Source organism: Streptomyces sp. NPDC052773 (assembly GCF_044547145.1).
Lineage (GTDB): Bacteria > Actinomycetota > Actinomycetes > Streptomycetales > Streptomycetaceae > Streptomyces.
This window is the reverse complement of the sequence record NZ_JBITZX010000010.1, coordinates 169,607-226,480: the sequence shown is the minus strand read 5'-3', so window position 1 is coordinate 226,480 and position 56,874 is coordinate 169,607. Positions and strand designations below refer to the sequence as shown.

Annotated in this window: 49 protein-coding genes and 1 pseudogene (2 of these 50 only partly in view); 26 read left to right on the top strand and 24 right to left on the bottom strand. The window is 73.0% G+C overall.

What is annotated here, in order from left to right:
* On the top strand, positions 1–780 hold the 3' portion of the coding sequence (locus ACIG0D_RS23145; protein ID WP_399803907.1) for a GNAT family N-acetyltransferase. It extends 18 nt beyond the left edge of the window; only the last 780 of its 798 coding nucleotides appear in the window; its start codon lies off the left edge, out of view; its stop codon occupies positions 778–780.
* A 34-nt stretch (positions 781–814) separates the two neighbouring features.
* On the opposite strand, the gene ACIG0D_RS23140 is transcribed toward ACIG0D_RS23145, so the two are convergent.
* On the bottom strand, positions 815–2,884 hold the full coding sequence (locus tag ACIG0D_RS23140) for a SpoIIE family protein phosphatase (protein ID WP_399803904.1): 2,070 nt from the start codon (positions 2,882–2,884) through the stop codon (positions 815–817).
* A 309-nt stretch (positions 2,885–3,193) separates the two neighbouring features.
* On the opposite strand from ACIG0D_RS23140, the gene ACIG0D_RS23135 reads away from it, so the two are divergent.
* Positions 3,194–5,689 carry a SpoIIE family protein phosphatase gene (locus ACIG0D_RS23135; RefSeq protein WP_399803902.1) on the top strand — a complete coding sequence of 832 codons (2,496 nt, stop codon included), beginning with the start codon at positions 3,194–3,196 and terminating at the stop codon, positions 5,687–5,689.
* Between the two features lie 9 nt (positions 5,690–5,698).
* Here the strand turns inward: ACIG0D_RS23135 and ACIG0D_RS23130 are convergent, their stop codons facing one another.
* The 4 genes from ACIG0D_RS23130 to ACIG0D_RS23115 all read right to left on the bottom strand — a co-directional run bounded on the left by ACIG0D_RS23130 (position 5,699) and on the right by ACIG0D_RS23115 (position 9,730).
* A complete protein-coding gene (locus ACIG0D_RS23130) occupies positions 5,699–6,691 on the bottom strand; it encodes an RNA polymerase sigma-70 factor (RefSeq protein WP_399803899.1) in 993 nt (330 codons plus the stop codon).
* A 73-nt stretch (positions 6,692–6,764) separates the two neighbouring features.
* Positions 6,765–6,950: a hypothetical protein gene (locus ACIG0D_RS23125; protein ID WP_399803896.1), complete on the bottom strand. Its 186-nt coding sequence runs from the start codon at positions 6,948–6,950 to the stop codon at positions 6,765–6,767.
* Between the two features lie 261 nt (positions 6,951–7,211).
* Positions 7,212–9,488 carry a catalase gene (locus tag ACIG0D_RS23120; RefSeq protein WP_399803894.1) on the bottom strand — a complete coding sequence of 759 codons (2,277 nt, stop codon included), beginning with the start codon at positions 9,486–9,488 and terminating at the stop codon, positions 7,212–7,214.
* Between the two features lie 116 nt (positions 9,489–9,604).
* Positions 9,605–9,730 (bottom strand): hypothetical protein, encoded by a 126-nt coding sequence (locus tag ACIG0D_RS23115; RefSeq protein WP_399803891.1) that lies wholly within the window; start codon positions 9,728–9,730, stop codon positions 9,605–9,607.
* 268 nt (positions 9,731–9,998) lie between these two features.
* Here ACIG0D_RS23115 and ACIG0D_RS23110 point away from each other — a divergent pair, with 268 nt between their 5' ends.
* Together ACIG0D_RS23110 and ACIG0D_RS23105 are read left to right on the top strand one after the other, a co-directional pair.
* A complete protein-coding gene (locus ACIG0D_RS23110; protein ID WP_399803889.1) occupies positions 9,999–10,409 on the top strand; it encodes a VOC family protein in 411 nt (136 codons plus the stop codon).
* A 31-nt stretch (positions 10,410–10,440) separates the two neighbouring features.
* Entirely contained in the window at positions 10,441–10,869 is a 429-nt protein-coding gene (locus ACIG0D_RS23105) for a helix-turn-helix domain-containing protein (protein ID WP_399803886.1), read from the top strand.
* A gap of 9 nt (positions 10,870–10,878) precedes the next feature.
* On the opposite strand, the gene ACIG0D_RS23100 is transcribed toward ACIG0D_RS23105, so the two are convergent.
* Positions 10,879–12,156, bottom strand: coding sequence for a hypothetical protein (locus ACIG0D_RS23100; protein ID WP_399803884.1), 1,278 nt, complete (start codon positions 12,154–12,156; stop codon positions 10,879–10,881).
* A 167-nt stretch (positions 12,157–12,323) separates the two neighbouring features.
* Between ACIG0D_RS23100 and ACIG0D_RS23095 the strand changes: the two genes are divergently transcribed.
* From ACIG0D_RS23095 to ACIG0D_RS23085, 3 genes are all read left to right on the top strand, one after another.
* Positions 12,324–13,682: an MFS transporter gene (locus tag ACIG0D_RS23095; RefSeq protein ID WP_399803881.1), complete on the top strand. Its 1,359-nt coding sequence runs from the start codon at positions 12,324–12,326 to the stop codon at positions 13,680–13,682.
* Positions 13,679–15,076, top strand: coding sequence for an alpha/beta hydrolase family protein (locus ACIG0D_RS23090; RefSeq protein ID WP_399803879.1), 1,398 nt, complete (start codon positions 13,679–13,681; stop codon positions 15,074–15,076). Before ACIG0D_RS23095 ends, ACIG0D_RS23090 begins: the two co-directional genes overlap by 4 nt.
* 62 nt (positions 15,077–15,138) lie before the next feature.
* Entirely contained in the window at positions 15,139–16,038 is a 900-nt protein-coding gene (locus ACIG0D_RS23085) for a PaaX family transcriptional regulator C-terminal domain-containing protein (RefSeq protein WP_399803877.1), read from the top strand.
* 46 nt (positions 16,039–16,084) lie between these two features.
* On the opposite strand, the gene ACIG0D_RS23080 is transcribed toward ACIG0D_RS23085, so the two are convergent.
* On the bottom strand, positions 16,085–17,176 hold the full coding sequence (locus ACIG0D_RS23080) for a polyprenyl synthetase family protein (RefSeq protein WP_399803874.1): 1,092 nt from the start codon (positions 17,174–17,176) through the stop codon (positions 16,085–16,087).
* 114 nt (positions 17,177–17,290) lie between these two features.
* On the opposite strand from ACIG0D_RS23080, the gene ACIG0D_RS23075 reads away from it, so the two are divergent.
* Positions 17,291–18,034, top strand: a complete 744-nt coding sequence (locus ACIG0D_RS23075; protein WP_399803872.1) for a sporulation protein — start codon at positions 17,291–17,293, stop codon at positions 18,032–18,034.
* 32 nt (positions 18,035–18,066) lie between these two features.
* Here ACIG0D_RS23075 and ACIG0D_RS23070 read toward each other — a convergent pair whose 3' ends face one another.
* Together ACIG0D_RS23070 and ACIG0D_RS23065 are read right to left on the bottom strand one after the other, a co-directional pair.
* Complete coding sequence (locus ACIG0D_RS23070) at positions 18,067–18,687, bottom strand: hypothetical protein (protein WP_399803870.1); 621 nt, start codon at positions 18,685–18,687, stop codon at positions 18,067–18,069.
* Between the two features lie 138 nt (positions 18,688–18,825).
* Positions 18,826–20,196, bottom strand: a complete 1,371-nt coding sequence (locus ACIG0D_RS23065) for a diacylglycerol/lipid kinase family protein (protein WP_399803867.1) — start codon at positions 20,194–20,196, stop codon at positions 18,826–18,828.
* A 486-nt stretch (positions 20,197–20,682) separates the two neighbouring features.
* On the opposite strand from ACIG0D_RS23065, the gene ACIG0D_RS23060 reads away from it, so the two are divergent.
* Positions 20,683–20,967 (top strand): hypothetical protein, encoded by a 285-nt coding sequence (locus ACIG0D_RS23060; protein ID WP_399803864.1) that lies wholly within the window; start codon positions 20,683–20,685, stop codon positions 20,965–20,967.
* Positions 20,968–21,081: 114 nt separating this feature from the next.
* On the opposite strand, the gene ACIG0D_RS23055 is transcribed toward ACIG0D_RS23060, so the two are convergent.
* Entirely contained in the window at positions 21,082–22,098 is a 1,017-nt protein-coding gene (locus ACIG0D_RS23055) for an alpha/beta hydrolase (RefSeq protein ID WP_399803862.1), read from the bottom strand.
* Positions 22,099–22,125: 27 nt separating this feature from the next.
* Here ACIG0D_RS23055 and gvpO point away from each other — a divergent pair.
* Positions 22,126–22,455 (top strand): annotated as a pseudogene (gene gvpO, locus ACIG0D_RS23050) (gas vesicle protein GvpO); the annotation flags it as partial.
* Positions 22,456–22,533: 78 nt separating this feature from the next.
* Here gvpO and ACIG0D_RS23045 read toward each other — a convergent pair.
* The 3 genes from ACIG0D_RS23045 to ACIG0D_RS23035 form a co-directional block, all read right to left on the bottom strand.
* The gene (locus ACIG0D_RS23045) at positions 22,534–24,924 is read right to left on the bottom strand and encodes a proprotein convertase P-domain-containing protein (protein WP_399803859.1); all 2,391 of its coding nucleotides are present in this window, start codon (positions 24,922–24,924) and stop codon (positions 22,534–22,536) included.
* 241 nt (positions 24,925–25,165) lie between these two features.
* Entirely contained in the window at positions 25,166–25,969 is an 804-nt protein-coding gene (locus ACIG0D_RS23040) for a phosphatidate cytidylyltransferase (RefSeq protein WP_399803856.1), read from the bottom strand.
* Entirely contained in the window at positions 25,966–27,828 is a 1,863-nt protein-coding gene (locus ACIG0D_RS23035) for an aminotransferase class I/II-fold pyridoxal phosphate-dependent enzyme (protein ID WP_399803853.1), read from the bottom strand. Before ACIG0D_RS23035 ends, ACIG0D_RS23040 begins: the two co-directional genes overlap by 4 nt.
* Positions 27,829–28,029: 201 nt before the next feature.
* Between ACIG0D_RS23035 and ACIG0D_RS23030 the strand changes: the two genes are divergently transcribed.
* From ACIG0D_RS23030 to ACIG0D_RS22960, 15 genes are all read left to right on the top strand, one after another.
* Positions 28,030–28,368, top strand: coding sequence for a DUF1330 domain-containing protein (locus ACIG0D_RS23030; RefSeq protein ID WP_399803851.1), 339 nt, complete (start codon positions 28,030–28,032; stop codon positions 28,366–28,368).
* Between the two features lie 136 nt (positions 28,369–28,504).
* A complete protein-coding gene (locus tag ACIG0D_RS23025; protein ID WP_399803848.1) occupies positions 28,505–29,746 on the top strand; it encodes an alginate lyase family protein in 1,242 nt (413 codons plus the stop codon).
* A 202-nt stretch (positions 29,747–29,948) separates the two neighbouring features.
* Positions 29,949–32,792, top strand: a complete 2,844-nt coding sequence (locus ACIG0D_RS23020; RefSeq protein WP_399803846.1) for a carbohydrate-binding protein — start codon at positions 29,949–29,951, stop codon at positions 32,790–32,792.
* Between the two features lies 1 nt (position 32,793).
* Positions 32,794–34,959, top strand: coding sequence for a ThuA domain-containing protein (locus tag ACIG0D_RS23015; protein ID WP_399803844.1), 2,166 nt, complete (start codon positions 32,794–32,796; stop codon positions 34,957–34,959).
* Between the two features lie 134 nt (positions 34,960–35,093).
* A complete protein-coding gene (locus ACIG0D_RS23010; protein ID WP_399803841.1) occupies positions 35,094–36,377 on the top strand; it encodes a phosphatidylserine/phosphatidylglycerophosphate/cardiolipin synthase family protein in 1,284 nt (427 codons plus the stop codon).
* Between the two features lie 179 nt (positions 36,378–36,556).
* On the top strand, positions 36,557–38,227 hold the full coding sequence (locus ACIG0D_RS23005; RefSeq protein WP_399803839.1) for an FAD-dependent oxidoreductase: 1,671 nt from the start codon (positions 36,557–36,559) through the stop codon (positions 38,225–38,227).
* Between the two features lie 291 nt (positions 38,228–38,518).
* Positions 38,519–39,337, top strand: a complete 819-nt coding sequence (locus ACIG0D_RS23000; protein WP_399803837.1) for a hypothetical protein — start codon at positions 38,519–38,521, stop codon at positions 39,335–39,337.
* A 120-nt stretch (positions 39,338–39,457) separates the two neighbouring features.
* On the top strand, positions 39,458–40,144 hold the full coding sequence (locus ACIG0D_RS22995) for a class F sortase (protein ID WP_399803835.1): 687 nt from the start codon (positions 39,458–39,460) through the stop codon (positions 40,142–40,144).
* Positions 40,145–40,301: 157 nt separating this feature from the next.
* On the top strand, positions 40,302–41,462 hold the full coding sequence (locus tag ACIG0D_RS22990) for a SchA/CurD-like domain-containing protein (RefSeq protein ID WP_399803832.1): 1,161 nt from the start codon (positions 40,302–40,304) through the stop codon (positions 41,460–41,462).
* Between the two features lie 66 nt (positions 41,463–41,528).
* Positions 41,529–41,984 carry a cupin domain-containing protein gene (locus ACIG0D_RS22985; RefSeq protein WP_399803829.1) on the top strand — a complete coding sequence of 152 codons (456 nt, stop codon included), beginning with the start codon at positions 41,529–41,531 and terminating at the stop codon, positions 41,982–41,984.
* Positions 41,981–43,249, top strand: a complete 1,269-nt coding sequence (locus ACIG0D_RS22980) for a beta-ketoacyl-[acyl-carrier-protein] synthase family protein (protein WP_365767196.1) — start codon at positions 41,981–41,983, stop codon at positions 43,247–43,249. Before ACIG0D_RS22985 ends, ACIG0D_RS22980 begins: the two co-directional genes overlap by 4 nt.
* Positions 43,246–44,499 carry a beta-ketoacyl synthase N-terminal-like domain-containing protein gene (locus ACIG0D_RS22975; protein WP_399803826.1) on the top strand — a complete coding sequence of 418 codons (1,254 nt, stop codon included), beginning with the start codon at positions 43,246–43,248 and terminating at the stop codon, positions 44,497–44,499. The genes ACIG0D_RS22980 and ACIG0D_RS22975 overlap by 4 nt, the downstream gene beginning before the upstream one ends.
* Before the next feature lie 27 nt (positions 44,500–44,526).
* Positions 44,527–44,784 carry an acyl carrier protein gene (locus ACIG0D_RS22970; RefSeq protein WP_365767192.1) on the top strand — a complete coding sequence of 86 codons (258 nt, stop codon included), beginning with the start codon at positions 44,527–44,529 and terminating at the stop codon, positions 44,782–44,784.
* A gap of 1 nt (position 44,785) precedes the next feature.
* Positions 44,786–45,265: an SRPBCC family protein gene (locus ACIG0D_RS22965; protein WP_399803822.1), complete on the top strand. Its 480-nt coding sequence runs from the start codon at positions 44,786–44,788 to the stop codon at positions 45,263–45,265.
* A gap of 20 nt (positions 45,266–45,285) precedes the next feature.
* Positions 45,286–45,618, top strand: a complete 333-nt coding sequence (locus ACIG0D_RS22960) for a TcmI family type II polyketide cyclase (protein ID WP_399803820.1) — start codon at positions 45,286–45,288, stop codon at positions 45,616–45,618.
* Between the two features lie 86 nt (positions 45,619–45,704).
* Here ACIG0D_RS22960 and ACIG0D_RS22955 read toward each other — a convergent pair whose 3' ends face one another.
* Together ACIG0D_RS22955 and ACIG0D_RS22950 are read right to left on the bottom strand one after the other, a co-directional pair.
* Entirely contained in the window at positions 45,705–46,745 is a 1,041-nt protein-coding gene (locus tag ACIG0D_RS22955) for a methyltransferase (RefSeq protein WP_399803817.1), read from the bottom strand.
* A 46-nt stretch (positions 46,746–46,791) separates the two neighbouring features.
* Positions 46,792–47,850: a nitrous oxide reductase family maturation protein NosD gene (locus ACIG0D_RS22950; protein WP_399803815.1), complete on the bottom strand. Its 1,059-nt coding sequence runs from the start codon at positions 47,848–47,850 to the stop codon at positions 46,792–46,794.
* Positions 47,851–48,001: 151 nt separating this feature from the next.
* On the opposite strand from ACIG0D_RS22950, the gene ACIG0D_RS22945 reads away from it, so the two are divergent.
* A complete protein-coding gene (locus ACIG0D_RS22945) occupies positions 48,002–48,979 on the top strand; it encodes a helix-turn-helix transcriptional regulator (RefSeq protein ID WP_399803812.1) in 978 nt (325 codons plus the stop codon).
* Between the two features lie 22 nt (positions 48,980–49,001).
* Here the strand turns inward: ACIG0D_RS22945 and ACIG0D_RS22940 are convergent, their stop codons facing one another.
* The 9 genes from ACIG0D_RS22940 to ACIG0D_RS22900 all read right to left on the bottom strand — a co-directional run.
* A complete protein-coding gene (locus ACIG0D_RS22940) occupies positions 49,002–49,316 on the bottom strand; it encodes an ANTAR domain-containing protein (RefSeq protein WP_399803810.1) in 315 nt (104 codons plus the stop codon).
* A 125-nt stretch (positions 49,317–49,441) separates the two neighbouring features.
* Positions 49,442–50,257, bottom strand: coding sequence for an endo alpha-1,4 polygalactosaminidase (locus ACIG0D_RS22935; protein WP_399803808.1), 816 nt, complete (start codon positions 50,255–50,257; stop codon positions 49,442–49,444).
* 8 nt (positions 50,258–50,265) lie between these two features.
* Positions 50,266–50,928: a spherulation-specific family 4 protein gene (locus ACIG0D_RS22930; protein WP_399803805.1), complete on the bottom strand. Its 663-nt coding sequence runs from the start codon at positions 50,926–50,928 to the stop codon at positions 50,266–50,268.
* The gene (locus ACIG0D_RS22925; protein WP_399803802.1) at positions 50,925–51,851 is read right to left on the bottom strand and encodes an NAD-dependent epimerase/dehydratase family protein; all 927 of its coding nucleotides are present in this window, start codon (positions 51,849–51,851) and stop codon (positions 50,925–50,927) included. The genes ACIG0D_RS22930 and ACIG0D_RS22925 overlap by 4 nt, the downstream gene beginning before the upstream one ends.
* Positions 51,852–51,858: 7 nt before the next feature.
* Positions 51,859–52,572 (bottom strand): NDP-sugar synthase, encoded by a 714-nt coding sequence (locus ACIG0D_RS22920; protein ID WP_399803799.1) that lies wholly within the window; start codon positions 52,570–52,572, stop codon positions 51,859–51,861.
* Between the two features lie 30 nt (positions 52,573–52,602).
* A complete protein-coding gene (locus ACIG0D_RS22915) occupies positions 52,603–53,604 on the bottom strand; it encodes a GDP-mannose 4,6-dehydratase (RefSeq protein ID WP_399803796.1) in 1,002 nt (333 codons plus the stop codon).
* Positions 53,605–53,755: 151 nt separating this feature from the next.
* Positions 53,756–55,273, bottom strand: coding sequence for a hypothetical protein (locus ACIG0D_RS22910; protein ID WP_399803794.1), 1,518 nt, complete (start codon positions 55,271–55,273; stop codon positions 53,756–53,758).
* Positions 55,270–56,784 (bottom strand): GT4 family glycosyltransferase PelF, encoded by a 1,515-nt coding sequence (gene pelF / locus ACIG0D_RS22905; RefSeq protein WP_399803791.1) that lies wholly within the window; start codon positions 56,782–56,784, stop codon positions 55,270–55,272. The genes ACIG0D_RS22910 and pelF overlap by 4 nt, the downstream gene beginning before the upstream one ends.
* 85 nt (positions 56,785–56,869) lie before the next feature.
* Positions 56,870–56,874: the 3' end of a hypothetical protein gene (locus ACIG0D_RS22900; protein ID WP_399803789.1), read on the bottom strand. It continues 2,128 nt past the right edge of the window; only the last 5 of its 2,133 coding nucleotides appear in the window; its start codon lies beyond the right edge, outside the window; the stop codon is at positions 56,870–56,872.

Here is a 56,874-nt window from a genome sequence, read left to right as displayed (position 1 = left end):
TCGATCGAATCGATGGAACAACTCGCCACGGTCTGGCGGACCCTGGTGCTCGACCGGGACGCGGCAGCGGATGTGCGGGACCTGCCCGGCATCGCCGTGCGCTGGGCCGACTCCCGGTTCGCCTTCTGGAACTGCGTCACCCTCACCGACGTGGGGGCGGACGCGGCGCTCGCCGCGCGGCGGCTGGCCGAGGCCGCGGAGATCATGCGCGCGAAGAAGGAGCCGGGCTTCCTGTGGGTCTTCGAGGACCTGCTCGACCCCGGGGCCCGCGCGGCGCTGACCGCGGCGGCCGGGCGCGCGGGCCTCACCCACGCCTTCTCCGGCACCGGCATGGCCGGGGACCTGCTCCCGGTCCCCGAGCCGGTCCACCCCGAGCTGACCTTCGTCCGCGTCCGCACCCACGACCACCTGCGCGCCTACGCCGACCTCAACTCCCGCGCCTACGGCCTTCCCCTGGAACACGGCCGCGACGGCCTCGACGGCTCGGCGCTGTGGAGGAACGACGTGTACGCCTACCTGGGCCTGCGCGGCGACACCCCGGTGACCTGCGCCGGGACCGTCCCGGCCGCGGGCCGCCTGTTCGTCGTGCTCGTCGCCACGGACCCCCGGTGGGAACGCAAGGGCTACGGCGAGGCGGTGACGCGCAAGGCCCTCCACGAAGGCGCCCTGGCCACCGGCCTGACCCGCGCCACCCTGCACGCGACCGCCGCCGGCGCGCCCGTCTACCCCCGCATCGGTTTCCGGCCGAACTCACCGCTGCACTTCTTCACCCTGAGCTAGCCGCCGGCCGCACCCCCCGGGGTCCGGTGCGCCGTCACAGGGCCCGCGCGACGAGGAGGGCGACGTCGTCGTGGTCGTCGGGGTGGCGCAGCCCGTACAGCAGGAGGTCGCAGGTCTCCTCCAGGGGCCGTTCCGGTGCGTCGAGGAAGCCGAGGAGGGTGTTCAGCCGGTCGTCGATCGAGTGCTGCCGGGTCTCGACGAGGCCGTCGGTGTAGAGCACGAGCAGATCCCCGGGGCCCAGCTCGGCCGTGGTGGTCTCGAAGGGGATGCCGCCGACGCCGAGCGGCGTCCCGGAGGGCAGTTCGAGCAGGGCGGGCGGGCGGCCGACGCGGGCCAGCGCGGGCGGCATGTGTCCGGCGTTGGCGATGCAGCACTGTCGCGTGTGCGGGTCGAACACGATGTAGAGGCACGTGACGATGTAGTGCTCGAGATCGCAGGTGATCTTGTCGAGGTGCTGGAGCACTTCGCCCGGGTTCATGTCCAGGTCCGCGTAGGCGCAGGTCGCGGTGCGCAGCCGGCCCATCGTCGCGGCGGCGTCGATGCCGTTCCCCATGACGTCCCCGACGACCAGCGCGGTCTTGTCGTCCTCCAGCGGGATGACGTCGTACCAGTCGCCGCCGACCTCGCTGGTGGCCTGCGCGGGCTGGTAGCGGGAGGCGAGTTCGAGACCGGTGTGGTGCGGGGGGTGGTCCGGCAGCAGGCTGCGCTGGAGGGTCAGCGCGGTGTTGCGCACGCTCTGGAACCAGCGGGCGTTGTCGATGGCCACCGCGGCGCGGCTGGCCAGCTCACTGGCCAGGATGACGTCGTCCTCGTCGAACGGCAGCGGGTTGCGGGTCCGCTTCAGGTCGAGCGCGCCCAGCACCTCGCCGTGCGCGATCAGGGGCACGGCGAGATAGGAGTGGACCCCGGCGCGTGCCAGGAGCGCCGCGGCCTCCGCGTCGCGGGCGATCCGCGGCAGATCCTGCTCCCCGACGTGCCGTACCATGACCGGCCGGGCGGTGTGGACGCACAGCGTGACCATCCGGTCGCCCTCGTAGGCGGCGAGGTCGCCGGGCGGGTCGGCGGCGTGCAGCGCCGGCGTGGGATGCGCGGCCTTGAGGGCGAGGGCACGGAAGAGCTCCGGCCCGTTGTCGGGGGGACGCATCCGGCGGCAGGCCAGCGCGGAGTCGAGGACGTCCACGGCGACCACGTCGGCGAGTTCCGGGCTGGCGATCTCGGCCAGCTCGTGGGCGGTGTGCTCCACCTCCAGGGTGGTGCCGACGCGCGTGGAGGCGTCGGCGATGAGGGCGAGGCGCCGCCGCGCCCGGTCCGCCTCGGCCGTCGCCCGGTGTCGCTCGGTCACGTCGACGACCGACGCGGCCGCGCCGAGCACCCGCCCGCCGGGGTCCTCCAGGCGGTAGAAGGACAGCGACCAGGCACGCTCGTGCTCGGGGTCGGCCAGGGGCCGGCCCACGTGGTACTGGTCGAGCAGGGGAGTGCCCGTGGTGAGCACCTGACGCAGCGCGGACTCGATGGTGTCGATGTCCGGGAAGGGCACGGCCTCCCGCAGATGGCGGCCGATGTGGTCCTCGGCGGGAATGCCGTCGATCCGCTCCAGTGCCGGGTTCACCAGCAGATACCGCAGATCGGGGTCGAGCAGGGCGAGCCCGATCGGGGACTGGTTGATGAGCCGCTCGCACAGCGCCAGGTCGGTCTCCACGCGCTGGAGCAGCGTGTGGTCGGCGGCCAGCCCGAGGGCGTAGACGTCCCCGAGGTCGTCCAGCAGCCGCATGTTGCGGAACTCCATCAGGCGGCTGCTCCCGTCCTTGTGCCGGACGGGGAACGCGCCGGCCCAGCTGCGACCCGTCTCCAGGACCTCCGCGAACAGCTTCAGGACCGACTGGTAGTGCTCGGGGTGGATGATCAGCCGTGCCGCGGGTCTGCCCAGCGCCTCCTCGGCGGTGTAGCCGAACAGGTCCTCGGCCTGCGGGGTCCAGAACACGATGCGGCCGTCGACGTCCAGGACCAGCGCGGCCACGCTCAGCACGTCCAGCAGACTGGTCTGCTGGCGCGGCGGCGCGGTGTCGTAGGGGTCGCCGTCGCGCGGGAAGGATTCGGCAGTCATCCCTGGGCCTCCTGTACCGGCTGGTGTAACCGGCTGTACCGGCCGGCAGAACGCGCCGGCTTCCGCCCGCGTCGCCGCACTGCCGTGACCGTCGGCCCTTCCATGCTCCCCCCGGGCCGCCCCCTTGCCCAGTCGCGCCGCCCGCGCGGCCACCCAGGGGCCCGCCCCGTGGTCCGCCCAAAGGTCCACCACGTGGTCCGCCCGAGGTCCGCCCAGTGGTCTGCCCAAGGTCCGCCCCGTGGTCCGCGGCCGTGGATCGTGCACGGATGGCGGCCAGAAGGGAACATGGTCCTGTGGAGGAGGGACTCCATGGAATCCGTGCGAAACGGCTCCGATCCGCCCGCGTCCGCGCCCCCGCGCGATGCCTTCGACGCGTCCACCGACGCCGCCGCCGTCCTCGGCGCCGACGGTGTCGTACTCGCCTGGACGCGGGGCGCCGAGGAACTCCTCGGCTACCGGGCGTCCGAGATCGTCGGCGCCTCCGCGGCGCCCCTCGTGGCGATGCGCACCGATCCCGCCCGGGTGGCCGGTGTCGTCGAGCGGTGCCGGTCCGGGATGGGCTGGAGCGGCCTGATCACCGTACGGCACCACGAGGGCCGCCGGATCGATGTCGACCTGCGGGTCTCCGCGGCGTTCCGGATCGGCGGCGACGAGTGCTTCCTGCTCTCCGCGCGCGAGCGGCGCCCGCAGTGGGCGGTGGACCGGTCCGTCCTCGACGGATTCCTCACCCGCTCACCGGTCGGCATGGCCGTGATGGACCGCGACCTGCGCTACGTATGGCTGAACGACACCCTGGAGCGCTTCGGCGGCGTGCCCCGCGAACAGCGTCTCGGACGCCGGCTGAGCGAGGTGCTGCCCGGGCTGCAGGGGGAGACCATCGAGGGCCTGATGCGCAAGGTGCTGGAGACGGGGGTCCCGGTCACCGACTACGAGTACGTGGGATGGAGCTGGGCCGACCCGCACCGCCCGCACGCCTACTCCACCTCCTTCTTCCCGCTGGTCGACGCGGACGATGTCATCACCGGCGTGTGCTACATGGTCCTGGACGTCACCGAGCGCTGGAACGTGCGGCGGCTGCTGGCGCTGGTCAACGAGGCCGGGAACAGCATCGGCCGGACGCTGGACGTGACGCGCACGGCCCAGGAACTCGCCGACTTCGCCGTGCCCCGCTTCGCGGACTTCGTCGTCGTCGACCTCCTCGAGTCGGTGCTCAGCACCACCGGGCCCGGGACCTGGCTGACCGCCGAGGGGCCGGCGTCCGCGCGGCCGGTGATGCGCCGCGCCGGGATGAGCTCGGTGCGGGAGGGCTGCCCGGAGGCCGTGGCGCGGGTCGGCGACCCGGTGGACTTCATCCCGCCGCCCGGCGACATGAACATGCTCATCACGGGGGAGCCGGTCCTCATCCCGGTCCTCGACCCCTCCGACGCGATGTGGGCCGACGAACCGGCCGACCGGCTGACCAGCATGCGGGAGTACGGCCTGCACTCGCTCATCTCCGTGCCGATGCGCGCGCGGAACACCGTCCTCGGGCTCGCCACCTTCCTGCGCTCCGTCAACCCCGTCTCGTTCCAGCCCGACGACGTCCTGCTCGCCCGGGAACTGGTCGCGCGGGCCGCGCTCTGCGTGGACAACGCCCGCCGCTACACCCGGGAACACACCGCGGCGGTCACCCTCCAGCGCAGCCTCCTGCCGCACGCCCTGACCGGCGGGGAAGCACTGGAAGTGGCCTCCCGCTACCAGCCGGCGGACGCCACGGGCGGGGTCGGCGGCGACTGGTTCGACGTGATCCCGCTCTCCGGCGCCCGCGTCGGCCTCGTGGTCGGCGACGTCGTCGGCCACGGCATCACCGCGGCGGCGGCCATGGGCCGGCTGCGCACCGCGGTGCAGACCCTCGCCGACATGGAGATGCCGCCGGACGAACTCCTCGCCCACCTCGACGATCTGGTCCTGCGGCTGAGCGAGGAACCCACCGCCGACGAGGGCGCCAACCAGAGCGCGACCGCCTTCCTCGGAGCCACCTGCCTGTACGCCGTCTACGACCCGGTCACCCGGCGGTGCACCATGGCCCGGGCCGGACACCCGCCGCCCGTCGTCGTCACACCCGACGGGCACGTCTCCTTCCCCGAACCCCCCGCCGGACCCCCGCTCGGCCTGGGCGGCATCGCCTTCGAATCCGGCGAGATGGAACTGCCCCCCGGCAGCCTCCTCGGTCTCTACACCGACGGCCTCATCGAAGGAGCGGACGGCGACCTGGAGTCGGGCATGGCCCGGCTCGGAGGGCTGCTCGCCCGCCCCGCACCCGACCTCGACACCCAGTGCAGCGCAGCGGTCCAGGACCTGGTCTCACTGCCCCAGCGCGACGACATCGCCCTCCTCCTGGCCCGCACCCGCGTCCTGGACGCCGATCACGTCGTCTCCTGGGACGTACCCGTGGACCCCGCCGCCGTCGCCGACGTCCGTGCCCGGGCCACGCGGCAGGTGGAGGCGTGGGGCTTCACCGAGCTGGCCATGACGACGGAGCTGATCGTCAGCGAACTCGTCACCAACGCCATCCGCCACGCCGCGTCCCCGGTACGCCTGCGACTGCTCCGCGACTCCCGCCTGGCCTGCGAGGTCGCCGACGGCAGCAGCACCGCCCCCCGCCTGCGGCACCCCCGCAGCACGGACGAGGGCGGCCGGGGCCTCTTCCTGGTCGCCCAGCTCGCCCACCGCTGGGGCGTCCGCTACACACCCGAGGGCAAGATCATCTGGGCGGAACAGGAGATCCCCGGGTCTCTGGCCTCGCCCGGCACCGGAGCGGCGTGAGGACACCGGTCAGCGGCGCAGGGACGTCTCCCGCCCGATGTGGGAGAGCTTCTCGGGATTGCGTACGGCGTACAGCCCCGTGACGAAGCCGTCGGTGACGGTCATCGCCAGGACGGTGTCGACCTCGCCGTCGGCGTGGAGAAGGAGCGCCGGATGGCCGTTGACCTGCGCGGGCCGCAGTGACCCGTGCGCGGCGATCCGGCCGGCAGCGGCGGTCAGCAGGCGGGCCACCTTGTCGGCGCCCACGATCGGCCGCAGGACCGCCTTCTTGATACCGCCGCCGTCCGCGAGGTAGACGACGTCCGGCGCGAGGATGTCCAGCAGGCCCTGCAGATCACCGGTCTCGGCCGCCCGCCGGAACGCGTCCAGGGCGCCCTGGGTCTCGGTCCGGGACACGACCCCGCGCGGGCGGCGCGCCGCGACGTGCGACCGCGCGCGGTGGGCGATCTGACGGACCGCGGCCGGGCTCTTGCCGACGGCCTCGGCGATCTCGTCGTAGCCGAGGTCGAACACCTCGCGCAGCACGAACACCGCCCGCTCGGTCGGCGTGAGGGTCTCCAGCACCAGCAGCATCGCCATCGAGACACTGTCCGCCAGCTCGACGTCCTCGGCGACGTCCGGCGTGGTCAGCAGCGGCTCGGGCAGCCAGGGGCCGACGTAGGTCTCCTTGCGGCGGCCGAGCGTGCGCAGGCGGTTCAGGGCCTGTCGGGTGGTGATCCGGACCAGGTACGCGCGCCGGTCCCGCACCGTGCCGAGATCCACGTCCGTCCACCGCAGCCAGGTCTCCTGCAGCACGTCCTCCGCGTCGGCGGCCGAGCCGAGCATCTCGTAGGCGACGGTGAACAGCAGGTTGCGATGGGCGACGAACGTCTCCGTGGCGGAACCAGTGCGCTCGCCGTCGGCGGTCCGGCCGCCCGTGTCCTCCGTGCCCTCGCTGCGCTCGCCGCGGTCGCTCGTCACCGGCTGCTCCTGCCCGATCGCTCTCGACGCTGTCACGCGCATACGACACCGGAGCCCCCCGCCGTGTGACACCGCCGGAAGTAACGCCCGCCGCAATGAGGCCCGGGGCCCGGGTTCAGTCGTCCGCGCCGCCGTCCCGGCCGGCACGCGAACGCCCCGACCGGCGCACCAGCTCACCGGCGAGCAGCGTGCCCCGGGACACCGCCCGCACCCAGCGAGGGCCGCCCCGCGACGCCCAGACCACACAGACACAGCCGCCCAGGGCGAGCAGTACGACGCAGGACAGCGCGAGTACGACCACGGTCGAATCCCCCTCCGGTTCAACGGTCCCGCCATCCTCTCAGCCGGTCGCACGGGACGGCGCGGCGGCCCCTGCGCGGTAGGGATCACCGCGCCCTCGGGACCGCCGCGCCTCAGGGACCACGGCGTCCGCAGGGACTCAGGGACCACGGCGTCCGCAGGGACTCAGGGACCACAGCGTCCGCAAGGAAACGAGCGCGCCGCCCGTGTCCGACCGTGCCGGGGCCCGCGCGCCGTGGCCCGTGCCGGGCGCCCGTGCCCGTCAGACCGTCGTCGAGAACCGCTCCCACACCCGGTGCGAGCCCAGCAGCCGGACGACCTGCTCCAGCGCGGCCGTGGGGGAGTCCGTGAGGATTACGCCGGGCGCGTCGGCGGGCACGCCCGCCGCCTCCAGGGCGGCCTTGCCGCCCGCCCACGCGCCGATCGCCTTGCCGTGCCGGAAGGCCTCCGACAGCAGCAGCCGGACCCGCGGATCGCACGCCGCCGGCTCCGCGGCGGACGGCGTGGACTTCGCGTCGCGGGCGGTGTACGCGTCACTGCCCACGCCGGGCGCGCCGGCCAGCAGCACGGCGTCGAACTCCACCGACCGCGCGGTGACATAGGTGCGCTGCACCGTGACCGCGCCGTCGCCCGACCCGAGGCTGCCGCCGACGGGCGCGACGACCAGCGGCACCATGCCGGCGTTCAGCACCGCCTCGCGCACCGCCCGGACGCCGTCCAGTTCGCCGTCCGCGCCCGTGACGATGCCCACGATGCGCCCGTCGACCGGCCAGGTCTTGCCGACCTGCGACAGCGCCGGGCTGGGCGCCACGTCGGCGAGCGGCACGGTCGGCGACGGAGCGGGCAGGCCCAGCCCCCGGGCCACCTCCTCGCACAGCTCGGGGTCGATGTTGGCGAGCACCTGCAACTGACGCTCCTTGACGGCCTGTTCGTAGCACTTGCCGAGTTCGAAGACGTACGCGCCGATGATGTGCTCGCGCTCCACCGGGCTCATGCTCAGCCAGAACCGGCGCGGCTGGCTGAAGTGGTCCGCGAACGACTCGGGCGCCTCGCGCACCTTCGTCGCCTCGGGAATGCGCACCGGTGTCTCGACGTACGCCCCCATGTCCGCGCCCGCGGTGAAGGGGCAGCCGCCGTCCAGCGAGTTGGGCCGGTAGGGGGCGGCACCCCGGTGCACCGCCGTCTGGTGCATGCCGTCGCGCTGCATGTCGTTGACCGGCGCGTGGGACCGGTTGATGGGCAGCTGCGGGAAGTTGGGGCCGCCCAGCCGGGTGATCTGGGTGTCCAGGTAGGAGAACAGCCGCCCGGCGAGCAGCGGGTCGTCGGTGATGTCGATGCCGGGCACCAGATGGCCGACGTGGAAGGCGACCTGCTCGGTCTCGGCGAAGAAGTTCGACGGGTTGCGGTTCAGCGTCAGCAGCCCGACGGGCTGCACCGGCGCCAGCTCCTCGGGGACGATGTTCGTCGGGTCCAGCAGGTCGATGCCCTCGAAGGTCTGCTCCGGCGTGTCCGGGAAGGTCTGGATGCCCAGCTCCCACTGCGGGTACGCCCCCGCCTCGATGGCGTCGGCCAGGTCCCGGCGGTGGAAGTCCGGGTCGACCCCGCTGGTGATCTGCGCCTCCTCCCACACCTGGGAGTGCACACCGAGCTTGGGCTTCCAGTGGAACTTCACCAGGGTGGTGCCGCCGTCCGCGGCCACCAGCCGGAAGGTGTGGACGCCGAAGCCCTCCATCATCCGGTACGAGCGCGGGATGCCCCGGTCGGACATGTTCCACAGCGTGTGGTGCGCGGCCTCGGTGTGCAGGCTGACGAAGTCCCAGAAGGTGTCGTGCGCGCTCTGCGCCTGCGGGATCTCCCGGTCCGGATGCGGTTTGCCGGCGTGGATGACGTCCGGGAACTTGATCGCGTCCTGGATGAAGAAGACCGGGATGTTGTTCCCGACCAGGTCGAAGACGCCCTCGCTGGTGTAGAACTTGGTCGCGAACCCGCGGGTGTCGCGCACGGTGTCGGCCGAGCCGCGCGAGCCCAGCACGGTGGAGAACCGTACGAACACCGGCGTCTCCACGTCCTTGCCGAGGAACGCGGCCTTCGTCACGGAGGCCGCCGTGCCGTAGCTCTGGAAGATCCCGTGCGCCGCCGCGCCCCGGGCGTGCACCACACGCTCCGGGATCCGCTCGTGGTCGAAGTGCATGACCTTCTCGCGCAGATGGTGGTCCTGCAGCAGCACCGGGCCACGCGGACCCGCCTTCAGCGAGTGGTCGGTGTCGTACAGCCGCGTTCCCTGAGCGGTCGTCAGATAGGCGCCGGACTGGGCCATCCGGGCCTGGTCGGCGCCGGTGGGCTGACCGGTCGGGGACACCGTTTCCGGGCCGGTCTGGTCCGGCTTGGGCGGCAGCGGCTCCCGCGGCTCGGTCGGCTCGGCGACCGACGGCGACTCGGCCCCCGGCTTCCCGGGGATCCCCTCCGCCGGCGCACCGTCGCCCTGCAAGCTCTCGGCGACCTTGTGGACCGCGCGCTTCAGGGGGTTGGCCTCGCTCATACGTCCTGCTCCTTGGCTCGTGTCGTGTTCTGCCGCCCTCCGGGCGCGCGCAGCGAGTACCCACGCCCGTGCGGGTCAGTTCCGGCGGTGGGCGCGGGTTTTCGCCAAGGAGACGGTCAGACGATCGTCTCGCCGACGGGAGCCCCGGCGGCACCCTGGGCGGCGCAGGCCGGTGCGGAGGCGGCGGCGCGCAGCACCGACACGGCGAGCACCACGGCCGGCGCCCACGACGATTTGTTCATGGCGCAACTCCTTCTCACCCGCGCCCCCTCAGCGTCACCGCCCGACGCCCGCACCGCGACCGGACCGGCGCAGCCGGGCGACATCCCGCACCGGCACGGGCACCCGCATCCGCACCGGCACCCGCACGGGCACCCGCACCGGCGCCCGCACCGGCACGCGGCGGATCGCGGAGGCCGTTGGTGCGCCGTCGCGCGGCTGCGCCGCTCCGTCGAATCCGGTCAGGAATGGAGAAGCGCCGGTGTGCGCCCCGCGCCTAGCCTGATCGTTATGGACATCACCATTCACACCACGTCCCTCCCGCACGACGACCCGGACGCCTCCCTGGCCTTCTACCGGGACGCCCTGGGCTTCGAGGTCCGCAGCGACGTCGGGCAGGGCAAGATGCGCTGGATCACCGTCGGCCCCGCCGGGCAGCCCGACACGTCCATCCTGCTGGCCCCGCCGGCCGTGGACCCCGGGATCACGGAGGCCGAGCGCCAGACCATCCGCGAGATGATGGCCAAGGGCACCTACGGCTGGATCCTGCTGGCCACCCGGGACCTCGACGGCACCTTCGAGAAGGTGCGCGCCCACGACGCCGAGGTGGTCCAGGAACCCACCGAGCAGCCGTACGGCATCCGCGACTGCGCGTTCCGCGATCCCGCGGGCAACCTGATCCGCATCCAGGAACTCCGCTGACCCGCTCCGTCCCCGGACAAGGAGTTCTCCCATGTGTCACCCCGCCTGGGGACGCGCACGCACCGCCGCGCGGCGGTCGGCCGACCTCGTGGCCCTGCGCCGCGTCCGCGACCGGATCGACCGCGAGTACGCCCGGCCCCTGGACGTGCCGGCGCTCGCCCGCGACGCCCGCATGCCCGCCGGCGACCTCAGCCGCCGGTTCCGGCTGGCCTACGGCGCGTCGCCGTACGCGTACCTGATGAGGCGTCGCGTCGAACGGGCGACAGCGTTGCTGCGCCACGGCGGCCTCGGCGTCACCGAGGTCCGCGTCGCCGTCGGCTGCTGCTCGCCGGCCGCCTTCAGCGCCCACTTCACCGAGCGGACCGGCATGTCACCCAGCGCCTACCGGCGGCACGCGACGCGACCGCCGTCCGTGCCACGGCACCGCTCGCACGCCTCGGTGCCGGCCCGCACCGCCTGAGCGCGCCCGTCACCTCCACGCGGTCTCCGGCTCCGCCGCGCCGTCGTCGTCCCCGGCCGTGGGCCGGTCCTCCGTCGGTGACCGCACCGGCGCCGGGCGGTTGAGCCGGGCCAACGCCAGCGGCACTCCGATGACGGGGATCAGCCACACGGCGACGTACAGCCGGTCGAGTTCGACGGCGACCGGGTGCGCCGCCGCCGTCGCGAAGCCGGTGGCCCCCATGGCGATGACGCACAGGGCGACCGGCACGGAGCGCCGCCACACGCCCCACGCGCCCGCCGCGAGCAGGGACAGCAGCAGCGGAGCGAGGGCCTCCTTCTGGAGCCACTGCTGCCAGTAGTTCAGGTTGAGGCGGACGAGGGCCTGCCAGGGATCGGCGATCTCGGGCCGGGTCCAGTGCAGCGTGAAGGTGTCCTGGAGCGAGTCGGTCGTGCCGGGCAGTCCCAGGGCCTTGCCCAGCGCCGGCACGGCGAGTGCGCTGCCCGCCGACAGCCCGGCCAGCCACCGGCCTCCGCGGTGCCGGGCGGACCGGACGAAGAGCAACGACGCCACGGCGGCGACCGCCAGGAACAGGGCCACGACCAGGAAACTGGAGTACCTGACGGCGACTCCGCAGGCCATGGCGCCGGTGAACAGCACCGCGCCCGCCGGCACCCGGTTCCGCAGCAGCCACACCGAGGCCAGCAGCAGCGCCGTCATCAGCGCCAGGGTCGGGCCCTCGGCCAGCGGCCGGCCACCCCAGGAGGCGAGCGGGGTGACGTAACACAGGACCTGGCCGAGCACCGCGGCGGCGGGCGGTGCGCGCAGGTCGCGCAGCAGCCGGTGGACGAGGTATCCGGCGAGCGCGGTGCAGGCGAGCGCGACGAGGGTGAGCCCGGCCTTGGCGCCGAGCAGCGCCACGAAGGGTGCCGCGACCAGTGGGTATCCGGGGCGGGCGTGGAAGATCTCCTCGTAGCGGGGGTCGGTGGGTTCCAGCCCCCGTGCGTACTTCCGCTCGCACCGCGCCGCGTAGGCGGCCTCGCGGCCGGGCTCCCGGAACTCCAGCTGGTGGAGCCTGCGGTTGCGGTCGACCAGCCGGGCCGTGTCCGCGCAGTACGCGGCGACCGCCTTGCGCGTGGCCTCGCGCGGGGAGTCACCGAGGAACTCGTAGGCCTGACGGGCGTAGCGGTAGGAGTCGTTGGAGAAACGGGTCGCCGGATAGCCGACGACGTGCAGCAGCACGAAGACCGCGGCGACGAGCGCCGGCAGGACCCGCGGCAACCGGCGACGCTTCTCGGGATCCGGCATACCGCTCCTCGGTGAGGTCGACAGTCACCCCACCAGCCTGGGCCGGAAACGGCGCGTCCTCCAGTCGACTTGCCGCCCCGCGCCGAGTGATGTTGTGCATTTTATTGACCGTCATCATCAGAGTGCCTATCTTCGCGGTGTCCTTCCCCCGGTCAAGGGAGACCGCGATGCCCCCGTCCCCCATCGCCTCACCGCCCCCGGCCCGCGAACGGACCCGGCAGCTGCGCCGGGTCGCCCTCTCCGGACTCCTCGGCACCGCCGTCGAGTTCTACGACTTCCTCGTCTACGGGACCGTCGCCGCCCTCGTCTTCGGCGACCTGTTCTTCCCCGGCACCGACCCCGCCGTCGCCACCATCGCCGCGTTCGGCGCCTTCGCCGCCGGGTACGTGGCCCGCCCGCTCGGCGGTGTCGTCTTCGGCCACTTCGGCGACCGGCTCGGCCGCAAGTCCATGCTGCTGCTGACCATGGGCCTGATGGGCGGCGCCAGCTTCCTCATCGGCCTGCTGCCCACCTACGACACCATCGGCGTGTGGGCGCCCGTCCTGCTCATCACCCTGCGCGTCGTCCAGGGCGTCGCCATCGGCGGCGAATGGGGCGGCGCCACCCTGATGGTGGTCGAGCACGCGGGGGAGCGGCGGCGCGGACTGTGGTCGAGCTTCACACAGATGGGCGCCCCGCTCGGCTCGCTGCTGTCCTCACTGGTCGTCACCCTCGTCGTCGCCCTGCCGAGGGACCAGTTCACGGCCTGGGGCTGGCGCGTGCCGTTCCTGCTCGGCGTGGTCCTGCTCGGCGTCGGCCTGTTCGTACGGCTCAAAGTCGTCGAGAGCCCGCTGTTCGCCGCGGTCCGGAAGGACCGCGCCGAGGCCCGGCTGCCCGTCCTCGACGTCCTGCGCCGCCCGCGCCCCCTGCTGCTCGCCTGCGGCGTCGGCATCGGCGCCTTCACCGCCCAGTCGCTGCTGACGAGTTACCTCATCGCCTACGCCACCGGCATCGGCTACACCCGCCCGCAGGTCCTGACCGCGCTGACCGTCTCCGCCTGCGTCGCCCTCGTCGTCCTGCCCGCCGCGTCCGCGCTCTCCGACCGGGCCGGCCGCCGCCCCGTCGTCCTCGCCGGAGCCGTCGCCTGCGCCGCGCTTGCCTTCCCCGTCCTCGCGCTCGTCGACTCCCGCTCGCCCGGCCTGCTGATCCTCGCCGTCGTCCTCGGCCACGGCATCGCCCAGTCCGTGATGTACGGGCCGCTGGGCGCCCTGCTCACCGAGATGTTCGGCACCCGCGTCCGCTACACCGGCGCCTCCCTCGGCTACCAGGGCGCCACCCTCGTCGGCGCCGGCTTCTCACCGATGATCGCGGGCAGCCTGGTCGCCGCACACGGCGGCAGCGGCACCCCCGTCGCCCTGCTGCTGTGCGGCGGCGCCGCCATCACCGCGCTGACCCTGCTCTTCCTGCGCGAGACCCACACCGACCCGCTCACCGAGCCCGCCCCCGCCGGCCACCGCGCCCCCGCCAAGGAGGACGTCCCCTCGTGACCACCCGCACCCGCACACCCCGCCGCGCCCCCTCGGCCCTCCTCACGGCGCTGGCCCTGCTCACCACCGCCGCCCCGCAGGCCGCGGCGACGGCACCCGCCCCGACCCGCGTCGAAGGCCGGCTGCCCTCCGGCGCCACCTACCTCATCGACGTCCCCGCCCACTGGAACGGCACCGTGCTGCTCTTCAGCCACGGCTACACCCCGGCCGGCAGCCCCAACCCCGCCCGCAACGCCCCCGACCCGGCGACCGCGCAACTGCTCCTGGAGAAGGGATACGCGCTGATCGGCTCCTCCTACGCCACCACCGGCTGGGCCGTCACCGACGCCGTACCCGACCAGCTCGCCACCCTCGACACCTTCACCGCCCGCTTCGGCGAGGCCCGGCGCACCATCGCCTGGGGCCAGTCCTACGGCGGACTCGTCACCACCGCCCTCGCCGAACGCCACCCCGGACGCATCGACGGCTCCCTGCCCCTGTGCGGCCTCGTCCACGGCGGCGTCGCCAACTGGAACAACACCCTCGACGCGGTCTTCGCCCTCAGGACCCTCCTCGCCCCCACCGCGGACATCCCCCTGACCGGCTTCCCCGACCGCGCCACGGCCGCCGACGCCGCCGGCACCCTGGCGAACGCCCTCACCACCGCCCAGCGCACCGACCACGGCCGCGCCCGGATCGCCCTCGCCGCCGCCCTGCACCGCATCCCCGTCCACAGCGACGCGACCCAGCCCCGCCCCGCCCCCGACGACTGGCGGACCCAGCAGGCCAACCAGTACGAGGCGGTCAGCGGACTCGTACGGCAGCCCGCCTTCCTCTGGCGGCAGGAAGCCGAGCAGCGGGCCGGCGGCACCATGTCCTGGAACACCGGCGTCGACTACACCGCGATGCTCCGCCGCTCACCCACCTACAAACAGGTCACCGCCCTCTACAAGGAAGCCGGCCTGTCCCTGCGCGCCGACCTCGCCGCCCTGAACCGCGCCCCCCGCCTCACGGCCGACCCGGCCGCCGTCGACTGGATGAGCCGGACCAGCGCCTTCACCGGACGGCTGACCGAACCCCAGCTCTCCCTCCACACCACCGGCGACGCCCTCGTCCCCGCCCAGGTCCAGAGCGCCTACCGCCGAGCCGCAACCGCCGCCGGAGCCACGCCACTGCTGCGCCAGGCCTACGTCGACACCCCCGGCCACTGCACCTTCAGCCCCGGCGAACAGCTCGCCGCCCTGCACACCCTCGAGGACCGCGTCACCACCGGCCGCTGGGACGACACCGGGCCCGCCGCCCTCAACGCCCGCGCCCGCGCGGCCGACCCGGCCGGCCCGGCACGCTACGCCCGCCACACCCCCGGCCCCTACCCACGCCCCTACGACCTGGCCCACCCGGCCGACCGGCCGTGACCGCGCGGCTCCGGGCCACGGCGGGGGAGGGCCGCCGCGGCCCGGACCGTACGCTGATCGGCGTGGAAGACACGGAGATCGCCGGCGCACCGCCGGGCACCGCACCACCGCGCCCCCAGTCGCTCGTCCTCGCCTTCTTCGGCAACCACGTCCTCGACGAGGACGGCCGCTGCGTCTACTCCGGCAGCATCATCGACGTCCTCGGCCGGGCCGGCGTCGGCGAACAGGCCGTACGCTCCACGCTGACCCGCATGGTGGGCCGGGGCCTGCTGCGCCGACAGCGCCAGGGCCGCCGGATGTACTTCGGGCTCACCCCGCAGGCGAAGCGGATCCTGCGGGACGGCAGCCGCAGGATCTGGCACGACGGCGCGGTCAACGAGGACTGGGACGGGGTGTGGACCCTGCTCGGCTTCTCGCTGCCCGACTCCTGGCAGCGGCAGCGCCACGACCTGCGCTCCCGGCTGATCTGGTACGGCTTCGGCGCCCTCTACAGCGGACTGTGGATCGCGCCCGGCAGGGTCGACGTCTCCGCCGTCGTCGCCGAACTCGGCCTCACCGACCGGGTGACGGTCTTCCACGCCCGCGCCGACGAGACCACCACCGACGTCGACCGCGTGGTCCGCGAGAGCTGGGACCTGCCGGCCATCGCCGCCCGCTACACCGCGTTCGACCGGCGGTGGACCGCATGGGAGGCCACCGCGGCACACACCGGCGACCCGGTCGCCACCCGGCTGCTCCTCGTCACCGAATGGCTCGGCGTCATCCGCACCGACCCCCGGCTGCCCGCCCGCCACCTCCCCGCGCGGTGGCCCGCCCGCGCCGCCCAGGAGACGTTCCGCCGCATCGCCGCACAGACGAAGGAGCCCGCCCGGCGGATGGCACACCGCATCCTCGACACAGTCCCCGAGGAACCCCAGGAACCCGAGAAACCCGACGACACCCCCTCGCCGACCACCCCTTGACGACACTCCCGCGCCCGGCGGCCAGGCCGTGCGCAGCCACCGGGCGTCACGCCGTACGTTCCACGCTCCACACGGGCAGATACGCGAAGAAGGCGACCGCGTCGTCCCGCCACCGCCCCCTCCAGGTGCCGGCCAGCTCGGAGGCCGACTCCGCGTGGCGGCGCATGCCGGCGCGCAACCGCTCCGGGACGCCGTGGCGTTCGGCGATCTCCCGGACGGCGGCCACGGTCTCCTCCGCGCAGGACGGGTCGCCGAGCGCGGCGGTGACGACGGCGCGCTCCGTACCGCCGACGGCCGACAGCAGCGCGCGGACCGCGTAGGTGCGCCTGCCGTCGCGCAGGTCGGTGCCGACCGGCTTGCCCGTGACCTTGGGGTCGCCGAAGAGGTCCAGGTAGTCGTCGCGCATCTGCCCGCACACGCCCACCAGCCGGGCGTAGCGCCGCAGTTCCGCCGCGAACCGGCCCGGCCGCTCACCGGCGGCCAGCAGCCCCAGCTCCATCGGCGCCAGCAGTGAGTAGCGGGCGGACTTGTAGTCCGTCACCTCGTGAAGGACCTCCTCGTCCGGGAGACCGTCCGTGAAGTCCCGCTCCAGGTCGACGATCTGACCGACGAACGTGTCCGCCGCCGCCCGGGTCACCGCCTCCACCATGGAGTGCCGCACCGGCAGCGGCGCGTCGGAGTCGAGCAGCACCCGCAGGGAGAGCGCCAGCGCCAGGTCACCCGCCAGGACGGCCAGGCCGAGCGCGGTCCGCGGCTGCGAGGGGAACCGCTCGCGGTAGGCCTGGTGGGTGCTGGGCCCGCCCCGGCGGGTGGGGCTGCCGTCGATGATGTCGTCGTGGATCAGCCCATGGGTCTGCAACAGCTCGATGCTCAGCGCGGCGGCGTCCAGCCCGGCCACCGGTTCGGCCGTCACCAGGCGCGCCGCCTCGTACAGCAGCGCCACCCGCATCCGCTTGCCGCCGCGCAGCGACAGCTCCCGCAGCAGCCCCACGCACTCCGGTGTGAAGCGGCTGAACCCGGGGGCGTCGATGGTCGCGGCCAGCGTGTCGAAGTACGCGGCGAACCGCGCGTTGAACCGGCTCTCGTACCCGGCGACGCGGGCCCTTGTCTCCTCGATGAGGTCAGCGGTGTCGGCCATGGCGCCCGAACCTACACGCACGCCCGGGCAGGGGCCCGTGTCGGACCCCACGGCGGGGCCGCGTAGGGTGCGCGGGAGAGTTCGACATGATCGTCCCGAGGGGGGAAACCATTCATGGCATTCCGTAAGTTCCTGAGTTCGCTCGGCATCAACGCGCCCGAGGTCGACACGGTGCTCGCCGCCTCCGTCGTACGCCCGGGCGACGTCCTGGAGGCCACCGTCCACCTGCGCGGCGGCGGTGCGGACGTGGAGGTGGAGCGGCTGCGGCTGGACGTGGTGACGCGCGCGGAGGACCGCGAGCAGTCGGAGACCGGCTGGCAGAACCCGTTCACCATCGTCTCCGAGGTCCTGAACGGCCCGCTGACCCTGCACGCGGGCGAGCAGCGCACCGAGCGGATCGCGATCCGGCTGCCGTGGGAGATGCCGCTCACCCACGTACTGGGCGGCCGTCGGCTGCGCGGCGCGCGCGTGGCCGTGCGCACCGAACTGGCCATCGACGACGCCGTGGACAAGGGCGACTTCGACGAGTTCCAGGTCCACGCGCTGCCCGCCCAGGACGCCATCCTCCAGGCCTACGCCGATCTCGGCTTCCGCTTCGACGAGGCCGAGGTCAAGCTGGGTACGCCCAGGGGCGGGCACAACTCCAAGGTCGGCTACTGGCAGGAGATCGAGACCTGGTTCCCCCGGGAGTACGGCCGGGGCGACGGCCAGCTGGAGTCCGTGTTCGTGGCCCGCGCCGACTCGCTCGACCTGATCACCGGTTCCTCCGGCCCGCACCTGTTCACCTACGCGGACCTCGACCAGGCGGCCTGGACGAAGCGCATCGACGAGCACATGCGCGCGACGTTCATGCGCTGACGCAGCGTCAGGAACCCGGCGGCCGGCCCTCGTCACACGGGCCGGCCCGCCACGCCCTCGCCCTGACCCAGGGCCAACCCGAACAGCGAACCGGCCGCCGCGGTGAGCCCGCCCGCACACCCGCTGGCCGTCTCGGCCGGAACGCCCATCCGCCGCAGTACGCCCGAGACGGCGTCCTCCAGCAGGACGAACCGCGCGACGAGCAACCGCGGCCCCGCCGCGTCGGCCCGGCCGCCGCCCGCGACGGCGGTCAACACCTCGTGGGCCCGCTGCTGGAGAGCCGCCAGCGGCTGCCAGGCGTCAGCCTGCCGGCCCGCCGCGAGCGGGTCGGTGAGCGTCTCCCGCAGCCGCGCGCCGAGATCCGCGTGCCACGCCGCCAGCGTGCCGGTCGCCTCCGCGCACAGGCCGTCGAGACACATCCGCAGCACGGCCGCGCCCGTCGCGACGCCCACCGGCGCCGGACGCCTGCCACCGGACGCCCTGGGCACGGACGGACGGGCCTGCACCCCCAGGTAGTTGCGCAGGACGACCGGCATGACCTCGGCGTCGGCGGCCTGCTCCCCCGGATCGGCGGGCACCAGCACCGAGCGCACGGGCGTGAGACAGCGCGCGGCCTCCTCGGCGGCGGCACGGCAAGCGTGATCAGTGGGCACGGGACGTACGGCTCCTTTCACGGCTCTCCCCACGCCGGTGACCGCCCGCGGCGGGCCAGTGGGTCGCGACGTACCCCCGCGAGGGCGGTGACGTACCCCGTGGGGTGCTGAAGTACACGGACCGCGTGGCCCCTCGGTTCACCTCCGCCCCGGCGGACTCCCGGCGCCGCCCCGCCGCTGCCCGGTGCGGGACCGGACGGCCGTACGCCCCACCGCCGCCGCCAGTTTGCGCAGCCGCCGCCAGTCCAGGCGGGGCAGCGGCTCGAAGACGCCGGGTCGTTCGCGGGGGACGCGGACGCGCAGCGCGCGGCGTTCGATACGGCAGCGGACGGGCGTGGGAAGCACGACGGCCTCGCCGTCGAGCCCGGCCTCCACCTCGGGCGCGTCCGCGTCGACGACCACGTCGTGCGAGGTCGTCATGACCCCTCCCCGCGGGGCCAGGAACAGTTCCGCCGCCTCGATCGCGCTGTCGACCTTCACGGCGACGACCCCCAGCCGCCCCGAGTCCAGCCGGGACCGCCGGCCGAAGCCGAACGGATCGTCCAGCCGGTAGGGGTTGTTGCTGACCAGAACGGCCTGCGGATCGGCGATCGTCCTCCGGCCGACCGTGGCCGTCAGCCGCGGACCGCGCTGCCGGGTCAGCAGCTCGGGCAGCAGCTGCAGCGCCGTACCGACCTTGTCGTCGCGGTAGCCGGGGCTCTGCACGACCGCCCCGTACACCCCGAACGAGGCGTTGTTCACGAACGGCCGGTCGCCGGCGAAGCACAGGTCCACGCGGACCTCGACGCCGTCGGTGAGCGCGTCCAGACCCGCGGCCGGGTCGTCACGGTCCAGGCCCAGGTCCATCGCGAAGTGGTTGCGGGTTCCGGCCGAGATCACCATGAACGGCAGACCGTGCTCCGCCGCCACCGCCGCGACCAGCGCCTGAGTGCCGTCGCCGCCGCCCACACCCAGCAGGTCGGCGCCGTCCGCGACGGCCGCCCGGGCCAGCGCGACCACGTCCTGCCGCCGCTCCGGATCGAGCAGCACGACCCGCGCCCCGAGCCGCTCGGCCTTCTCCCGCAGCGCGAACCGCTCCACTTTCCCGCCGCCGGAAAGGGGGTTGAGCAGCAGGAACGGACGCCGCGGGGGAGGGGTGCGGTACTCCTTGGACCGCGAGGCCCGCAGACCCGTGGTGCGCAGCGCGTACCGGCCGCTCCCCACGGCCGCCGACCACAGCAGGGCCGACACGACGACTACCCAGAGCAGGTTCGCCCGCGCGAAGAGGGTGACGACCGTGACGGGCGCGAGCAGGGCCAGCGTCGCTGCCGCCACACGTGCCAGACCGCGCCGCGACAGCGTCCACCACAGCGCGGCGAACGTGACGACCAGGCCCGCGAAACCCGCCACGAGCAGCAGCAGACCGCGGACACCCCCTTCCACCAGCGGCAGCAGCAGCGCCGCGGCCGCGGCCACCAGCGACGCCCTGGCCGCCCAGGACTGACGGCGATGCGCCCACTCTCTGACCACCGGTATCACTGTCCCCTCCCCCCGACGCCGCCGGACGCTCCCGGCGGTCGTCGTCCTCCCGTTCCCTTCCCCGAAAGCACCGGCAGCCCACCGGCGCACGGCGGCGGGAGTCCGCCGACGGTACGGGGCGCTGCCGCCCGTGCCCGCTCCCCTGCATGGCGCAGGACGTTCCCGCCGACCGCGCACGCGAGTCGACGCCGGTGGGCGGGACCCCGGTGAGGCTTCGAAGCGGTGATCCCGATCACCAGGAGGTACACATGCGTCTGCGTTCGATACTCGTCGCTGCCGGGCCCGCCGCCACCGTCGTCGACTTCGGCGACGCGCCGTAGCGGAAGTGGACTGAGGGTCTGCTCTCACGGCCGCCCCGCCGCCCTCGTGCGGCGGGGCGGCCGTGCGCGCGGTGCCGAGCGGGCCGCGCCGGCCCGGCGCTCGCCGGCCGTGGAGCGCGGCTGCCTCGTCGTCGCCGCAGCGCTTACGATCTTGGTCGTGGATGTCATCGCTCTCTCCGCTGTCGCCCTCGCCCTCCTCACCGCCGTCATCGGCAGCGAGGCCCGTCTCTCCCGTCTCGACAAGCGCATGCGGCGCATCGAGCACAAGCTGGATCTGCTGACCGGTCGTCTGGACGTGCGGGTCGACGACCCCGGCCTTGACGAGGTGGCGGCGCTCGTGCGCGACGGCCGGACGATCGAGGCGATCAAGAAGTACCGGGACGTCACCGGCGCCGGCCTGCGGGAGGCGAAGGAGGCCGTCGAGCGGATGGGGACACGCTGACCCCGCACGTCGCCGTACGGCCCTGACGGGCACCACGCACAGCGCGCCGCCGCCGTCTCGGTGCCGGGTCGGCGCCACGCCGTCGAGGTCGCGGCGGGCGGCACGCGGTGCCGCTCAGCGATCGCCTCGCCCGGTGTCGAGCAGGCTGCTGAGCCACTCCCGCCGCGCCCGCTTGGCCCGGCGGGAGAGTCGGGCCTCGGGCGCCATCTCGTCGAAGCCGTGGCAGCCGCCGGGCCAGACGTGCAGCTCGCACGGCACACCGGACTGCCACAGCCGGCCGGCGTAGGCGACGGTCTCGTCGCGGAAGGTCTCCGCGGAGCCCACGTCGAGATAGGCCGGGGGCAGACCGGACAGGTCGTCGGCGCGCGCCGGGGCGGCGTACGGCGAGACGTCCGCCGTTCCCGCGGCACCGCCGAGCAGGGCGTTCCAGCCCGTGGCGTTGGAGACCCGGTCCCACATGTCCCGCCCCTCCATCTGCCGGGCGGAGGGTGTGCGGTCGCGGTCGTCGAGCATCGGGGACAGCAGGATCTGCGCCGCCGGCGCGGGCCCGCCCCGGTCTCGGGCCAGCAGGGTCAGTCCGGCGGCGAGGCCGCCGCCCGCGCTGGCGCCCACCGCGATGATCCGGTCCGGGGCCCCGCCCAGCTCCGCGGCGTGCCGCGCCGTCCACACCAGGCCCGCGTAGCAGTCCTCCAGCGGTGCCGGGTGGGGGTGTTCCGGAGCCAGCCGGTACTCCACGGAGACGGTCACCGTGCGCAGCGTCCGCGTCCAGGTCAGGACGTCGGACAGGAGGTGCCGGCGGCTGCCCGCGACCATGCCTCCGCCGTGCAGGTGGTACAGCACCGGAAGCCCCGCGGTCGGCCCCGCGTCCGCCGGCCGGCCGATCAGCAGCGTGACGTCCGGGCCACCGGGCGGCCCGGCGACCGTCCGCTCCTCCCAGGACAGCTCCCCGCCACACGCCAGCGCCTCGTCGCCGAGCGGCACGGACGCGACGGCGGCCCGCACCGCGGGGATGGCCTCCGGCGTCAGCGGGGACTGCGCGCCCAGCGCATCCAGGGCAGCCGCCAGTTCCGGATCGAAGGGAACGGGCGGCACGGCGGCCGTGGTGAACGACCGGGGCTCGGGACTCGTCATGTGATCCCTTCCAGTCTCCGGACGAGGATGGACGACGTACGACGGACGACGTACGACGGACGATGTGACGCGCGGGCCGCCGCCGACGGTGATCGCCGACGAATCCGGCGAACGATCGGCGACGAAGCCGGCGAAGCCAACCAACCTTGTGCCCCGGACCGGGCCCGCGCATCCATCGCCACCGGCGACGATCCGCTGACCGACTCGCGGGCCCGGCGGCGAACCGGAGCCCGCACCGGTGGCGGGCGCTGTGCGCAGGGGCCGGCCGAGCAGGGCTGGGAGGCCGAGGCGGAGGTCGTGGAACTGGAACGCATCCCCGAGACGACCAGCGTGATGGCCGGCTACCCGGTGGTGCCGGACCCCGCCGGGAAGCACACGAGGCGCGCCCCCTCACCACGGTGGGTGCGGGGGCGCGCGGGTGGGTGCCGGCCGGGGTCAGAACCTGACCACGAAGTTGTTGACCGTGCCGGTGTCGCCGAGGCCCACGTCGTCGACGCGGAGCTTCCACCAGCCGTTGACGGGCAGGTCGGTCACGTCGACCGTGTAGATCTTCTTGAGGGAACCGGCCACCGCGGGCGTGCCGTTGGCCTTCAGCAGGTGCAGGGAACCGTCCGGGGCGATCAGATGGATCCTCAGATCCCCGAGGAACTCGTGCTCGACGTGCACGTACACCTGGAGCTTGGCGGAACCGACGCCGGACAGGCCGCTGGCCTTGGTCCAGATCTCCGTGTAGTTCTTGTCCGGGATCGCCTTCACGGTCTGGTTCTCGTAGGACGGGAACCCGAGGGACCAGCCCTTGAGTTCACCGGTGGAACCGGTCGCCGAGTCGGTGACCTTCAGGGTCCAGGTGCCGTTGGCGACGGCGTCCGTGGCGTCCACGCCGTACGTCGTCCGCAGGGTGCCGCCCGGCTCGGAGCCGTAGGGCTTGAGCAGGTAGGACTTGCTGTCCGGGCTCTGCAGGACGAGTCGCAGGTGACCGATCTTGCCGTGGGCGATGTTCGCGTGTACCTGGAGCGGGCCGGCGGCGTTGCCGTCGATGCCGGAGACGGCGATGGCGGAGGTCAGCGTGCCGGTCTCCGGGATGGCCTGGGCGGTGGTCTGCTCGAACGGCGTCGGGAACAGCAGCGACCAGGTCGTCAGCTTGCCGCTGTCGCCGTCGTCGGTGTCGGTCATCCGCAGCGTCCACTCGCCGTCGGCCGGCGAGGCGGAGGCGTCCACGGGGAACTCGGCGACGATGTCGTCCCCGCTGTCGGAGACGTTCGGGTTCTTCAGCGGGTACGCCGTGCCGGTGGGGGAGACCAGCTCCAGCTTCAGGTCACCCCGGTAGGTGTGGGTGATGTTGACGTACGCGGTGAGGTTCCTCGGCGCGTTGCCCGGATACCCGCTGACGGTCACCGGCGAGGTGGCCGGTGCGCCGGGGGCGTCGGGGATGTCCACGTCCTTGTCGTTGTCGACCTGGAAGGAGCGGGGCTTGGCGTCCGCCTCGGGCTTCGGCTCGATCGCGGTGACCGCCTTGCCGAGGTCGATGCGCGGGGTGGTCGCTCCCGTGTACGCGACCGGGGTGCCGCTGGTCGCGAGGAGCGAGACCAGGCTGTCGATGCCCTCGGTCGGGTAGGCCTGCCGGAGCACGGCGAGGGCGCCGGCCACGTGCGGGGCGGCCATGGACGTGCCGTTCTTCGAGGCGTACGTGTTGCCCGGCACCGAGGAGACGATCGCGGTGCCCGGGGCGAACAGGTCGAGCAGCGGGCCGCGGTTGGTGAACGACGACAGCTGGTCGTCGTCGGTCGTGGAGCCCACCGTGACGGCGGAGGCCACGCAGCCCGGCGCGCTGACCGCGTCGGAGTAGCCGTTGTTGCCGGCCGAGACGACCGTGGCGACGCCCTCCGCGAGCAGGTTGTCGATGACCGCCTTGCGGGGGTCGGTCGCGCACGCGCTGGTCCAGCGCCCGCCGCCCAGTGACATGTTCGCGGCCACGATGTCGGTTCCGGCCTTCTTCAGCGCGTACACCTTCTCCAGGCCCTTGATCTGGGAGCTGGTGAAGCTGAGCACGCACGGGCTGGCGCCGGGGCCGCAGAAGTCGTCCGAGGTGAACTTGGAGAACACCTGGATGGCGACGATGCTCGCGCCGGGAGCCACGCCGCGGGCGGGTGCGCCGCTGACGCCGGTGCCGTCACCGGCGGCGATCCCGGCGACATGGGTGCCGTGGGAGCAGGCACCGCCCAGCGTGGCGCACGCCCCGGACTCGGCGTCGGCGCTGCCGGTGCCCTCCTGCCGGTCGGTGCCGTCGGGGCAGAGGCTGCCGGCGCCGTAGGCCTCGTCGTTGACGGAGAAGCACGCCTCGGCCCGGACCCGGCCGCTGAGGAAGGGGTGCTTGGTGGCGACGCCGGTGTCCAGGATCGCGACGGCGGTGCCGGCACCGGTCTTCCCGGCGGCGTGGGCCCGGTCGCCGCCGATCCTCACGGTGGACTCGTTGAGCGTGGGGGCGACCGGGACGTCCTCGGTCACGCTGACGACGCCCGGCTTGGAGTTCAGCTCGTCCAGGCCCGCCCGGTCCACGCGGAGGGTGACCAGGGGCAGGGTGTCGTAGGTGACGAGCGTTTCGCCCGCTTCGGCGGCGGAGGCCAGATCCGTGCGCTGGTCGGTGACGACGTTGACGCGGACGGTGCCGCCGCTCTGCGTCTCGTCGAACAGCGGAGGGTCGACCGGGCCGTTCTCCGTGGCGAAGGCGGGGCCGGCGCCGACGGGCGTGTCGGCGCCCACCGGGATCGCGGTGAACACCATGGCAGCCGCCGTGGCGGTGGCCAGGACCCACGCGGGTATCTTCACGTACTACTCCATCGAAAAGGGGTGTTCGAGCAGCAAAGGGAGAGGGCCGGGCAAGGAGGAGCGCTCACTCGACGGCGGTCCCTGCGGTCCCGCGCACAGTCGTCACCCTCGGGCACGTCGACCTCGATGATCGACGATCTTGGACCTTAGGGGGTGTGAAGGTCCGCGCACAAGAGATCCAAAGCGGAATCAAAACCCTCACTTTCCCGGTGACTTGGTGACTCTTCGATGGAGAGGGTGTTCACCGCAGGACCAGCAGCAGGGCCAGGGCGACGAGGAGGGAGTCGATCCGGTCCAGCAGGCCACCGGAGCCCGGCAGCCAGCGGCCGGCGTCCTTCACCTGCGCGCCCCTCTTGACCATGGACTCCAGGAGATCGCCGGCCGGGCCGCCGACCGCCACGGCGACGGCCATGGGCCAGCTCAGCGCGGACAGCAGCGCCAGCACGGCGAGTCCGGCACCGGCTCCGGCGAGCGTGCCGCTCCAGCGCTTGGCAGGGGACAGCGGCGACAGCCGCGGACCGCCGAGCCGACGGCCGGCGAAGTACGCCACGATGTCGGCGACGGAAACCGCCACGAACACCGCGAGCGCGCTCGCCCCGAGCGGCACCAGCGCGGCCAGCACACTCAGCCAGGCGAGCCCCAGCAGCCCCGCGGAGAGCCGGCGTTGACCGTCCTCGGCGTCACCGGCCAGGAGCGGCACCGCCGCCACCGCGAGCGCCCCGATCGCGAGCACCCGCGGCACCTCCCCGGGCGCCAGCCAGGCGGCCAGCACCACCCCGGTCACCGCCGCGGCCAGCACCAGCCGGTCCGGCAGGCCCAGCCGCATCAGCCCGCCGTACTCCGCCACGGCGATCAGCCCGGCCACGATCGCCACGGCCGCGGCGCCCGGCGGGCCCAGCCAGAACGCACCCGTGACCAGGGGCACTCCGACCGCCCACGCGCACCACCGGATCATCAGCTCACGGCGCCGGGACGCCGCCACCGCCACACCGCCGAGAACCAGCGCCCCACCGAGGCAGGGCGCCAGGGAGCCGACGGTGATCATCGAGTGGTGCCGGTCGCGGGAACGGCCACGGGCACGGGGACGGAATCCCGCGCCACGGGCGCCGAACGCGCGTGCGCCGAGTCCGCGCGCTTTGAGTTTGCGCGCTCCGAATCCACGCCCTCCAAAGCCGGGCGCTCCGCCGCCAGGGACTCCCAAGCCGCCCCGAACGCGGCCACGATCCGCGCGTTCTCGGCGGTGTCCCTGACCGCGATCCGCACCGTGCGCCCCTCGTACGCCGGCGACAACGGAGACAGGTCGCGCAGATACACGTCCTGCCGGCGGCACTCGTTCACCAGCCGCGCGGCGCTCGCCGCGCCCGCCGGGAGGGTCACGGACAGGAAGTTCGCGGTGGACTCCTCGACGACCAGCGCGGGGTCCGATCCGGCCAGCGCGGCGGCGAGTTCGCGGCGCAGCTCGTGGGTGCGCAGCCAGCGGTCGCGGTAGTACGCCGGGTCGCGCAGCGCGGCGACCGCGGCCAGCTGCGCCGGAAGGCTCACCGGCCAGGGCGGGGTCCACCGGCGCAGTTCGGCGGCGGTGGCCGGCTCGGCCACCAGGTAGGCGGCCCGCACACCGGACAGCGCGTACATCTTCGACAGCGAGGAGCAGACCACCACCCGCGGGTCCGTCGCGGCGAGCGGGGCCAGCGACTCGTCGAGGCCGGCGTAGCCCAGGTACGCCTCGTCGATCCACCAGCGGGTGCGCGCGGGCGCGGCGGCGATCACCGAGCGCAGCTCCGCGGCCGGGGCGTGCCGGCCGGTCGGATTGTTGGGGTTGACCACCACCACGAGGTCGTAGTCACCGGCCCGCACGACGGCCGACAGCCGTGCCGGGTCGACGCGCCAGCCGTCCTCGCGGCGCAGCCGGAACCGGTCCACCCGGCAGCCGACGACCCGCTCCGTGACATGGGCGTACTCGCCGTAGGTCGGGTCCAGGAGCAGCACGCGGCTGTCCGGGGTCAGCCACCGGCCGAACGCCCGGAAGATCAGGTCCGAGGAACCGGCGCCGAGCGCGAGGCTGTCCGCCGGCAGCGCACGGGCCGAGGCGATCTCCGCGAGCAGCCCCTCGGCGCCGGTCGGCGGTGACGTCCGGGCGGCCCAGGCCGGATCCTCGGCGAGCACGTCCCGCACCCCGGGGGCCGGTGCGAACCAGGCGTCCAGCACGTCGGCCGCGACCACCTCATGGCGCCGGTGGAGGGTGCGGAAGTCCGTGCCGATGGCGGTGAAGGAGGCGCCGCCGTGCTCGCACCCGTCGGGCCGCGGAGCCGACGGCACGTCGTCCAGCCGCCAGTCCACCGTGGCGAGCAGCCGCCGCAGCGCGCGGCCGTGGCGGCCGGTCGCCGACCGCGTCAGCTCGCCCACGCTCGCGCTCAGCACCTCGAAGGACACCGCTCCGCAGTGGACCGTACGGCCGACCGGGCGCAGGCCGGCCGCCAGGTACATGGGCAGCACCTCCGTGCGCCCCATCGCCACCACCGTGCGACCGCCCCGGGCGGCGATCCACCGCAGGGCCGCGTACATCAGCAGCGGTGCCGCCGCGGTGGCCCGATGGCGTGGCTCCACGGTGAGGATGCGCACCTCGAACGGCTCGTCCTCGCTCAGCAGCGGCAGTTCCTCACGGGTCAGGTACTTGTCCAGCGCGTAGCGGCCCACCCAGGGCGGGGTCAGGCTGACGAACCCGATCCGCGTCGTCCCGCGCGCCGCGACGAGGTAGACGTTGTCGCCGTCCAGCCCGTCGCTGAGCCGTCCCGTCGCATTCGGCGCATGCTGGCCCAGCTCCTCCGCGTACACGCGGTGACGCAGTTCGTGGATCCACTCCAGATCCTCGGCAGTGGCAGCGCGCAGCTCCAGGTCGCGACCCATGGGCACCTCTTTCGAACACGGGGGTGGGGCGGGGCACTTCATGGTGGGGAACGGTACGGGGTCGCATCACCGCCGAGCTGCGCAGTCGATCTGAGTACGCGTACTCAGGCGCGGGCGATTACCTGTCAGGTCATCGACCCCGGGCCCCCGCGGATGCGAGGGTCACAGGCATACGGAGCCCGACCGACCGGAAGGACCGCCATGACCGCCTATGTCATCGCCCACCTGCGGGACGCCGCCCCGCACGCGGAGATCGCCGAGTACATCGAACGCATCACCGCCACCTTCGCGCCGTACGGCGGACGCTTCCTGGTGCACGGCGCGCGGCACGAGACGAAGGAGGGCAGCTGGCCCGGGGCGGTGGTGGTGATCGGGTTCCCCTCGAGCGCGGACGCGCGGGAGTGGTGGGACTCGCCCGCCTACCGGGAGATCGCGCCCCTGCGCTCCCGGCACATCCCGGGGGACATCATCCTGGTCGAGGGCGTACCGGACGGATACGACCCGGCGACCACCGGGAAGGCGATACGCGACGCTCTGTGAGCCGGTGACGAGGGGTCAGGTCCAGACCTTGACGTGTTCATGGTGGGGCGCTAGCTTCCCGGCCACAGCGCCATTCACATCATCGTGAGCTGATCACATACGTGAACACGATGCGCCGTCAGAAAGGCAACCCCCCATGCCTGGAAGAGTCCTGAAGTCCGCTCTGCTCACAGTGGCCGGCGTACTGCTGGCCGGCGCCCTCGCGGCGCCGGCCACGGCCGCGCGAACCACCACCGCTCCCGCGCGGTCCACCACCGTTCCCGCAGCCCCCGCCGTCCCGGCCTCCCAGGCCGCCCCCGCCGTGTTCACCCACCCCGGCGTCGGCGTGAGCCGTGCCCAGCTCGACACCATGCGCGCCCGGGTCGACGCGGGCGCCGCCCCGCAGGCCGCGGCCTTCCGCCAGATGATGAGCTCGCGGTACGCCTCCCTCTCGTACGCGCCCCACCCCCGCGCCGTCGTGGAATGCGGCTCGTACTCCAACCCGAACAACGGCTGCACGGACGAGCGTGAGGACGCCATCGCCGCGTACACCCACGCGCTCGCCTGGTACGTCACCCGGGACGCCGCGCACGCCCGCAAGGCGATCCAGATCATGGATGCCTGGTCGGCCACCGTCCGGGACCACACCAACAGCAACGCGCCGCTCCAGACCGCCTGGGCCGCCTCCTCCTGGCCCAAGGCCGCCGAGATCATCAAGCACGTCTACGGCGACTGGCCGGGCGCCGGCCGCTTCGCCACCATGCTGCGCACGGTCTACTACCCGGAGATCCAGAACGGCTCCAACTCCAACGGCAACTGGGAGTTGAGCATGATCCAGGCCATCATCGGCATCGGCGTCTTCCTCGACGACAAGGCGATCTACGACCGGGCCGTCGCGCTCTTCCGCAACCGCGTCCCCGCGTACGTCTACCTGACCTCCGACGGCGCCCTGCCGCGCACCAAGCCGGGCGACGGGCGTGACACCCGCGACGAGATCATCGCCTACTGGCACGGCCAGACGACCTTCGTCAACGGCCTCTCCCAGGAGACCTGCCGCGACTTCACACACACCGGCTACGGCATCGCCGCCATGGCCCAGGTCGCCGAGACCTCACGGATCCAAGGCCAGGACCTCTACCCGGAGTTCGGCGAGCGGATCCGGCACGCCCTCGGCTTCCACGCCACGTACGAGCTGAACCAGCCGCCGTCCTGGCTCTGCGGCGGCACGGTCGAGCGCGGCCTCGGCCCGGTCACCGAGGTCGGCTACAACGCCCTGCACCACCGCCTCGGCCACGCCATGACCAACACCGAGGCGTACACCCTGGCCCGCCGCCCGATGGGGACGAACAACCTCTTCGTCGCCTGGGAGACGCTGACCCACGGGGACAACGTGTCCTGATCTCCCGGCCCGCGGCGTATTTTGACAGAGCATTGACAAACCTGTCGCGCCTCGCCACAGTGCAAGTGACCCTCACTGTCGCGCAATCTCCCGCGCGATCATCGCAAATTTCCTTGCACAGAGCACCGCTGACGCACGCGGCAAGCGCGGCCGGCGCGCGCCTTGCCTGACACCTCCCACCGTCAGGAAGGAAAGCTCCGTCATGTCTCAGCGCCCTCGCGCAGGGCTCCGTCGGCTCACGGCCCTCACCCTGCTCCTGGCCGGAGCCACCGGGGCCCTGCCCGCACCCGCGGCAGCCGCCCCCGAGGTCATCCCGCCCGGCGACTACCAGCAGGTCCAACTGGCCACCGGGGCGGCCGAGCTGGGCGAGCCCATGTCGCTCGCCGTACTGCCCGACCGCTCCGTCCTGCACACCGCCCGGGACGGCACGGTCCGCCACACCGACGCCGCGGGCAACACCAAGGTGGCCGGAAAACTCGACGTCTACACCCATGACGAGGAAGGCCTCCAGGGCATCGCCGCCGACCCCGGCTTCACCACCAACCGGTACGTCTACCTCTACTACTCGCCCAAGCTCCCCACCCCCGCGGGCGACGCCCCCGTCACCGGAACCGCCGCCGACTTCGCGCCGTGGAAAGGGCACCTCAACCTCTCGCGCTTCACGCTCAGGGCCGACAACACCCTGGACCCGGCCAGCGAGAAAGTCGTCCTCGAAGTGCCGGGCGACCGCGGCCAGTGCTGCCACGTCGGCGGCGACATCGACTTCGACGCGGCCGGGAACCTCTACCTGACCACCGGCGACGACACCAACCCCTTCGACTCCGCCGGCTACGCCCCGATCGACGAACGCACCAACCGCAACCCCCAGTTCGACGCCCAGCGCAGCTCCGCCAACACCAACGACCTGCGCGGCAAGCTGCTGCGCATCAAGCCCACCGCCGACGGCGGCTACACCGTCCCCGCGGGCAACCTCTTCGCACCCGGCACCCCGAACACCCGGCCCGAGATCTACGCGATGGGCTTCCGCAACCCGTTCCGCATGTCCGTCGACCGCGCCACCGGCACCGTCTACCTCGGCGACTACGGCCCGGACGCGGGCGGCACCGACCCCGGCCGCGGCCCCGGCGGCCAGGTCGAGTTCAACCGGATCACCGCCCCCGGCAACTACGGCTGGCCCTACTGCACCGGCACCAACACCACCGCCGAGACCTACAACGAGTACACCTTCCCCAGCGGTCCCTCCGGCGCCAGGTACGACTGCGCGGGCGGCCCCACGAACAACTCCTTCCGCAACACCGGCCAGTCCAAGCTGCCCCCGGCCAAGCCGAGCTGGATCAGGTACGGCCTCGACGGCTCGCCCCCGGAGTTCGGCGGCGGCTCCGAGTCCCCGATGGGCGGCGAGGTCTACCGCTACGACCCGAACCTGAACTCGCCCGTCAAGTTCCCGCAGTCACTCGACGGACGCTTCTTCGCCGCCGAGTACGGACGCCAGTGGATCAAGGCGATCGAGGTGAAGGCCGACGGCTCCTACGGCACCATCGAGGACTTCCCCTGGAACGGCACCCAGGTGATGGACACCGACTTCGGCCCGGACGGCGCGCTCTACGTCCTCGACTACGGCACCGGAAGCAACAACCAGGCCCTGTACCGCGTCGAGTACATCGCGGGCGGCAACCGCAACCCCGTCGCCAGGGCCGCCGCCGACAAGACCTCCGGCGCCCTCCCGCTGACCGTCGAGTTCACCTCCCGGGGCAGCGCCGACCCCGAGGGCAAGGCCCTGACGTACCACTGGAACTTCGGCGACGGCGCGACCTCCACGGAGGCCGACCCCAGCCACACGTACACCACGAAGGGGACCTACCGCCCCACCCTCACCGTCAGGGACCCCGAAGGACTCACCGGCACGGCCAGCCTGGTGATCACCGCGGGCAACACCGCACCCACCGTCACCCTCCAGGCGCCGGCCGACGGACGGCTGTTCTCCTTCGGCGACACCGTGCCCTTCCGCGTCCAGGCCACCGACCCGGAGGACGGCACCGTCGACTGCGCCAAGGTCAAGGTCACCTACCTCCTCGGCCACGACAGCCACACCCACGCCATCACCTCCACGACCGGCTGCACCGGCACCATCACCGTCCCCCAGGACGGCGAACACGACAGCGCCGCCAATCTCTACGGCGTCTTCGACGCCGAGTACACCGACAGCGGCGGCCTGACCGGGCACTCGGTGCGCACCCTCCAGCCCCGCCACCGCCAGGCCGAGCACTTCACCGCCCAGTCCGGCGTCCAGACCGCCGCGCACGCCACCGCCGAGGGCGGCAGGACCGTCGGCTTCACCGACAGCGGCGACTGGATCTCCTTCAAGCCGTACGCGCTCTCCGACGCGACCAGGTTCACCGCCCGCGTCTCCTCCGCCGGAGCCGGCGGCACCCTGGAGATCCGCGCCGGCTCCCCGACCGGCACCCTCCTCGGCACCGCGACCGTCCCGGTGACCGGTGGCTGGGACACCTTCACCGACGTCACGACCGGACTGTCCGCCGCCCCCTCGGGTGCCACCGAGCTGTACCTCGTCTTCCGCGGACCGACCGGGCAGGGCAACCTCTACGACGTCGACGCCTTCACCCTCGACACCGGCAGCGGGCGTACCACCACCCACGAGGGCGAGTCCTTCACCTCGGGCTCCGGAGTCCAGGCCGCCGCACACGCCCCGGCCGGCGGCGGGCAGACCCTCGGCTACATCGACCACGGCGACTGGGCCGGCTACGCCTCCGTCTCCACCGCGGGCGCGACCGTGTTCTCCGCCAGGGTGTCCTCGGCCGGAGCCGGCGGCACCCTCCACATCCGCTCCGGCTCCGCGACCGGCCCCCTGCTCGGGTCGGTGACCGTCCCCGTGACCGGCGGCTGGGAGACGTTCACCACCGTCGGCACGGCACTGTCCGGCACCGGCTCCGGACCGCTGTTCCTCACCTTCACCGGCGGCAACGGAGCCCTCTTCGACATCGACACCTTCACTCTCACCACCACCGCGGCACGAAAGGGGCGCTGACATGACCAGCCCGACACGACGGGCCGTCCGTCGCGGCCTGACGGCACTCGCCCTGACCCTGAGCTGCGCACTCGCCGCACCCGCCACGACGGCACAGGCCGACGAGGACGACGCCCGGGCTGCCTTCGACGTCCTCGTCTTCTCCCGGACCGCAGGATTCCGCCACGACTCCATCCCCGCCGGCATCGACGCCCTGCGCGCCCTCGGCACGCAGGCGGACTTCTCCGTCACGGCCACCGAGGACCCGGCCGCCTTCACCCCCGCGAACCTCGCCACCTACGAGGCGGTCGTCTTCCTCAACACCACCGGCGACGTCCTCAACGGCACCCAGCAGAGTGCCCTGGAGTCCTACGTCGACGGCGGCGGCGGCTTCCTGGGCGTGCACGCCGCCGCCGACACGGAGTACGACTGGCCCTACTACGGCCGGCTCGTCGGCGCCTACTTCAAGAGCCACCCGGCCATCCAGCAGGCCACCGTCCGCACCGAGGACCGTGGCCATCCCGCGACCGCCCACCTCGGCGCCACCTGGACGCACACCGACGAGTGGTACAACTACCGCACCAACCCGCGCCCCGGCGTCCGCGTCCTGCAGACCCTCGACGAGAGCACCTACAGCGGCGGCGAAATGGGCGCCGACCACCCCATCACCTGGTGCCACCCCCAGGGCAAGGGCCGCTCCTTCTACACCGGTCTCGGCCACACGGCGCAGTCCTACAGCGACCCGGCCTTCCGCGCCCTGCTCCTCGGCGCCGTGCGCTACGCGGCCGGACAGGCTCCCGGCGACTGCTCCGCCCCGGCCGCCCCCGCACAGGTGGAGGCGGAGTCCTTCACCTCGGGCAGCGGCGTCCAGATCGCCGCGCACGGCCCGGCCAGTGGCGGGCAGACCCTCGGCTACATCGACCACGGCGACTGGGCCGCCTACGCCTCCGTCTCCACGGCCGGCGCCCGCGCCTTCACCGCCCGCGTGTCCTCGGCCGGCGCCGGCGGCACCATCGAGATCCGCTCCGGCTCGGCCACCGGAACCCTCCTCGGCTCGGTACGCGTGCCGGTGACCGGCGGCTGGGAGACCTTCACGACGGTGTCGACCACCCTCACCGCGACCGCCTCCGGGCCCCTGGTCCTGAGGTTCACCGGCGGCAGCGGAGCCCTCTTCGACATCGACACCTTCACCCTCGCCACCCAGGCCACGACGACCCCTCTGAACCCGAACGTGCACCTTTTCTACTACCCGTGGTACGGCAGCCCGGCGGTCCACGGCGGCTGGCGCCACTGGCAGCAGGGCGGCCACACTCCGCCGGACGGCATCGGCGCCGACTTCTACCCCGCGCTCGGCCCGTACGACTCCGGGGACTTCGACGGAACCGTGGCCCAGCACATGAAGTGGGTCGCCCGCTCCGGCGCCGGGGTCGTCGTCACCAGCTGGTGGGGGCGGGGCAGTTACGAGGACCGCCTCGCCCGGGGCATCCTGGACGCCGCGCAGAAGGAGGGCGTGAAGGTCGCCTGGCACCTCGAGCCGTACGCCGGCCGCACCGCCGCGTCCACCGTCGCCGACATCGAGTACATCAACGCCACCTACGGCGACCACCCCGCCTTCCACCGCTCGGCGCGGCACGGCAACAAGAGCGCCTTCTACGTCTTCCAGAGCCTCGACGTCGCCGACTGGTCCGCGCTCGACCAGGTCACGGACACCAGCATCGTGCTCGCCCAGACCACCGACACCTCGAAGATCGCGCACTTCTCCGGCATGTACACCTACGACGGCATCGCCGGAGCCACCGCCCCCGGCTGGAAACAGGCGGGGGACCACGCCCGCGCCCACGGCCTGATCTGGGCCCCGTCCGTGGCGCCCGGCTACCTCGACGACCGGGCGGTGCCGGGCAACACCACCCCGACCGTCGAGCGCGCCGACGGCGCGGCCTACGACCGGCAGTGGACCAACGCCCTCGCCCCGGCCACCGGAGGCTCACCGACCTGGGTGTCGGTCACCTCCTTCAACGAATGGCACGAGGGCAGCACCATCGAACCCGCCGACTCCACCCCGCCCGCCGGCCACGGCTACCGCACCTACGACGGCGCCTACGGCCGCACGGGCACCGCCGCGGAGACGGCCTACCTGGACCGCACCGCGTACTGGTCCAGCCGCTTCACCCCTTCGACGCGCCGCTGACCCACCGCGAGCCGCAGCGTCCGCTTCCTCGAAGAGGGTGACGACCCGTCCGGAGCCGCCCCGGATGTACGCCGTCCGGGTGGATTCGTCACCCGTCAGGACTTCCCGGGATGCGGGAAGGAAGGCTCGTCTCCGTGACCCTACTGCCCCTTCGCCGTTCGGCGGCGCTGCCCGGCGCCGCCGCCGTCCTGTCCCTGGTGGCCACCCTCCTCTTCGGCGGCGCCACACCGGCCGCCGCACTGGACAAACCCGTCGTCGGCGGCCCCGTATTCAACAACCCCCTGGGCACGTCGGCACAGCGCGAGGCGATCTTCACCCAGCTGCTGCGGCTGATCGAGGCGACGCCCCCCGGCGCGGAGATCCGCGGCTCCGTCTACGAGCTCGACGACCGGGACGTCGCCGACGCGCTGCTCGCCGCCCACCGGCGCGGCGTCGCCGTCAGACTCGTCGTCGACGACTCGACCTACGTCGACGCGAACGGCGACGAGTACGCCAACCCGTCCTACCGGGCCCTCAGGGCCGGGCTCGGCACCCGGGACACCGCCCGCTCCTGGATCGTCGTCTGTGACGACCGGTTCGAGGACCCCGACGGCGTGGACGACGTCCAGCGCGGCTGCCTGAGCGTGGCCCCGCCCCCACCGGCGTACAACCACAACAAGTTCTTCACCTTCTCCCGGATCGGCCCCTTCGACGACGGCACGAGCTACTCGAACGTCGTCTTCCAGACCTCGTCGAACCTCTCCGACTGGTACAAGACCGAGTCCTTCAACGACGCCGTCACCTTCGCCGACAGCGCCGTGTACGACGGGTACGTCAGGTACCACGACCGGCTCCGGCACGGCCGCACCCTCGCCGCCGGCGACAACCGGGCGTACTTCTCCACCCCGTCCGGGTCGGCCTACCGGGCGTCCTTCTTCCCGCGCGGTGACACCTCGTACCACAACCCGGCCACCGACGACGTCGTCCAGGCGCTCGACGGGGTCCGGTGCGGGTACACCGACGCGGACGGCGCGCGGCGCGTCAGCGACATCCGCATCGTCATGTACAGCTTCTACCGCTCGCGCGTCCAGGTCGCCGACAAGCTGGCCGAGCTGCGGGGCCGGGGCTGCTGGATCGACCTCCTCTACGCCGAGAGCGACAGCACGGTCACCGACAAGCTGACCGCCGCCGGCATCCAGCACCGCCGCTGCCGCATCCCCAACGGCCCGGGCATCGACGTCCGCCCGCACAACAAGCAGATCCTCATCGACGGCAGCCACGACGGCGACCTCACCCCGCGGGTGTACACCGGCAGCGCGAACCTGACGGGATCGTCGCTGCGCTCGGCCGACGACGCGTTCGTACGGATCACCGGCGCCGGATACCACTCCCGGTACCTGAGCGAGTTCTACCGGATCCGCACCGCCTGCGGGGGGTGACGGGCGGCGGCGCGCGCCGGCCGCTCCTCCCCGGGCCCGCCGGGTTCTGCCGCCGACACGGCGAACCCGGCGGGTTAAGCGGGTGAAGACTGCGCCGTCCCACGGCTCGCCGGGCATGCATGGAGGTCCCGGCCGTATCCGGCCGAATCCCTCGGACCCGACCCGCCTGGAGGCGAGTGATGAACCAAAGAGCCGATCAAGCCGACCCCACGATCCATCAGGTGCCAGTCCTCATCGTCGGCGGTTCCCTGGTCGGCCTGTCGACCTCTCTGTTCCTGGGCCGGCTGGGGGTGCGGCATACGCTGGTGGAGCGTCATGCGGGCACCTCCATCCACCCCCGGGGCCGCGGCAACAACGTCCGAACGATGGAGCTGTTCCGGGTGGCCGGCGCCGAGCCGATGATCCGGCAGGCCGCCTCCACGCTGGCCGACAACCACGGCATCCTGCAGACCCCCACCCTGGTCGGCGACGCGGGGGAGTGGCTGTTCCGGGAGATCGACCCGGGCGGCGGCCTGGCTCGGTTCAGTCCCAGCTCGTGGTGCCTGTGCAGCCAGAACGACCTGGAGCCGGTGCTGCTCGACCGCGCCGCACAGCTCGGCGGCGACCTGCGCTACGCCACCGAACTGATGTCGTTCGACACCGACGCCACCGGCGTCACCGCGGTGGTCAAAAGCCGCGAGACCGGCGAGCACACCACCATCCGCGCGGACTACCTCGTCGCCGCCGACGGCCCCCGCAGCCCCATCCGTGAGCAGCTCGGCATCGGCCAGAGCGGCCCCGGCGACCTGTTCCACAACATCAGCATCACCTTCCGCTCCCGTCGCCTCGCCGATGTCGTGGGCGACCGCCACTTCATCGTCTGCTACCTGACCAACCCCGAAGCCGACGGCGCGCTGCTGCCCGTGGACAACCGCGAGAACTGGGTGTTCCACGCCCCGTGGCACCCCGAAGACGGGGAGACCTTGGAGGAGTTCACCGAGGAGCGGTGCATCGAGCACATCCGGCGCGCGGTCGGCGTCCCGGACCTGGACGTGGAGCTGACCGGCATGGCGCCCTGGCACGCCGCCGAGCGTGTCGCCCAGAGCTACGGGACGGGACGCGTGTTCCTGGCCGGCGACTCGGCCCACGAGATGTCCCCCACCGGGGCCTTCGGCTCCAACACCGGTATCCAGGACGCCCACAACCTCGCGTGGAAGCTGGCCGCCGTGCTCGGCGGCTGGGCGGGGGAGAGGCTGCTGGACACCTACGACGCCGAGCGCCGCCCGGTGGCGGAGGTGACCAGCGCGCGGGCCGCCGGACGGTCGGTCGAGCACAGCCACCCCGGGTTCGCCCCGCCGCCCGGCGTCGGCGGCGGCGCCGGCGGCGGCGGACCTCAGCGCGGCATCCTGAACGTGGCTCTCGGGTACCGCTATCCGCGCGGCGCCGTGGTCGGCACCGACCCGGCGGGCCCGGTCGTCCCGGAGAGCCTCGACCTGAGCGGTGAACCCGGCAGCAGGGCACCGCACTTGTGGCTGCGGCACGAGGGCGAGCGGATCTCCACCCTCGACCTCTACGAACGGTCACTGGTGCTGCTCAGCGACGCCGCGGCGGGAAGCGGCTGGCACGAGGCCGCCGTCCGCGTCGCGGCGAGTATGTCCGTGCCGCTCCTCTCCTACCGGGTGGGCAGTGACCCGGACGCCGAGCTGACGCCCGAGGACGGGGTGGACTGGAGCGCCTGCCACGGCACGACACCCGAGGGCGCGGTACTGGTCAGGCCCGACGGATTCGTCGCCTGGCGAGCCCCCGGCCCGGTTTCCGACGCCGAGGCGGAACTGCGTCGCGTCCTGGGCGAGGTGCTGCACATCGCCTGACCCCTCCCGGAGGGCCGCGTCCCACCGGTGACCGACCGGTGGCGCCCCCGAGACGACCAATGAACCGAGCCGGCCCGCGCACCCCGCGGGCCGGCTCCTCACATGTCCGACGTCCCCTCAGCTGCCTCGCAGCAAGTGGCAGTTGACGGTCAATCGGATGAACCGTTCACCCGACTGATCGCCCCGAGTAGCGGTTCCGAGCCGGCTGGCTGACGGTTGACCATGTCGACGTCGAGTCAGGTCAGCCGTGCCAAGTGCCGGCTGCTCGACCGTCGGCGGAAGGAACCTCAGATGCGCTCTGCTCGCATGGTTGTGGCCGCCGCTGCGGCATCCGCCGCTCTCGCTCTCGCTGCGCCCGGCGCCTACGCGGTCGGCTCGGACCACGATGACTCCTCCTACAGCAAGGAGCACTCCAGCAAGGACGAGTCCTCGAAGGACTACGGCAAGGACGAGAGCAAGGAAGAGGACAAGGACTACGGCAAGGAAGAGGACAAGTACGGCAAGGAAGAGGACAAGTACGGCAAGGAAGAGGACAAGGACTACGGCAAGGACCACGACAAGGACAGCTCGTACGACTCCCCGCGCGGTGGCGTGCACACCGGCGGCGGTGCGCTGACCTCGCTCAACGAGGACGAGTGGAACAAGGACTCCGGCTCCTCGAAGGACACCAAGGACAGCCACTCCTCGGACTCGTACAAGGACTCGTCGGACTCGGACAAGGACTCCTCGTACAAGGACAAGGACTACGAGAAGGACTCCTCGGACAAGGACAAGGACAAGGACTACGACAAGCCGCGCGGTGGCGTGCACACCGGCGGTGGCGCCCTGGTCATGGTCAACGAGGACAGCTGGGGCAGCAAGGACTCCGAGTCGTCCAAGGACAGCCACTCCTCGGGGTACAAGGACAGCCACTCCTCGGGGTACAAGGACAGCGAGCACGGCAAGGACTCCTGGGACGGCGGCCACGACAAGCCGCGCGGCGGGATGCACACCGGCGGCGGCGCCCTCGCCGCTCCGTCGGTGACCGCGGGCGGGCTGGGCGTGCTGGCCGCCGCCGGTCTCGGCCTCTACGTGGTGCGCCGTAAGAAGTCGGCCCAGAGCCTGGTCTGACCCATGCCCGGTGAGATAGCCGCTGCGGCCGCCACGCGCGCGCCGCGTGGCGGCCCGGCCGGCTCCGGCCGCCGTACCCCGTTCGCCCTCCCGCAGTGCCCCCAGTGAGGTGGTTTTCCGATGGCACCCGGTCCGTCCGCCCCCGCCGACCAGGCAGCGCCCCCCACCGGGCCGAAACACCGCCTCGGCGCGATGGTGATGTGCGCCGCGGCCTTCCTGATCATCCTCATGAACCCGGCGGACGACGAGAAAGCCACCGAGCCCTCCCGTCCGCCGCAGGCCGCGCCGGCCGGCGCGTCGGCCGGCGCCCCGACCCCGCCCGTCGAGAAGCGGGAAGGGCCCGCCCTCAAGCATCTGCCGCGATCGAGGCCCGTGCGCCTGCTCATCCCGAAGATCTCGGTCGACGCCCCCTTCACGGACCTCGCCATCCTCCCCTCGGGCCAGCTGGAGGCCCCGCCCCCCGATGACACCAACCTGGTCGGCTGGCACGCCAAGGGGCCGTCACCGGGGGAGATCGGTACCTCGATCATCGCCGGGCACGTGGACACGAAGACGTCGCCCGCCGTGTTCGTCGGGCTCAGTGAACTGGAGAAGGGCGACGTCTTCCACGTCAAGCGCGCCGACGGGCGCAAGGCGTCCTTCGTCATCGACCACGTGGAGACGTTCGAAAAGGACCGCTTCCCCAACGACCGTGTGTACGGAGACACGGGCCAGGCCCAGGTCCGGCTCATCACCTGTGCGGGTGACTACGACCGCCAGGCGAAGGACTACACGGAGAACCTCGTCGTCTTCGCCCACCTCATCTGAGCCCCGTCCCGCCTTTCCGGACCTGTGAGCGCAGCCGGTCACCCGCGTAGTTCATACGAGTCGCGCTCCTCAGGGGACGGGCACAGGATCGAGAAACGCCGACGTCGCTCCCCGTGACCGACGTTCACCCCCGCCCCTAGAAGGAGATGTGCGCAGGATGACCATTACGTCCGAGCGTGTTTCGGGACCGCAGACCCACCAGGTGTCGCAGCGTGTCTCCCAGTCCGTGTTCGACGGCTCCAGGCTCCGTGTCGTCCTGCTCGTGGACGTCTACGACGGTGCTCAGCAGCAGTTCCTGGAGGCATACGAGCAACTGTGCAGCCAGGTCACGTCCGTCCCCGGCCATGTGAGCGACCAGCTGTGCCAGTCCATCGAGAACCCCTCCCAATGGCTCATCACCAGTGAGTGGGAGAGCGCCCCGCCGTTCCTCACCTGGGTGAACAGCGAGGAGCACGTGCGGATGGTGGCACCGCTGCACAGCTGCGTCCGCGACACCAGGTCGCTTCGCTTCCACATCGTCCGCGAGACCGACGGCCCGTCGATGGACGTCGAACCGCGTAGGGGCCGGCTCCAGACGGCGCCCAGGATCGGTGACGGTGTCATCCGTCACGCGCTCACCTTCACGATCAAGCCGGGCAGCGAGGAGACCGTCGCGAAGATCCTCGCCGCCTACGCCTCGCCCGAGCCGCGCGTCGACGACACCACCCGGCTGTGCCGCACCTCCCTGTTCATGCACGGCAATCGCGTCGTGCGGGCCATCGAGGTGCGGGGCGACCTGCTCGCCGCGCTGCGCCACGTCTCCAAGCAGCCCGAGGTACGCGCCGTCGAGGAGGCCATCAACCCCCACCTGGAGCAGCGGCGCGAGCTCGACGACGGCGAGTCCGCCCGCGCCTTCTTCACCCGCGCGGCGCTGCCCGCCGTGCACCATGTGACCGCCGGCCGGGAGACCCCGGACGCCGTGCGGAACGCGCTGTACTACCCGGCCCGCGAGGGCTGCGGCCTGCGGCTGGCCGAACTGCTCGCCCGGCAGGACGAGGTGGCGGCGGACGATCCGCGGAGCCCGGTGCTGCGCAGCACCATCTTCCAGCGCGACGACGTCGTGATGCGGCTCATCGACGTCCAGGACGGGCCCGGCGACGACCCTGCTCTCGTGCTCGGCCTCGGCGACCGCGGACAGGCGGCCGAGGTGATGGCACTGCTCGACGCGAAGGCGCTCGGCGTGGACGCCTCCGCGCTGGCGGAGGTCACCCCCGCCCGCCTGCTCACGCTCGCCCGTATGGAGCTCGTCACCGACCGCCGCGCGGAGACCGAGGCCTGATGCGTCAGCGCACGGCCGCGGCGGCCAGGCCGCCGCGTCGATGCGGCACCCGATCGGAGGAAAGTCGTGATCAAAGCCAATCCCAGAATCGTGCATCTCAGCGAGGTCGAGCCCAACACCCGGCGCGGTGGCGACCTGCGCGCCATGCTCACCCCGGCCACGGTCGGCTCCACCAGCGGCTTCATGGGCGTGGCCATCGTGCAGCCCGGAGACCGCATCGGTGAGCACTACCACCCGTACTCCGAGGAGTTCGTCTACGTCGTGTGCGGGCAGCTGGAGGTGGACCTGGACGGCGAGCCCCACCCGCTGCAGCCCGAGCAGGGCCTGATGATCCCCGCCTACATGCGGCACCGCTTCCGCAACGTCGGCAACGTCGAGGCCCGCATCGTCTTCCACCTCGGCCCGCTCGCCCCGAGCCCGCCGCTCGGCCACGTCGACACCGAGGAGACCGACGCGGTCCCGGTCGCCGCCGACGCGGCCGCCGGTGACACCCTGACCGCCGAAGGCCAGGTCCGGTCATGACCAGGCGCGTGGCGGTCACCGGCATAGGCATCGTGGCCCCCGGCGGCATCGGCGTACCGGCGTTCTGGGACCTGCTGTCCCACGGGCGCACGGCGACGCGGGGCATCACCTTCTTCGACCCGTCCGGGCTGCGGTCGCGGATCGCCGCCGAGTGCGACTTCGACCCGGCGGCCCACGGCCTGGACGCCGACGAGGTCGCACGCTGCGACCGGTACATCCAGTTCGCGCTGGTGGCCGCCGACGAGGCGGTGCGGGACGCCGGCCTGGACCTCGCCCGGGAGAACCCGTGGCGGGTCGGAGTCTCCCTGGGCACCGCGGTCGGCGGCACCACCCGCCTGGAGCACGACTACGTGCTGGTCAGCCACGGCGGGCAGCGCTGGGACGTGGACCACCGCGAGGCCGAACCGCAGCTCCACCGCGCGTTCTCGCCCAGCACCCTCGCCTCGACGGTGGCGGAACGGTTCGGGGCCCACGGGCCGGTGCAGACCGTCTCCACGGGCTGCACCTCCGGACTCGACTCGATCGGGTACGCCTTCCACACGATCGAGGAGGGCCGGGCCGACGTCTGCATCGTCGGCGCCTCCGACTCGCCGATCTCGCCGATCACGATGGCGTGCTTCGACGCGATCAAGGCGACGTCCCCCAACAACGACGACCCCGCCCACGCGTCCCGCCCCTTCGACGCCGACCGCGACGGCTTCGTCATGGGGGAGGGCGGCGCCGTCCTCGTCCTGGAGGACCTGGAGCACGCACAGGCCCGCGGGGCCCGTGTGTACTGCGAGATCGGCGGCTACGCCACCTTCGGCAACGCCTACCACATGACCGGTCTCACCAGGGAGGGCCTGGAGATGGCCCGGGCCATCGAACTCGCCCTGGACCACGCCCGGCTCGACCCCACGGCGATCGACTACGTCAACGCGCACGGCTCGGGCACCCAGCAGAACGACCGGCACGAGACGGCCGCCGTCAAGCGGGCCCTGGGACAGCACGCCTACGACACGCCCATGAGCTCCATCAAGTCCATGGTGGGCCACTCCCTCGGCGCCATCGGATCGATCGAGGTCGTCGCCTGTGTGCTGGCACTCGCCCATCAGGTCGTACCGCCCACCGCGAACTACGAGACGCCGGACCCGGAGTGCGACCTGGACTACGTGCCGCGCGTCGCCCGCGAACGACGACTGGGCAGCGTGCTCTCCGTGGGCAGCGGGTTCGGCGGTTTCCAGTCCGCGGTGATCCTGACCCGGCCGAGGGAGAGAACACCATGAGCGAACCGCATCCACGGCGCGCGGCCGTCACCGGAATCGGCGTGGTCGCGCCCAACGGAACCACCACCGAGACCTTCTGGAAGGCCACCAAGGAAGGCATCAGCGTCCTGGACCGGGTCACCCGTGAGGGATGCGAGCACCTGCCGCTGAAGGTGGCCGGCGAGATCCGGGAGTTCGACCCGTCGGCGGCCGTCGAGGAACGCTTCCTCGTCCAGACGGACCGGTTCACGCACTTCGCGCTGGCCGCCGCCGACCTGGCCCTCGACGACGCGAACCTCGCCCGCGCCGACACCGAACGGGCGCCGTACTCCGTCGGCGTCGTCACCGCGGCCGGCTCCGGCGGCGGCGAGTTCGGCCAGCGCGAGCTCCAGCAGCTGTGGGGCAAGGGCAGCCGCTACGTCGGCCCGTACCAGTCCATCGCCTGGTTCTACGCGGCCAGCACCGGCCAGATCTCCATCCGCCGCGGCTTCAAGGGACCCTGCGGGGTGGTCGCCGCCGACGAGGCCGGCGGCCTGGACGCCCTCGCCCACGCGGCGCGGTCCGTCCGGCGCGGCACCGATGTCGTCGTGGCCGGGTCGACGGAGGCCCCGCTCGCCCCCTACTCGGTGGTCTGCCAGCTCGGCTACCAGGAGCTGAGCACCGCCGACGACCCGACCCGCGCCTACCGCCCGTTCACCTCGGCGGCCTGCGGATTCGTGCCCGCCGAGGGCGGCGCCGTGCTCGTCGTGGAGGACGAGACCACGGCGCTGGAGCGAGGGGCTCAGGCGCGGGCGTACCTGGCCGGGCACGCGTCGACCTTCACCGGTGCCTCCCGCTGGGAACAGTCCCGGGAGGGACTGGCGCAGGCCATCCGCGGCGCCCTCGACGAGGCCGGCTGCGCCCCCGAGGAGGTCGACGTGGTCTTCGCCGACGCCCTCGGCGTACCGGACGCGGACCGCGCCGAGGCACTGGCCCTCGCCGACGCCCTCGGCGCACACGGCCACCGGGTGCCCGTCACCGCCCCCAAGACCGGCATCGGCCGGGGCTACTGCGCCGCGCCCGTGCTGGACGCCGCGGCGGCGGTGCTCGCGATGGAACAGGGCATCGTCCCGCCCACCCCCAACGTGTTCGACATCTGCCACGACCTCGACCTGGTGACCGGCCGGGCGCGCGCCGCCGAGCTGCGCACGGCCCTGGTCCTCAGCCGGGGCCTCATGGGATCGAACTCGGCCCTGGTGCTGCGCCGCGGCACCACCGACGCCGCGCAGTGAGGCGTCACAGAGCAAAGGAGAAACCGAATGAGTGACCGCATCACCGTGGAAGAACTCGCCGAACTGATGAAGAAGTCCGCCGGGGTCACCGTCCCCGCGCCGGAACTCGAGCAGCAGCAGGACACCGGCTTCGACGCCTTCGGCATCGACTCGCTGGGCCTGCTCGGCATCGTCGGCGAACTGGAGAACCGGTACGGCACCCCGATGCCGCCGGACGCGGAGCGCTCCAAGACGCCGCGGCAGTTCCTCGACCTCGTCAACAGCGCGCTGCTCGCGGGAGCCTGAGATGGCCGGACACACGCAGAACGAGATCGTCATCGCCGCACCGGTCGACCTCGTCTGGGACATGACCAACGATGTGGCGAACTGGCCGAACCTGTTCAGCGAGTACGCCTCCGCGGAGATCCTGTCCCAGGAGGGGAACAAGACCACCTTCCGCCTCACCATGCACCCCGACAAGGACGGCAAGGTCTGGAGCTGGGTCTCCGAACGCGAGACGGACCGCGCCACGCTCTCCGTGCGCGCCCGCCGCGTCGAGACCGGCCCCTTCGCGTACATGAACATCCGGTGGCAGTACGAGGAGCTCCCCGAGGGCACCCGGATGGTGTGGACCCAGGACTTCGAGATGAAGCCGGACGCACCGGTCGACGACGACTGGATGACCGACAACATCAACCGCAACTCCAAGGTCCAGATGGCGCTGATCCGGGACCGCATCGAACAGGCCGCCGCGGAGCGCGATCCCGTGCCGACCCTGACCGACTGAGCGGGACGGAGCACACGACCATGCACCAGACCCTGATCGTCGCCCGGATGGCCCCCGGCTCGGCCCCGGACATCGCCAAGGTGTTCGCGGAGTCGGACCGCGGGGAACTCCCGCACCTCATCGGGGTGTCCCGGCGCAGCCTGTTCCAGTTCGACGACGTGTACCTGCACCTCATCGAGGCGGAACAGGACCCGGGTCCCACCATCGCCAGGATGGCCGGGCACCCCGAGTTCCGGGACATCAGCGAGCGCCTGTCGGCGTACGTCACCGCGTACGACCCGGCGACCTGGCGCTCCCCGAAGGACGCGATGGCGAACTGCTTCTACCGCTGGGACCGGGACGCCACCGCCTGAGCCGTCCGCCCCCGCCGGTCGCCGGACACACCGTGAGGCGTGCCCGGCGACCGGCGGTTGCGTGCTGCCCGCGGGCCACGGCCGCCTCAACGGGCGTCGTGAGACGGGACGACGCAGTCGAACGCGTGCAGATACGGGTTGACCGGCCGGATGTCGTCGATGACCAGGCCCGCCCCGGTGAGCCGGCTCACCATGCTCTCGGTGGTGTGCTTGGCCCCGCCGACGTTGAGGAGCAGCAGCAGGTCCATGGCCGTGCTGAACTTCATCGAGGGGGTGTCGTCGACGAGGTTCTCGATGACCACGACCCGCGTCCCGGGACCGCCCGCCTCGATGACGTTGCGCAGCGTCCGGGCCGTGCTGTCGTCGTCCCACTCCAGGATGTTCTTGATGATGTACACATCGGCCTGGACCGGGACGGCCACCCGGCAGTCGCCCGGCACGACACGCACCCGGTCCGCGAGCGCGCCGCCCGGCCGCAGCCGCGGATCGGCGTTCTCCACCACGCGCGGCAGGTCGAGCAGCGTCCCGTGGAGCGACGGGTACTTCTCCAGCAGGCTCGCCACCACATGTCCCTGGCCGCCCCCGATGTCGGCGACCGACGAGCTCCCCGACAGATCGAGGAACTGCGCCACGTCACGCGCCGACTGCATGCTGGAGGTCGTCATGGCCCGGTTGAAGACGTCCGCGGATTCCGGGGCGTCCTCGTTGAGGTAGGTGAAGAACTCCTTTCCGTACAGGGCCTCCACGACGTTGCGGCCGGTGCGCACCGCCTCGTCGAGCTTGGGCCACGCGTCCCACGTCCACGGCTCGGTGCACCACAGGGTGATGGCGCGCAGGCTGTGCGGGTCGTCCTCGCGCAGCAGCCGGGACATGTCGGTGTGGGCGAACGTGCCGTCCCGCCCCTCGGCGAAGACGCCGTAGCAGGACAGGGTCCTCAGCAGCCGCCGCAGCGGCTGCGGTTCGGTCTTCACCGCCGCCGCCAGGTCCTCCACGGCCTGCGGGGAGTCGCCGAGCGCGTCGGCGACGCCCAGCCGGGCGGCCGCGCGGAGGGCGGCGGCGCACGCCGCCCCGAACACGAGCTCCCTCAGCCGCATGGACGGCGGTGGGGAGGTCTGAGCGGTCGTCATGCGCCGCCTTCCTTCCGGGGTTCAGCGGTCGGCCGGGGCCGGCCGGTCAGCACAGGCCCGCGGGCTGGGAGGCCCCGCAGGTGTTGGCCACGAAGGTGTTGCCCTGGCCGGTGTCCGCGTTGACCAGGTCGGCCGGGGCGTTGTTGCGCAGGATGTTCTCGGTGATCCGGTTCCGCTCGCTGGTGGTGCCCACCATGCTCTTGATCAGGACGATGCCGCCCGACATGGAGGAGTTCCCGGCGTTGCCCGTGACCACGTTGCGGGTGATCAGGGTGTCCTCGGCGCCGGTCAGGACGATGCCGGAGCCCTGGAGGGCGTCGAGCCGCGCCGTCTTCGGGCAGGACTTGTTGTTCCGCAGGATGTGGTTGTCCCGCACGGTCAGCGCGCCGGCCCGCGGCTTGTTCTCGTCGCCGACGATGAACACGCCCGCGCAGTTGCCGGTGACGTGGTTGTTCCCCACGGTGAGGTTGCGCAGACGGCGGACGGTGAGCCCGATCCGGTTGTCCTCCAGCCGGTTCTGCTCGACCACCGCTCCCCGGGTGTCGGTGGCGCCTTCCTCGGCGTTGACCGTGTTGGCGAGGAACAGGCCCGCGTCGCCGTTGCCCCGGGCCGTGTTCTTGCGGAACACGCCGCGCACCGAGTGCTCCTGGGCGATGCCCCACACCCCGTTCGCCACCGCCGCCACGTTGCGCACGGTGAGCTGGTCCGTCGCGTCGGCGTACACACCGGTGCGGGGGAAGCCGGTCACCGTCAGGTTGGCGATGGTGACGTCCTCGAGGTCACGGTCCGCCGTCCCGGTCACACAGATGCCGTTGCCGGCCTCGGCGCAGCTGTGGGCGGCCTTGTCCGTGCCCGGCTTGATCACGGTGTCGCGCCCCATGCCCCGCAGGGTCAGCCCGGGCGTGGTGACCTTGACGCTCTCGTGATAGGTGCCGGGGGCCACCAGGACGGTGTCACCCGGCGCGGCCTCGTCGACGGCCTGCTGGATCGATTCTCCCGGGAAGACCAGATGGGTCCGCTGCTCGGCGACCGGCGGAGCGGCACCGAGTCCCACCCCGACGAGCGCGGCGGCGCACGCGAGGTACGTGATGTGGCGTTTCGTCATATTTCGCACAATATGACCTGATAAGCGGTCGACAGCCCCGATAGTCCATCCGACGGCGTGTCCCGCACAGGTCCGTCACCGGGCGACACGACCACCACGGAAACACGCAGGGATGTGCGTCCCCGCTCGTTCGGGGCAGGTGTGACATTCGATGCCCATCAGGAACGGTGACGTGATGACCTCGCTGGTGTTCGAGAGCGACGACCTTGACCTCACGGAGGACTTCCTCTGCCGGGCCTACGCCCGCATGACGATCGGCAGCAGCAGCCCGGAGAACAGCAGGGCACGCATCCGCCGCGACACCCTGCCCTCCGTCAGCGTGGACGAGATCGACCTGGGCTTCGACATGAGCTACGCGGTGACGCCGCTCGGCAGGATCTGCCTGTGCCTGATCCACGAGGGCACCGTCCAGGACCACGTCTACCGGGGCGTACGGGACAACTTCGGCCCCGGCGACATGGTGCTCTTCGCCCCGCCCGACGCGCCGTACCGCGGGCAGATCCGCACCGCCCGCTACAACATCACGATGCTGGAGCCCGCCCTGCTGGACCAGGTCGCCGCCACCGCGCCGAGCCGACGGCCGCAGCCGGTCCGGCTGACCGGGCACCGGCCGCACACGCCCGCCGCTGCCCGCCACCTGCGGCACACCATCCTCTACCTGCGCGACCACGTCCTCGCCGACCCTGCCGTCGCCGAACAGCCGCTGATCGCCGCCACCGGCGGCCAGCTGCTCGCCGCGAGCGTGCTGGCGGCCTTCCCGAACACCGCGCACACGGACCCCACCGCGCAGGACCGTACCGACGCCCACTCGGCCACCGTCCGGCGGGCCGTCGCCCACATCGAGGACCACGCCGACCAGCCGCTCACCGTCGCCGAGATGGCCGCGGCCGCCCACGTCACCGTACGAGCCCTGCAGTACGCCTTCCGCCGCCACCTCGACACCACACCCCTCGCCTATCTGCGCCGGGTGCGCCTCGCGCAGGCCCACCGGGACCTGCGCGCGGCGAGCCCGCTCGACACCACGGTCGGGGAGATCGCCGCCCGCTGGGGCTTCGCCCACCCGGGCCGCTTCGCCGCCCTCTACCGGGAGGCCTACGGCACCAGCCCGTCCGCCACCCTGCGCGGCTGACCACGGCCCGCGTGCGGCGAGGTCAGCTCGGCGCGGGGCCGGGGGAACGCGTCGCGCGGTCCAGCGCGGCGTTCAGCGCCCGGCGGATCTCCGGCGGCAGCCACTCACAGCGCGGCCACTGCACGATGTGGTCCGCCACCTCCCGCAGCTTGATGTTCGTGTGCTGGGAGACCTCTTTGAGGACGTTCCAGGCCGTCTCGGGCGACAGACCGCCCACCGCGATCACGACACCGATCGCCTGGTCGATGACGGCATGGGAGACGACGGCGTGCCTGAGCTGCTCGACCTCCTCGTGAAGAGCGATGATCCTGCGCACGGAATCGTCCTGTTCGAGCATGAAGCCCCGTTCCCTGGAAGAGCCTGCCGGTCACCGTCCTTGTGCCCTGGGCGTGCGGCGGCAGAAGTACACGAAACGAACTCCTGACCCCGCCGCGGTCCGGAAAACGAAAGAAGTACGGCCGCTCAGCACGGCTTGCGCCAGCGGTCCAGCTCCGGCCTCTTCAGCATCGACGACAGGCGCAGTTCCCGGGCCACCGGGCAGAAGCGGGCCGTCGGCTCGGCGTACTCCACGTGGAAGACCGCCTTGCCCGCCGCGACGAACGGCTCCAGCAGCGCGCACTCCCCGTACTGCGCGCACTCCTCGTTGACCGCGAAGTCGAAGTCGTCCAGCAGCTGCGGGATCTGGGGGAGGTCGTTCTTCAGGCCCACCGCCAGACCCCGCTCGTGCGCGATGTCCGCGATCATGCGGTTGTATCGCAGCTGGTCACGCCCCGTGAGCGGGAAGCCCGTGTCGTTGCCGTACCCCTCGACCAGATCGGGCTCCACCGCGTCGAAGCCCTTGTCCCGGCACATGTCGAACCGGCGCTCCATGAGCGGGCGGAGGACCGACACCCGGCGGATGTCCAGCCACCGCTCGCCGCGCCAGCCGTTGGGGCGGCCCAGCACCGAGCGGGGGAAGGCGTGTCGGTCCGGGCGGAAGTCCTCCCAGGCGCCGACGTTGACGTAGCAGATCACCTTGCGGCCGTCGCGGTGCAGCCGGGCGACGTCGGCGGCCGTGTTCTCGAATCCGTCGATGTCGTAGACGGGCACGTCGACGGACGGGTCGACCCTGCCGTCCAGCTGCCACTGCCAGGCCAGCCCGGGACGCGGCTGCCACACCCCGCCCTCCGCGCGGCGACCGCCGCCGTCCGCGCAGCCCGTGAGGGCCAAGGCGAGGACGAGGGCGACCAGGAGGGGCGCCGGGCGCCGCCGCAGCCGTCCGCTCGACCGTCTGCCCACCGCTCCGCTCACCCCTCCGCCTCGGTCAGGGCGGGGGTCAACCCGGACCAGGGATTGGGCGGTTCGCCCGTCACCGGCCCGCACACCCCCGCGCCCCGCTCGCGCGCGGTGCGCACGGCCAGCGGCACCAGCGGCGGGGGCACCCCGTAGACCAGGTGGCACAGCCGGTCGGGCGGGAGGCGCGCGGCCCACTCCGGGCGGCTGAACGCCGACACGTACACGGACCACGGCCCCTCGAAGGTGACCGTCAGATCGGCGAGCCGCGCGTAGCCGGGCGCCGGGTGGACGCCCGGGTTGAGGACGACGGTCGACGCACCGAGCCGGCGCAGGGACCGCACCAGACGGCGGCAGGCCGGCAACCCGTGCGGCGCCGCGGTCACCTGGTCCAGGAAGCAGCCGTCCGCGCCGTACCACTCCCGGTGGCGGCGCAGGTCGGCGGTGATCCGCGCCGGGTCGCGCGCGCCGTAGTCGGTGTCCACGTAGCCGAGCAGCCGGGCCCCCGCCGCGCGCAGTGCACCGGCCGCGGCGACGAACGCCGGATCCGGGGCGTCTCCCGGGCCGTTGGCCGGATTGAGCACGACGGCGTACGTGTGCGCCGCGCGGGCGACCAGGCGCTGCCACGCGGCGGGGTCCTCCGCCGGATGGACGTAGAGCGGAATCAGCAGGCTCACCGCGCCGGCACCTCTTCGGGACCGCGCGGCGGCGCGCCCATGGCCGCCCACAGCGCCGCCACGGAGTCGTCGAGGGAGTGCGCCGGCCGCCAGCCGAGGGCGTCCCGCGCGGCGGTGATGTCCGAGCACTGCCAGGACACGCGGGCGGACCGCGCGGATCCGCCGCCGCCCGCCTCCACGATCCGACCGCGGAAACCGGCCACCCCGGCCAGCCTTCGCACCAGTTCCCGCACCGCCACCGCCTCGCCGCCGCCGATGTTGAGGACCGGCGGCAGCGGCCCCGACGCGGTCGCCGCCAGTTCCGCCGCCCGCGCCACGTCGCGTACGTCCACGAAGTCACGGTGCGCCGACAGGTCACCCAGCCGCACCGTCGTGTCCGGATCACGCCCGGCCCGCGCCAGCAGAGCGGTGACCCGGCCGGGCAGCCCGGTCGACGGCGCGCCCGGACCCACCGGGTTGCCCACCCTCAGCACCACCGCGTCCAGGCCCGACGCGGTCACCGCCACCGTGCCCGCCAGCTTCGTCGCACCGTAGGGGCCGGCCGGACTGGTCGCCGCCGCCTCGGTCACCGGCCGGCCCGGCGTCCCGGGCCCGTACTCGGCGGCCGAGCCCAGGTGGACCAGCCGGGCCGCGGGAGCCGCCTCCCGCAGCGCCGCGCACAGCACGGCCGGCCCACGGGCGTTGACCTCCGCGAGGGTGACGGCGTCGCCGCCGGTCGCGCCCGCGCAGTTGACGACGGCGTCGGGCGCGACCGCGGCCAGCGTGCTCGCCAGGTCGCGCGGACGGTCGGCCGCGAGGTCGACGGGGACGTCGGCGCCGGGGGAGCGGCCGCCGACCACGACCCGCGCGCCCGGCAGGGCCCGCAGCCGCCGCGCGACGGGCCCGCCGAGATAGCCGGTGGCGCCGAGAACGAGGATGCGCATCGGTGGTTCAGGCTCCCTTGAGCAGCAGCGACTTGCGGCTGGTGAACTCCGCGTTGGCCCGGTCGTAGTCGTCGGGGCGGCCGATGTCCAGCCAGTAGCCGTCGAACTCGTAGGCGTGCGGCGGCCGTTCGGCGGCGAGCAGGTCCAGCACCAGCTCGTCGAAGCCGAGCGGCAGGCCCGGGGTGTAGCCGTCGAGGGCGGCGCGTGAGACGCCGTAGACCCCCATGGACACCCGGTAGTCGATGCTGGGCTTCTCGGTGAAGGCGACGACCCGGCTCGCGTCCGTCGTCAGCACCCCGAAGTCGATGTGCACCTTGCGGGCGTACGTGGCGATCGTCAGGGGCGCGCCCGATGCCTCGTGCCGGCGCAGCACGTCGGCGTAGTCGAGGTCGGTGAGCACATCGCCGTTCATCACCAGGAAGTGCTCCGGCAGCCGCTCCCGGAGAGTGAGCAGCGGGCCCATCGTGCCCAGCGGGCTCTCCTCGGTGGCGTAGTCGATGCCCATGCCCCACTGCGCGCCGTCGCCGACGTAGGCGCGGATGATGTGGCCGAGGTGGCCTATCGCGATGGTGCAGCGGGTGAAGCCGGCCGTGGACAGCTGGCGCAGCACGATGTCGAGGATGGCGTGCTGGTCACCGATGGGGACGAGCGGCTTGGGCAGCGCGGTGGTGTAGGGCCGCAGCCGGACACCCTTTCCTCCGGCCAGGATCACTGCGTGCATGGCATACCTCCTGCGGTACGTGCCGGTCGGTCAGATGTTGTAGATGCCGGTCTTGTAGCGGGCCAGGTTGGCCGGGTCGGTGAACCACTCCACGGTCCGGGCGAGCCCTTCCTCCAGCGTGTGGCGGGGCCGCCAGCCGGTCGCCGCCGTCAGCCGGGACGCGTCCGCGACGAGCCGCATCACCTCCGAGGCGGCCGGCCGCAGCCGCTCGGGGTCCTCGCGGACGTCGAGCGGCGCGTCCATGACCTTGCCGATCAGCGCGACCAGGTCCCCGACCGAGATCTCCCCGCCCGTCCCGGCGTTGAAGGTGCGGCCCACGACCCGCTCCGCCGGCGCGGTGCCCACCGCGAGGAACGCCCGCGCGGTGTCCTCGACGAAGGTGAAGTCCCGGGTCGGCCGCAGGTCGCCGAGCGTGAGGGTGCGCTGCCCGGCCGCCACCTGGCCGACGACGGTGGGGATCACCGCGCGCATCGACTGGCGCGGCCCGAAGGTGTTGAACGGGCGCAGGGTCACCACGGGCGTGCCGAAACTGGCGTGGTAGCTGTCGGCCAGCCGGTCGCCCCCGGCCTTCGAGGCGGCGTACGGGGACTGCGTGTTGATCGGGTGGTCCTCGGTGATGGGGACCGTCTGCGCGGTGCCGTACGTCTCGCTGGTCGAGGTGTGCACCAGGCGCGGCGTGCCCAGCGCGCGCACCGCCTCCAGCACGTTCAGCGTCCCGGTGACATTGGTGTCCACGTAACTGTGCGGCGCCTGGTAGGAGTACGGGATCGCGATGAGCGCGGCGAGGTGGTAGGCGCAGTCGGCGCCGTCCAGCAGCCCGCGGACCGAGCCGGGGTCGCGGACGTCGCCGAGGACGATCTCCACGTGGTCGAGGACGTCGGCGGGCAGGGTCTCCAGCCAGCCGTAGGAGGAGAACGAGTTGTACTGGGCCATGGCCCGGACACGGTGGCCCGAGGCCACGAGCGCCTCGGTGAGATGCGAGCCGATGAAGCCCTCGGCTCCGGTGACGGCGGCGAGCGGTGCGGGGGTCAACTCTCGGGGTCCTTTCGTCGGGTGGGGAGGGTGGCGCGGTGGTGGGGCTGGAGTGGAGTGGTGGTGAGGCGGGTCGGGCGGCGGTGGGGCGAGGCAGGGGCCGGGGGAGTGCGGGCCGGGCCGGTTCGCCGGGCGGCGGGCGGCCCGGCGGTCAGGCGTGCGGGGACGGTCGGCCCAGCACACGGATCGCGCACGCCGCGAGACACACCGCGGCCGTGCCGCAGGCGAGGGGCAGCGCGGCGGGACCCGGGGGCAGGCCCAGCCAGGTGACCGCCCCGGCCGCGCCGGCGGCGGCCAGGCAGAGCACGGCCGGCGGCCAGGCCACCCCGAACGCCTGGAGGAGCAGCGCGGTCCACAGCGTCGCCGCGAGCAGCGGCAGCGTGACCGGACCCGCCCCGGTGAGCAGGCCCGCCGGCAGCACCAGCAGGAGATAGGAGGACAGGCACAGACCCAGCACACCCACCGAGCGCAGCAGGAACCCCCGGGGCGTCACGCTGGCCCGCAGCGCGGCGACCGACCAGCCGCGGTAGCGGTACAGCAGCCACTCCGCCGGGCCCATGCTCAGCGTCAGCGCGATCACCGCGTACGGATGCCGCCGGCCCTCCAGCAGCACGAGCACCGCCGCCGCCAGACCGAACAGACCGTAGGGCAGGGACGCCCGCAGCCTCGGCGGAGGCCCGTCGGGAGCGGCCGGGACGGCGAGGCCCGCCCGCAGCACCCGCGCGGTCACCGCGAGCGTGACCAGCAGTGCCAGCAGCGGCAGGCCCACCCGCACCGCCGGGCCGGGCTCCCACCACGGCAGTACCGCCGCACCGGCGATCAGCGGACCGAGCGCGGCCAGCAGCAGCCGCTCCCGCCCCAGCACCAGCAACACGCCCGCCGCCGCCAGATACAGCGACTGCGCGGCGACCGCGGCGACGGCGACCCCGGTGACCGGGCCGGCCGGACCACCCCAGGCGACCGGTACGGCCAGGCCGGTGGCCACCGCCGCGCCCGCCGGCGACCCGGTCAGCAGAGAGCGGGAAGCCTCCCGGCGTCCCGCCACCAGCCGGAGATGCGCGCGGTGGCCCAGCGCCTGCCCCCACGCCCAGGACACGACACCGGCCACGACCAGGACGGGGGCGTGCCGGTCGACGCGCCACAACGGGGCGGTCAGCAGATACGCCAGCGACGGAAGTGCGAACAGCAGCCCGCGCAGCAGACAGCGCACCGTGTCGGGCCGCCACGGGTCGGCCGCGGCGGGCGGCTCCGGGAAGGTCCGGGGCACCCGCGCGTACAGCGCGGACGCAAGCGAGAACAGGTTCGGATGGCCGTACCGCTCCCTGATCACGGAGGCGGACAGGCCCTCCGCCTCCAGCAGCGCGGCCACCTCGTACGGGTGGACGGCCGGGCCGATCCGGTCGGCGAGTTCGGCGGCGAGCGCGCTGACCGCCTCCTCGTCGGGCCCGGTGCGCGGCAGCCGGATCGCGAGCGTCGTGTCGTCCAGCGCCCAGCGCGGACGGCGACGCGGCGGGCCGGCCCGGCCCGTGCTCGGCGGGTGCGGGTGCGGGTGTGGGTGTGGGTGTGGGTGCGGGGGCTGCGGCTGGTGTGGCGGTCGCGGCCGGGCCAGCCGCAGCGCGAGCGTGTCCTGCTCGGCGCCGCCGGGTTCCAGGGATATCGGCCCGCTCATCCGGTGAGGCTTCTCTCCGTGTCGGTGACCGCCGAGGCGGACAGGACGTCGTCGGCGGGCAACGCCTCGCCGACCGTGGACAGTTCGTGGTAGATGGCGCGGAAGGTGTCGATGGTCTGGCGGAGGGTGAACTGCTCGATCACCCGCAGCCGGGCCGCCTCGCCCATCGCCCGGCGCCGGGCGGGATCGTCCAGCAGCTCCAGCGCGGCGGCGGCCATCGCGGCCGGATCGCGCGGCGGCACCACGAGTCCGGTGTCGCCGACGGCCTCCCGCACCCCGCCCACATCGGTGGAGACCGTGGCCCGCCCGCACGACATGGCCTCGATCAGCGTGAACGGGAAGCCCTCGCTGATGCTCGACAGCATCACCACGTTCCCCGCGGCGTAGGCGTCCCGGATGTCGTCGACGCGCCCCTCGAATGTCACGGCACCGGCCTGTCCCAGCTCGGCGGCCAGGGCCTCGCACCGCTCCCGGTAGCCCTCCCCGCCGCGCGGGGTCCCGCCGAACAGCCGCAGGCGCACGTCGGGCAGCCGCTCCCGGACCAGGGCGAAGGCGCGGATCAGGGTCTCCAGGTCCTTGATGGGGTCGACCCGTCCGGCCCAGCTGAGGGTGAGGTGGTCCGGCTCGGGTCCGGCCGGCGGGAAGGCGGCGGGGTCGACGCCGTTGTAGACCGTGCGGATCGACGCCGGATCGGCGCCGCCCTGCTCCTCCCACAGCCGGTTGTAGCGGTTGCCGGGGGTGATCAGAGCCGCCCGGCGGTAGGTCTCCTCCGCGAGCAGCCGGAAGAACCCCAGCAGTACCGCCTTGACCGGCCAGCGGTACGGCGCCTTCCGGTAGCCGAGATACCGCTCGCGCAGGTAGACGCCATGCTCGGTCAGCAGCAGCGGAACCCCGTGCCGCTCCAGCGCGGCCAGCCCCGGCAGCACGGCGACGCCTCCGCTGACGGCGTGCGCCACCCCCGTCTCGGGCGGCGGCGCGGCCAGCGGGCGCAGGGCGTGTTCCAGCAGGGCGGTCGCGGTGACCGCGTCGTGCAGCGTCGGCCGCGCCTCGCGTACGGGGAGCCCGGGACGCGTCCATACGGCGGTCAGGACGGCGATCGCGGTGTCGCCCCGCAGGAAGGGGCTGAGCTGTCCGTCCGCCGCCGCCCGCCCCAGCGTGTGCAGGGCGGGCGCGAAGCCGTCCTCGGCCGAGGCGTCGACCAGCGCGGCCAGGAACCGCTCGTAGGCGGCTTCGAGCCGCCTGCGGGCCCGGCCGCGCGGCGCCCGGCCCGGCGGAGCGGGACCCCACATCGGCACCGACCGCACCCCGGCGACATGGCCTGGCAGGTCCCACACGACCGGCTCCCGCCCGGTGCCGGTGACGGCGATGACGTCGAAGTCGACGTCGGGCATGCCGGTGACGAGCTGGTCGCACCAGACGCTCACACCGCCGTGGCTGTGCGGATAGGTGCCTTCGGTGAGCAGGGTGACGCGCGGAGCGCCGGAGCGTCGCGCGCCGTGGTCAACGTGCATCGATGTGCTCCACGGCCGGGGTGTGGGGTGGTGGTGCCGGTCCCGGCCGCGACGGGGCGGCCGGGACCTCGCTGCCGTACGCCGGTCAGC

Coding starts and splice junctions, on each gene's coding strand:
- ACIG0D_RS22950 (WP_399803815.1), bottom strand. CDS start 47,850: ATGACGAAACGCCACATCACGTACCTCGCGTGCGCCGCCGCGCTCGTC.
- ACIG0D_RS23030 (WP_399803851.1), top strand. CDS start 28,030: ATGACCGCCTATGTCATCGCCCACCTGCGGGACGCCGCCCCGCACGCG.
- ACIG0D_RS22970 (WP_365767192.1), top strand. CDS start 44,527: ATGAGTGACCGCATCACCGTGGAAGAACTCGCCGAACTGATGAAGAAG.
- pelF (WP_399803791.1), bottom strand. CDS start 56,784: ATGCACGTTGACCACGGCGCGCGACGCTCCGGCGCTCCGCGCGTCACC.
- ACIG0D_RS23140 (WP_399803904.1), bottom strand. CDS start 2,884: ATGACTGCCGAATCCTTCCCGCGCGACGGCGACCCCTACGACACCGCG.
- ACIG0D_RS23080 (WP_399803874.1), bottom strand. CDS start 17,176: ATGGCCGACACCGCTGACCTCATCGAGGAGACAAGGGCCCGCGTCGCC.
- ACIG0D_RS22910 (WP_399803794.1), bottom strand. CDS start 55,273: ATGAGCGGGCCGATATCCCTGGAACCCGGCGGCGCCGAGCAGGACACG.
- ACIG0D_RS23110 (WP_399803889.1), top strand. CDS start 9,999: ATGGACATCACCATTCACACCACGTCCCTCCCGCACGACGACCCGGAC.
- ACIG0D_RS22965 (WP_399803822.1), top strand. CDS start 44,786: ATGGCCGGACACACGCAGAACGAGATCGTCATCGCCGCACCGGTCGAC.
- ACIG0D_RS23095 (WP_399803881.1), top strand. CDS start 12,324: ATGCCCCCGTCCCCCATCGCCTCACCGCCCCCGGCCCGCGAACGGACC.
- ACIG0D_RS23115 (WP_399803891.1), bottom strand. CDS start 9,730: ATGAACAAATCGTCGTGGGCGCCGGCCGTGGTGCTCGCCGTGTCGGTG.
- ACIG0D_RS23075 (WP_399803872.1), top strand. CDS start 17,291: ATGGCATTCCGTAAGTTCCTGAGTTCGCTCGGCATCAACGCGCCCGAG.
- ACIG0D_RS23005 (WP_399803839.1), top strand. CDS start 36,557: ATGAACCAAAGAGCCGATCAAGCCGACCCCACGATCCATCAGGTGCCA.
- ACIG0D_RS23100 (WP_399803884.1), bottom strand. CDS start 12,156: ATGCCGGATCCCGAGAAGCGTCGCCGGTTGCCGCGGGTCCTGCCGGCG.
- ACIG0D_RS23105 (WP_399803886.1), top strand. CDS start 10,441: ATGTGTCACCCCGCCTGGGGACGCGCACGCACCGCCGCGCGGCGGTCG.
- ACIG0D_RS23130 (WP_399803899.1), bottom strand. CDS start 6,691: ATGCGCGTGACAGCGTCGAGAGCGATCGGGCAGGAGCAGCCGGTGACG.
- ACIG0D_RS22955 (WP_399803817.1), bottom strand. CDS start 46,745: ATGACGACCGCTCAGACCTCCCCACCGCCGTCCATGCGGCTGAGGGAG.
- ACIG0D_RS23015 (WP_399803844.1), top strand. CDS start 32,794: ATGACCAGCCCGACACGACGGGCCGTCCGTCGCGGCCTGACGGCACTC.
- ACIG0D_RS22995 (WP_399803835.1), top strand. CDS start 39,458: ATGGCACCCGGTCCGTCCGCCCCCGCCGACCAGGCAGCGCCCCCCACC.
- ACIG0D_RS22960 (WP_399803820.1), top strand. CDS start 45,286: ATGCACCAGACCCTGATCGTCGCCCGGATGGCCCCCGGCTCGGCCCCG.
- ACIG0D_RS23040 (WP_399803856.1), bottom strand. CDS start 25,969: ATGATCACCGTCGGCTCCCTGGCGCCCTGCCTCGGTGGGGCGCTGGTT.
- ACIG0D_RS23135 (WP_399803902.1), top strand. CDS start 3,194: ATGGAATCCGTGCGAAACGGCTCCGATCCGCCCGCGTCCGCGCCCCCG.
- ACIG0D_RS22975 (WP_399803826.1), top strand. CDS start 43,246: ATGAGCGAACCGCATCCACGGCGCGCGGCCGTCACCGGAATCGGCGTG.
- ACIG0D_RS22945 (WP_399803812.1), top strand. CDS start 48,002: ATGCCCATCAGGAACGGTGACGTGATGACCTCGCTGGTGTTCGAGAGC.
- ACIG0D_RS22925 (WP_399803802.1), bottom strand. CDS start 51,851: ATGCGCATCCTCGTTCTCGGCGCCACCGGCTATCTCGGCGGGCCCGTC.
- ACIG0D_RS22980 (WP_365767196.1), top strand. CDS start 41,981: ATGACCAGGCGCGTGGCGGTCACCGGCATAGGCATCGTGGCCCCCGGC.
- ACIG0D_RS23025 (WP_399803848.1), top strand. CDS start 28,505: ATGCCTGGAAGAGTCCTGAAGTCCGCTCTGCTCACAGTGGCCGGCGTA.
- ACIG0D_RS23120 (WP_399803894.1), bottom strand. CDS start 9,488: ATGAGCGAGGCCAACCCCCTGAAGCGCGCGGTCCACAAGGTCGCCGAG.
- ACIG0D_RS22990 (WP_399803832.1), top strand. CDS start 40,302: ATGACCATTACGTCCGAGCGTGTTTCGGGACCGCAGACCCACCAGGTG.
- ACIG0D_RS22940 (WP_399803810.1), bottom strand. CDS start 49,316: ATGCTCGAACAGGACGATTCCGTGCGCAGGATCATCGCTCTTCACGAG.
- ACIG0D_RS22920 (WP_399803799.1), bottom strand. CDS start 52,572: ATGCACGCAGTGATCCTGGCCGGAGGAAAGGGTGTCCGGCTGCGGCCC.
- ACIG0D_RS23035 (WP_399803853.1), bottom strand. CDS start 27,828: ATGGGTCGCGACCTGGAGCTGCGCGCTGCCACTGCCGAGGATCTGGAG.
- ACIG0D_RS23020 (WP_399803846.1), top strand. CDS start 29,949: ATGTCTCAGCGCCCTCGCGCAGGGCTCCGTCGGCTCACGGCCCTCACC.
- ACIG0D_RS23055 (WP_399803862.1), bottom strand. CDS start 22,098: ATGACGAGTCCCGAGCCCCGGTCGTTCACCACGGCCGCCGTGCCGCCC.
- ACIG0D_RS23000 (WP_399803837.1), top strand. CDS start 38,519: ATGCGCTCTGCTCGCATGGTTGTGGCCGCCGCTGCGGCATCCGCCGCT.